Genomic DNA, 56,677 nt, shown 5'->3' with positions numbered 1-56,677 from the left:
ATCGATGTTTTCGCAAATCTCCTACATTGCAAGAATGAGTGCCGGGGTCGAAGCTGCCAATCTCCCCCCTTGCGGGGGAGATGCCCGGCAGGGCAGAGGGGGGTGCTGTCCCGCTATGCGATCGAGTAAGCGGCTGGAGTACCGATGACACTTGAACTGAGTGCGCACGACCGATCCATGCTCGACGGCGAGCAAGGCCCGTCCGCAGCTGCTGCCATGAAAATCCTGGTCGCTTTTTCCAATGCGGTCGGGGCAAGCAGCTTGCTCGACATTGCCGGCGCCCATATCGATGGCTGTCTCTACCACGGCAAGGCCGGTCTCGATTTCGTCGAGCGGCTGGTCGAGGGCGGCGGCCGCGTCCAGGTGCCGACGACATTGAACGTCGGCTCTTTCGATCTCATCCATCCCGGCATGGTGAAGATGCCGGCGGCGGAAGAGGTGCCGGCGCGGCGGCTGATGAAGGCGCATCTGGAACTCGGCTGCCAAGCGACATTCACTTGCGCGCCTTACCAGACGCGGTTCCGGCCAGCCTTCGGGCAGCAGATCGCCTGGGGCGAATCCAACGCCATCGTCTTTGCCAATTCGGTGATCGGCGCACGCACCAATCGCTATGGCGATTTCATCGATTTGTGCTGCGCCATGACCGGACGGGCGCCGGCCTGGGGCCTGCACTTGAACGAGAACCGGCGCGGCCGGATCCTGTTCGAGCTGGCCATTGCTGGCCTGCAGCCGAGCGACAGTCTGTTCGTCGGCATCGGGCTGGTGATCGGGCAAGCGAGTGGCGACCGCATTCCGGTGATTGCCGGCCTGCCGCAACCGCGCGACGAGGACCAGTTGAAGGCGCTGGGCGCGGCGGCGGCAACGACCGGAGCGGTGGCGCTGTTCCATGCGGTCGGCATCACCCCGGAAGCCCGGACTCTGGACGAGGCATTCCACGGTCAGGTGCCGGAGGAGACAATCCGCATCACGCGCGCCGATATCGACCATGCGCTGGCCAGGTTGTCTGGAGTGCCCGACGGCGCGCCGCTGGCGGCAGTATCGCTCGGCACGCCGCATTTTTCGCATGAGGAATGGATGCGCCTGTTGCCGCTGCTGCGCGAGGTCGCCCCGGGCCGGCGCATCCCGATCTATGTCAACACCGGCCGCGCGACGCTGACGCGATTGCAGGAGGAGGGAGCGCTTGATGGCATGGAGGCGTTCGGCCTGATCCCGGTCGCCGATACCTGTACCTATGTCACTGCGATCCTTGAGCGTCTCGACGGCGTGGTGATGACCAATTCCGGCAAATGGGCGCATTACGCACCTGGCAATATCGGCGTGTCAGTCGCTTTCGCCGAGATGAAGGATTGTATCCGTTCTGCGGCGGCCGGCCATGTCGTGCGGAGCGCCTCATGACGATACAACGAACCGGCAGCTTCCAACTGGCCGGCGAGGCTGAGGGCCGAGCGCTGGTGTTCTGGCAACCGCTCAGCTTCTGGGGCGGCATCGATGCCGAAACCGGCGACATAACGGACCATTCGCATCCTGGCCTTGGCCAGAATGTCGCCGGCAAGATCCTGGTCATGCCGAGCGGGCGTGGCTCGTCGTCTTCATCTTCGGTGCTAGCCGAAGCGATCCGCCTGGGAACGGCACCGGCCGGCATTCTCCTGGAACGCCCGGACCCGATCCTGGCGGTCGGCGCGATCGTCGCCGAATTTCTCTATGAGATCCGCATGCCGCTGGTGGTGTGCGACATTGCCGGCATAACCTCAGGCGACAGGATCATCATTGGTATTGGCGAGGACGGTGCTGCGATCGTCAGCGTTCGGCCAACCATCAATCCCGCAGCGCCACATAGCCAGTAGGCGGCGGGCAGCGCCCATCGGCTTTGGCCCGCGCACGTTGGATCGATCCGATCCCGGCCAGCGCTCTATCCGCAAGGATGGTGATGCCCCGATGTCGGCCTGTCTGCGATGGCATGGTCTCGCGGGCCGCCCTGCAGCCTGCGATGAAACCTCATCCGTCCGGATTTCTTCAGATGGGCTCCTGCTTGGACAAACGTGCCGGCTCGGCTCGCAACATTGGCACGATATTCCAAGCCACGCGGTTGACCATGAATGTGCTCTCCAGCCTATAATATACTAAGTTCATAGACTAAGTGCTGACGCTCAAACGCTCGCACGTTGGCCCTGTAAGAACCGGCCGCAAAAATGGGGAGCGCATCGATGCCGAAGACAGAATCCAACCCGATCGACCTTGGCACCAGGGCGGCCGACTTCCTGTTGCCGGATGCGCAAGGCGTGCTGCACAGGCTCGCCGATTTCGATGCCAAGCCGGCCTTGCTCGTGGCCTTCATCTCCAACCGCTGCCCGTTCGTCGTACTGATCCGCGAGCAGTTTGCCGCTTTCGCCAGGGAGTATGCCAGCAAGGGGCTGCAAGTGGTGGCGATCAACGCCAACGACCATGAGGCGCATCCCGAGGAGACGCTTGCCCGCATCGGCGAGGAGGCCGAAAAGTTCGGCTATTCCTTCCCCTATCTCAAGGACGCTTCGCAGCAGACGGCCAAAGCCTATGGCGCGGCCTGCACGCCCGACTTCTTCCTGTTCGATGCCGACCGGCGGCTCGCCTATCATGGCCAATTCGACGATGCGCGGCCCGGCAATGGCAAGCCGGTGACCGGTGCCGATCTGCGCGCGGCGGTCGACACGGTGCTGGAGGGCGGCAGGCCCACTGCCGAACAGGTGCCGTCGATCGGCTGCAACATCAAGTGGAGCGCCGGCAACGAGCCGGTGTGGTTCGCAAACGCCGATCGCGCTGCGTAGCCCTCTCGCGCTGTCGCGAACTCAGTCACCGAGCATCTATGCCCAAGTCGCAAAAATCCGCTTCCGACAGCTTGCACCTCCAAGCCGATGTGCTGGTGCTGGGCGGCGGGCCGTCGGCTGCCTGGGCGGCTGTCGCTGCTGCCGAAAGCGGCGCCAAGGTGGTCCTGGCCGACAAGGGCTATCTCGGCACCAGCGGCGCCACGGCGCCGTCCAACACCGGCACCTGGTGCGTGCCGCCGGGTGACAACAGGCATGCCGTCGTCGAGCGGCGCTGGCAGCGCACCGGCGAACTCGCCGACCCGCGCTGGATGCTGCGCTGCGTCGACACCGCCTACCGCAATCTGCTCAGGCTGTCCGAATGGGGCTATCCGTTTCCGAGCGAGGATGACGGACGCCTCTATATCGCCAATCTGCGCGGCCCGGACTATATGCGCTTCATGCGCCGCCGCGTGCTCCTGGCTGGCGTCACAGTGCTCGACCACCATCCCGCGCTTGAATTGCTGTCGGATGACGACGCCATCGTCGGGGCCGCCGGTGTCGCCAGGCAGGTTGGCCAGGACTGGCGCGTCGACGCCAATGCCGTGGTGCTGGCGACCGGCGGCTGCGCCTTCCGCGAGCGCATTCTGGGCGCGACCGGGCTGACCGGCGACGGCTATCTGATGGCTGCGGAAGCCGGCGCCAGCCTGTCGGGCATGGAGTTCACCGGCAAGTACACGCTGGCACCTTATGGCTCTTCCCTGAACAAGGGGCTGCCGTTCCGCTGGGCGTCGTTCCATCGCGAGGACGGTTCGCCGATCCTCGGGCCGACCGGCGAGCCGTTGCGCAACGGCATCGGCGACCGCGAGGAGGAGGTGGCGCGCGCGCTGATCGACGGCCCTGTCTATGCGCGGCTCGATCAGGCCGAACCGGCGCTGCAAGGCTGGCTGCGCCAGGGCCAGCCGAATTGCTTCGTGCCCTATGACCGCGCCGGCATCGATCCGTTCAGCGAACTGTTCCGCATCACCTTGCGCGCCGAAGGCACGGTGCGCGGCACGGGCGGCATCGATATCGTCTCCGACGACTGCGCCACCGGCGTGCCCGGCCTCTACGTTGCCGGCGATGCCGCCAGCCGAGAGATCATGACCGGGGCTGTTTCGGGCGGCGGCGCCGTCAATTCGTCCTGGGCGCTGGCCAGCGGCTGGTGGGCCGGCAAGGGCGCCTCCACACATGCCAAACGTCGAAACGGTAAGGCGTTTCGCAGTGCTGCGCGGTCGCTCGGCCAGGCTGGGTTGCGCCCGGCGGCAACGCCGCGCGCCGACATATCGGCAGGCGAAATCATCGAGGCGGTGCGTAGCGAAGTCACGCCGCTCGACAAGAATTTCTTCCGCTCTGGCGAGGGCCTGGAGAAAAGCAGCGAGCGGCTGGAGAGCGTCTGGCGCGATGTGCGCGACCATCTGCAGGGCGAGGGGCTCGACCGGGTCCGTACCCGCGAGGCGGCATCGATCGCGGCTGCCGGGCGCTGGTCGGTGGCCGCCGCACTGCACCGCACCGAGAGTCGCGGCATGCATCGCCGTACCGACCTGCCAGGCAAGAGCCCAGCCCTCGCGCACCGGCTGGTCATCACCGGCGTCGATGCGTTCCGTATTGCAGGCGCCTCCGAGCGGCTGGCGGAGCTGGCGTCATGATCGAGATCGTCTCGACCACGCGCTGCGTCGAATGCGACATCTGCGTCAAGGTCTGCCCCGCCAACGTCTTCGACGCGACCGACAACGGCGTGCCGGTGATCGCCCGCCAGGAGGACTGCCAGACCTGCTTCCTCTGCGAGATCTATTGCCCGACCGACGCGCTTTACGTCGCCGAATTCGCCGAAGGACCGACCGGCATCACAGAGGCCGAGGCCGACGCACGCCAGCTGTTCGGCGGCTATGCCCGCGCCCTCGGCTGGAAGCGCGGCAAGGCCGGCGGCTCGGAATTCGACCCGACGCACCGCATCCGCGTGGCGCAGTGACCGATCGGAGACAGACATGGACCGCCCAAACATGGACCGCCCAAACGTGGACCGCCCAAACGTGGACCGCATCGTCGTCAGCGACATCAGCAAGACCTTCCAGCTCAAGCCGGGGCAGTTCGTCACCGTCGACGGCGAGGCGACAGACCGCGTCACCGTGCTCGACGGCGTCGATCTTTCCATCCGCAAGGGCGAGTTCATCACGCTGGTCGGACCCAGCGGCTCGGGCAAGTCCGTGCTGCTCGACATCATCGGGGGGCTGACGCAGGCGACCGGTGGCGACGTCCAGCTCGACGGCCGGCGCATCACTAGGCCCGATCCAAAGACCGGCTATGTCTTCCAGCAATACGCGCTGTTTCCCTGGCGCACGGCGCTGGCCAACATCGAATATGCGCTGGAAGTTCGCGGCGTCGCCAAGGCGGAACGCACCGCTACCGCCCACCATCTGTTGGCGCTGTTCGGCCTTGCCGGCTTCGAAGACCGTTTCCCCAATCAGCTTTCCGGCGGCATGCAGCAGCGCGTGGCGATCGCGCGTGCGCTGGCCAGCAATCCGGAAGTGCTGCTGATGGACGAGCCGTTCGCAGCGCTCGACCAGCAGACACGCGAACTCCTGCAAGGCGAGCTGTTGCGGATCTGGGGCAAGATCAAGACGACGGTGATCTTCGTCACCCACTCGATCGACGAGGCGATCTTCCTCGCCGACCGCGTGGTGGTGATGACGGCGCGGCCGGGCGCGGTGAAAGAGATCATCGACATCGACCTGCCACGGCCGCGCGATGGCGACATCCGCGCCAGCGCCGAATTCAACACCTATCGCGCCCGCGTCTGGGACGTGCTGCGCGACGAGGTCAACAAGGCGCAGAAGGACTGGACCCTGTCGCCAGCCTTCAGTCACTGAGGAGCTGGACCCATGGCTTATCTGACCGAAAAGTTTGGCACTGCTGGAGCCCTTGATCTGTTTGCCGGAGCTGGCGAAACGGTAGCCGCCGCCAGAGTCCCGGCCATCAAGGCCCACAGTGCCAAAACCCGGAGCAAGACAGCGAGCCACGGCACCTTTGTCTACGGCCTGCCGCTACTCGGCCTGTTCTTCCTGCTGTGGGAGATCGCGCCACGGCTTGGCTGGCTGAACCGCATCTTCTTTCCGCCGCTGAGCGAGGTGCTGGTCGCCTGGTGGGACCTGCTCGCCTCGGGCGTGCTGGTCGAGCATATCGGCATCAGCCTGCAGCGCGCGGCCATCGGCTTCGCGCTCGGCGTGGTGGTCGCCATTCCGCTCGGCCTGCTGATGGGGCGCTATTCGCTGTTCGAGAAGGTCAGCGATCTCCTGGTGCAGACGCTGCGCAACACCTCTCAATTCGCGCTGCTGCCGGTGTTCATTCTTTTGCTCGGTATTGGCGAGGAATCGAAGGTGGCGATCACCTTCTACTCCTCGGTCTTTTTTCTTCTCGTCAACACGATCAGCGGCGTGAAGTCGGTCGATCCGCTGCTGATCAAGGCGGCGCGTTCGATGGGCACGTCCGATTTCGATCTGTTCCGAAAGGTCATCCTGCCGGCCAGCATTCCCTCGATCGTCGCCGGCGCGCGGCTGGCGGTGAAATCCTCGTTGTTCGCCGTAATCGGCGCCGAGATGCTGGCGGCCAAATCCGGCCTCGGTTTCCTCATCCAGAACTCGCAGCTGATGATGGAAACGGCCGACATGTACGCAGGCATCCTGACGCTGACCGTCATCGGCCTGGCCGTGAACTACCTGCTCGTCTGGTTTGAGCGTTGGGCGACCGCCTGGAAGAGCCAGTCCGACACTTCGCTCATTTAAGCCCGTCATTCATTCATCCCAATCAGGAAGGATTTTTCCATGTCCAGCATCTCGTTCAATGGATTTCGCAGGCTGCTTCTAAAGGGCGCCATTGCCGTCGTCATCGGCCTTGGCGGCATGCCCGCCTTTGCGCAGGACAAGCCAGATGTCATCCGCATCGGCAGCACGGCGCCCGGACACCTCAAATTCATTCTCGCCCAGCGGGACGGCTGGTGGGAGAAGGAATTCGGCAAGGACGGCATCAAGGTCGAGCTGGTGACCTTCAATGGCGGTTCAGAGGCGACGACGGCGCTGGCCACCGGCGCGATCGAGTTCACCTACACCGGCAACAATCCGGCGCTGCGCGTCGCGGCGTCCGGTGCCGACGTCAAGCTGATCGGCGTGTCGAGCTACGTGAAGGCAGGCGGCTCTTACATCATCGTCAAAGCCGACTCGCCGCTGAAGACGCTGCAGGATCTCAAGGGCAAGAAGGTCGCCTATCTCACCGGCACGGTGCGGCATTCGAATTTCAGCAAGGCGCTGAACAGTGTCGGCCTGAGCACGAATGATGTCGAAGGGTTGAACCTGCCTTTCGAGGCGTCCGGTCCGGCGCTGCTGCGCGGCGACATCGACGCCATCGTCGAGACGGATTCGACGGCGGCCAAGCTGGTCGACACCGGCGAGGCGCGCGTGCTGTTCGACACCGGCACGCATCCGGAATGGAGCGTGCCGAACGTCATCTCGGTCAACGGCGCCTTCGCGGCAAAGTACCCGGATCTGGTCAAGCGGCTGCTCAAGGTCGATATCCAGATTTCGCGCTGGGCCGACGCGCACCCCGACGCGACGATCAAGACCTTTGTCGAGGCGACCAAGTCGTCGGAAAAATCCGTGCGCAAGACCTATGCCGACGGCGTGTTCCACCAGGACCCGAAACTCACCGACGATGCGATCACCGCTTTGCAGGGCGAGGAAAAATTCATGGCGAGCGCCGGGCTGCTGAAGGGCTCGATCGACTACGGCAAATGGGTCGACAAGAGCTTTGTCGATGGTGCGGCCGCGGAAGTCGCTGCCATCCAGTAGACCGGAAAGACCGAGCGGGGCGGGCGCCTTTGGCGCGCCGCGCCGCTCGTTTGGTCCGTCAAATCTCCGGGATGTTCTCCTTGAAGATCACCTGCAGCCTCGGCTGATGCAGCTCGTAGGGCAGCCCCCTGACAGCATGGGTCAGGGTGTTGAGCGCTTCGCGGGCCTCGACCCGCGGATTCTGGTCGATGACCGCGTCGAGCGTGCCATCGAGCAGAAGGTCCTTGGTGCCGTCCGTCACCTCATGGCCGAGGAAGACCATGGACCGGGCGCGGCCGCGCTCCTTGAGCGCGCGCGCGATGCCGGTGTTGCCGGCGCCGACATTGTAGATCGCGGCAAGGTCGGGATGCCGCTCCAGCAGGGCAGATGCCTCCGAATAGGCCTTTTCGCGGTCGTCGAGCATTTCGCGCATTTCGACGATCTGCAAATTGGGTGATGCCTCCGTCAGGATATGGCGGAACCCCATCTCGCGTTCCTCATGGCCGCGATAGGACAGCGAGCCGGCGAACAGCGCCACCTTGCCCGGCCGTCCCGGTCCCATGAAGCGGCTGAGCAGATAGCCGGCGAGCCGCCCGGCAGCGCGGTTGTCGATGCCGATATAAGCGACCCTGGGCACATGCAGGATGTCGGAGGCGATGGTCACCACCTTGATGTCGTTGGCCGAAAGCGAGCGGATCGCCTCGCGCACCGTCGGGTGGTCAAGCGCAATGACGCCAACGCCTTGCGTCTGTCCGCGTAAGTCCTGCAGCAGGCGGGCGAGGCCGTCCGGGTTGAACCCTTCGATGGTGGCGATGTGCACATCGAGGTCGGGCCGTAACTGCGCCTGCGCCTCGATCTGGCGGTGCAGCATCTTGATGAAGGAATTGGTGCCGGCGGGCAGCGCGAAATCGAGCCGGATGACATCGCCTTGCGAGTGCCGCGGCGGCGCCCCGTTCGGGCTTTCGGCGATATAGCCGAGGCGCTGCGCCATCTCGAGCACGATTTCTCGCGTGCGCGCCCGCACGCCGGGGCGGTTGTTGAGCACTCGGTCGACCGTGGCGGCCGAGACACCGGCTTCCCGGGCTATGTCAGTCAGGGTGGACCGCACCGTCGTTCATCTCCTGCATGCGTCAGGTCGGCTGGCGACGGCTTTCGCGCCGTCCGCGATTCTGATGGGAAATGATGTATCCGCCCTTGGCCGATGCGCAAGCCGCCGCGCTAAATCAACTCGTCCCGCAAGGCTGCGCAGAGCCGGGAGCAGGTGTTTACCCTCAAATCGAGGCATCAGAAGAGACCTATAGATCCCGGTTTTGCGCATTTCCCAACCTTATTTGCGATGTTGTGATGTGTTTTGATTACTTATGATGTTGACAGGCTTCCCATGCTGCCGTCAATATCCCTCACAGGGTCGTGGAGGAAACGTGGCCCTAAGGGAGGAGTTTCAATGTCCAATTTGATCCGCATCTCGCGGCGTCGCTTGCTGGCGTCCGGAGGAAAGGCGGCCGTGATCGTGGCCGCCACCGGCATTGCGCCGCAATTCATTCGTCCCGGCCGGGCCTATGCGGCCGACGCGCTGGCGCCGGGCATGATCGGCGGCCCGACGGGCTTCGATGGTGCCGAGCGCTATCAGTATGGCGCCGAAACGCCGGAAGGCCGCGCGATCGAGGCGGCCAAGGCGCTAAAGGGGGCCGGCAAGGCGCCGGCCAAGATTGTGCTCGGCCTGTCCGACGGGTCGATCGGCCAGCTCACGCAGCCATTCCCGGCCGGCGCGCCGTCGATCAAGGATCTGTGGGAAAAGGAGACCGGCATTCCGATCGAAATCGTCGGTCTGCCGAACGGCCAGGAATTCACCAAGACGATGCAGGACATCTCCACCAAGGGTGCGGCCTACGACATCTATTCGACTGAATGGAACCGCCTCGGCGACCTCGCCGAAACCGGCGGCATCGCCAAGCTCGACGACTTCGTCGCGCAGTACAAGCCCGAGTGGGACGATCCCACGAACGGTTATGTCAACGGCGCCAATGGCGTGTCGCTGCTCAACAAATACCGCGGCTCGAACTATGGCGTGTCGCTGGACGGCGACTTCCAGACCTGGGTTTACCGCGCCGACCTGTTCGGCGACCAAGCCGAGAAGAAGGCGTTCAAGGACAAATACGGCTACGATCTGGCCCCGCCGAAAACCTGGAAGCAGCATGGCGATATCGCCGCCTTCTTCCAGCGCCCGGACAAGGGCCTGTTCGGATCTACCGATCTGCGCAACCAGGGCTGGGGCTACACCAACTGGTATCAGCGCTATGTCTCGATGGCCTCGCCCAACCAGTTCCTGTTTGGCGACGACGGCCAGCCGATGATCAATTCGGAACAAGGCATTGCGGCGACCAACGAATATGTCGCTTCGCTCGCGCATCATTCGCCGGATGCGATCTCCTGGGGTTGGCCCGAGCAATACGGCAACTTCGCCAAGGGCGGCGCGGCAATGACCTGCGCCTTCTCCAACCTGCCGAAATTCCTCGACAATGCCGGCAACAAGGATTCGGCTGTCACCGGCAAGATCGGCTCGATGCTGCCGCCCGGGCGCGAGATAGACGGCAAGCTGATCAGCCGCTCCGTGCTCTGGTTCTCGCTTACCGGCATGGTCTCGGCGCAGTCGAAAAACCAGGAGGCCGCCTACCTCCTGCTGCAATGGCTGGGTTCCGCCCGCATCTACGCGTGGATGAGCGCCAACCCCGGTGGTTACCTAGACCCGTTCCGGCTGTCGGATTTCTCCGATCCGCTGGTGCGCCAGACCTATCATGCCTACCACATGGACGTGGTGCGCGAGACGGTGGCCCGCACCGTACCGACCATCAACTATCCCGGCGCGACAGCCTTCCACAATGCGCTCGACGAGAACCTGATGGCGGCGCTGACCAAGGCCAAGACATCGGAGCAGGCGATGGCCGACACCGAGGCCGAGTGGAAGAAGATCGCCCGGCGCACCGGCGAGGACAAACTGCTCGAAGCCATCAAGACCAACAAGGAGGCCTGGCCGACTGTTCTCGATCCAATCGCCTGATCCGTCTCCCTGGATCACACCGAAGGAGGGGAGGAGCTTGCTTCTCCCCTCCGCCCACAACGCCACCAGCAAAGCCGCCAGATGAAGCGTTCCATTCCCTTCGAGATGTTCCGCTACGCCGCGATCTTCGCGGCCATGGCGGTGACGCTGGTGCCAATCCTGTGGATGGTATCGATGGCGTTCAAGCCGATCGCGGAATGGTCGGCGACCGGCGCCGACCTGACATGGTGGCCGAAGAACCCGACGCTCAGCAATTTCCGTTTCGTCTTCGGCGAGTCGACCAACAATCTGATCGTCGCGCTCGACCACACGGCGCTGAAGCCGATCCTCTCATCGCTGCTGTCGGCGGTTTTCGGCACGGTGATCGCCATGTCGGCGGGCACTGCCGCGGCTTACGGACTGTCGCGTTTCGGCTCGGGCCAGAACCTGCCGCTGGCATTGATCCAGCTGCGCCTGTTTCCGCCGATGGCGGTCATGATCCCGGTGATGATCATGTGGGCCTTCCTCAACTTCACCGACAGCTGGTGGGGGTTGGCGCTGATCTACGGAATCGTCACCTTGCCCTTCGCCTTCTGGCTGATGAAGACTTTCTTCGACGACATGCCGCGCGAGATCGAGGAGGCGGCCCTTGTCGAAGGCTGTTCGCGGCTGCGCGTCTTCACCCGCATCACGCTGCCGATGATGCGCGCGCCGCTGGCCAGTGCTGCGCTCTTCGTCTTCATCCTCAACTGGTCGGACTATCTGATCGCGCTGCTTCTGACGACGCGCGAATGGGTGACGATCCCGGTCTACATGGCTTCGTTGTCGTCCTCGATGACCGGGCAGCTCTATGGCGCCAAGGCAGCGCTCGGCCTGATCGCTGCCGTGCCGCCGGTCATCATGGGCATCGCCATCCAGCGCCATCTGGTGCGTGGGCTGACTTTCGGGGCGCTCAAGCAATGAGCGCGGTGACTGCCATGATTTTGAAGGACGAAATGAAGATCGTCGGAGCAAGGCCGGTTTCGCACGACGAGGGCGCAAGGCTGGGTTTCCGCCTGACGCTGCCGGCGCAGATCCTGGTGCTGTTCATCTCGGCCTTCCCGCTGTTGATGCAGCTCTATATCAGCATCACCGACTGGTCGCCGTTGTCGGGGCTTGGATGGTGGAACGCCTGGTCGCTGTGGAACAGCTTTGCCAACTACACCGACCTTGCCGCCGATGCGCGCTTCTGGAGTGCGCTGAGGCGCACGGCCATCGTCATGATCGTCTGCGTGCCGACGGAGTTCCTGCTCGGGCTGGCGCTGGCAACGCTGTTTGCCGACGATTTCCCGGGCAAGCGCATCTTCTACTCGGTCCTGCTGATGCCAATGATGGTGGTGCCGGCGGTGGCCGGCTACATGTTCTTCATGCTGTTCCAGTCGGGCGGCCCGGTGAACGACATATTGTCGGCGCTCACCGGTTCTCCCGTCACCATCGCCTGGCTGTCGGATCCGACCTTGGCGCTGATTGCCGTTATGGTCGCCGACATCTGGCAGTGGACGCCGCTGATGTTCCTCATCCTGCTCGCCGGCCTGGTCGGCGTGCCGGAGGACCAGATCAAGGCGGCGACGCTGCTCGGCGCCAATCCTTGGCAGCGTTTCGTCACCATCGTGCTGCCGAAGATGAAGACGATCATCATCATCGCGCTGGCGATCAGGGTGATCGAGAACTTCAAGATCTTCGACACGCTCTACATCATGACTGGCGGTGGCCCCGGCGTCGCCACCGAGACCATCTCCGTCTACATTTACAAGCTCACCACCCAGGACCTGATCTGGGGCTATGTGGCGGCGATAGCACTCGCCATATTGATCGTGCTCTCGATCGTCGCGGTGTTCGCCATGAATCGCATGGTGCGGGCACGCGAGGTGCCGGCATGAGCGCCATTCACCTGCAAAACCTGGTCAAGAAATTCGGCGACTTTACCGCGCTGAAGACGATGGACCTGGCAATATCAGACGGCGAGTTCATGGCGCTGCTCGGGCCGTCGGGCTGCGGCAAGTCGACGACGATGAACATGATCGCCGGCATGGAGGAACCGACCGGCGGCAAGATCCTGTTCGGCGAGCGCGACATGGCCGGCGTGCCGATGGGGCGGCGCGGCGTCGGCTTCGTGTTCCAGAATTACGCCATCTTCACCCATATGACGGTGCGCCAGAACCTCGCCTACGGGCCGAAGATGGACGGCACAGCGAAAGCCGAGATCGACCGCCGTGTTGGTGCGATCGCCGAGATGCTGCAGCTGACGCCGCTGCTCGACCGAAAGGCCGACCGGCTGTCGGTCAACATCTTGCAGCGTGTGGCGATCGGCCGCTCGGCGATCATGGAGCCGGCGATCTTCCTGCTCGACGAGCCGCTGTCCAATGTCGACGCCGCTTTCCGGGCTGTCATGCGCACCGAACTGAAGCAGCTGCAGCGTCAGTTCCGCCAGACCATGGTCTATGTCACCCACGACCAGCTCGAGGCAATGACCATGGCCGACCGCATCGCGGTCATGGATCATGGCGTGCTGCAGCAGATCGGCACGCCGCTCGAGGTCTACAACGATCCGGCCAATATCTTCGTCGCCCGCTTCATCGGCGCGCCGGGCATGAACCTGCTCAAGGGAAGACCGGCGGAGAGCGACCGCGGGCTGGTCGTCGATCTCGGACCGTTGGGCATCACCCCGCCGCTGCCGAGCGATCTCGCGGCGTCTATGCGCGGCGCGCGCGGCGAGGTGCTTTACGGATTCCGGCCGGAACAGGCGACGCTGGTGGAGAATGGTCAGGGTCTCGCCATGCAGGTCACCTTCGTCGAACGGATCGGTGCGCGCACCATCGTTCACCTCGGGCAGAGCGAGGCTGCCGTAAAAACGGTGTTCGACAATGATGTCGGCCTGGCGATCGGCGACACCGCCATCGTCGCACCCACCGTGTCGTCGGTGCGCGTCTTCGACGCCGCTAGCGGCCTTGCGATCAAGGCAGGTTGAGATGGCCGATATCGTCTTTCGCAATGTGACCAAGCGCTACGGCAATACGCTCGCTGTCGACGACGCCTCGTTCACGGTCAACGACAATGAGTTCTTCTGCTTCTTCGGTCCACCGCTGTCGGGCAAGTCGACGATCCTGCGCCTGGTGCTCGGGCTTGAGACGCCTGATGCCGGCGAAATCCTGATCGGCGGCAGACCGGTCAACACGGTGTCGCCGGCCGAGCGAAACGTGGCGATGGTGTTCCAGAACCTGGCGCTGTTCCCGCATATGAGCGCGCTCGACAATGTCCGCTTCCCCCTGGTCGAGCGCCGTGTCGCCGAGGTCGACATCAAAAGGCGGGTCGCGGACGTGGCGGCGAAGCTGCATATCGGCCATATCCTGCACAAGCCGCCGGGACAGCTTTCGGGCGGCGAACGGCAACGCGTGGCGATCGCGCGTGCCCTGGTGCGCGATCCCAACGCCTATCTGATGGACGATCCGATCTCGGCGCTCGACGCCAGGCTGCGCGAAGAGACGCGCGTCGAGTTGAAGCGCATCCAGCGCGAGCTCGGCAAGACGCTAATCTATGTCACGCACGACCAGGAAGAGGCGATGTCGGTCGCCGACCGCATCGCCATCCTTGAGGACGGCAGGATCAGGCAGATCGGTGCTCCGGCCGAGATCTATGACCGCCCGGCCAGCACCTATGTGGCGCGGCTGCTCGGCTCGCCGATGATGAACATCCTTCGATCGGAGCGCGGCGAGAGCGGTGTCGAGGCGGCTGAAGGCACGATCCGCATTGCCGACAAGGCGGCTCCCACTGATGCCGTCGAGATCGGGCTGAGGCCGGAAGACATCAAGGTCAGACCGTGGCCCATCGAGGGAAAAGAGGACGGGGGCTCGGGCCGTCCGGCGCGGGTGTTCGAGGTCGAGCCGCTTGGCGGCTACACCGTGGTGACGCTCGCTGCCGGGCAGGCGCGGCTGAAGGCATTGCTGCGCGGCCAGCCCGACATCCGGCCTGACGCGATGGTGGCGATATCCTGCGAGCCGGCCCGCGTGCATTATTTCGGACAGAGCGGGGGAGCGCTGGCACGATGACGGCGGCCGCAAGAAACGAGCTTCGGGAGGATCAGATGGCACACAAGGGCTTCGAGCCGGACGCGAAGGTCCGCACCAAGGAATATCGGATCGGCTGCGTCGGCGCCGGCATGATCATGGCCGAGTGCCATCTCGCTGCCTACAAGGAAGCTGGTTTCCCGGTGGTGGCGATCGCCTCGCGCACCCGAGCCAGTGCCGAGAAGGTGGCGACGCGCTGGGGCATCGGGACGGTGCACGATACGCCGGAGCAGCTGATCGACGATACGAATGTCGAGATCATCGACCTTGCCTTTCCGCCCGACCAGCAGCCGGCGCTGATCCGGCACGCGCTGAAGCAGAAGCACATCAAGGCGATCCTGGCGCAGAAGCCATTGGCGTTGTCGGTCGAGGAAGCGGTCAAGCTGCGCGACGAGGCGGCCAAGGCCGGCAAGATCCTCTCGGTCAACCAGAACATGCGCTACGACCAGTCGATGCGCGTCTTGAAGCAGATCATCGACAGCGGTGCGCTGGGCGACATCGTCTTCGCGCAGATCGACATGCACGCCATTCCGCACTGGCAGAGTTTCCTGGAGCATTACGACCGGCTGACGCTCGCCAATATGAGCGTGCACCATCTCGATGTGCTGCGCTTCCTGTTCGGCGACCCGGACGAAATCACCACGCTGACGCGCAAGGATCCGCGCACGAAATTCGACCATTCCGACGGCATCACCGTGTCGACGCTGCGCTTTCCTTCCGGCGTTCTCGCCGTGTCGCTGGAGGATGTCTGGTCCGGTCCGCGCCAGGATGGCTACAAGGACGACCAGCATATCAACTGGCGTGTCGACGGCACCAAGGGCGTCGCCAAGGGCACCATCGGCTGGCCGACGGGAGCGGCCTCGACGCTGACCTACGCCTCAACCGAAACCACCGGCGGCGAATGGATCAGCCCGAGCTGGGACACGATGTGGTTCCCGCATGCCTTTATCGGCGTGATGGAACAGCTCCAGCACGCGGTGAAGACCGGCACGCCGCCAGCGCTGTCGGTCGCCGACAACGTCAAGACCATGGCGCTGGTCGAGGCGGGTTACCGCTCGATCGACGAGGGCCGCACCGTCAAGCTTTCCGAGATCGCTACCTGATCACCGCAACTGAAATGCCAGACAACTGAATCGCTTACAGGGAGGAATTCACACCATGATGCAGGCAGGTATTTTCACGGGCTATTTCCCGTACGGTCTCGAAGAGACGGCGAAGAAGATCCGCGGGCTCGGTTTCAACACGGTGCAGCTCGACCTTCATTTCAAGGATGTCGACCTGTCAGCCGGGCAGATCACCAGGGACAAGGCCAAGACGGTGCGCGACGTCTTCCGCGACCACAATCTGCCGGTCTGCTGCGTGTCGGGCTACACCAACATCATCCATCCCGACAAGGCCGAGCGCGACAGGCGCGTCGGCTACCTCAAGGAGATCATCCGCAACGCCCGCCATTTCGGCAGCCCCTACGTAATCTCGGAAACCGGCACCTACAACACCGAATCCGACTGGGTGCATCACCCCAAGAACAAGACCGAGGAAGGGTTCGAGGAATGCCGCAAGGTGGTCGCTGATCTTGCCCAGACAGCCTATGATCACGGCGCGGTCTTCCTGCTCGAAACCTATGTCAACAACGTCGTCGGCTCGGTCGAGGAGACGGTGAAGATGTTCGCGCAGGTCGATCATCCCGGCCTCGGCCTCCTGATGGATCCGACCAATTATTTCGAGACGCACAACATCGACAGGATGGACCAGATCCTGAACCAGGTGTTCGACACGCTGACCGACAAGATCAGGATAGCCCACGCCAAGGACGTCAAGCGTTCGGGCGGCGACAAGTCCGAGAAGCACGCCGATATCGGCGACGAGAACGCGCTGGAGAGCCACACGTTCCGTGGCGTCGGTGAGATCGAGCTGCCGGCACCCGGCCTCGGCTCGCTGAACTACGACCTCTATCTCCAGCGGCTGGCGCAAAAGCATCCGAACATCCCGGTCATCATCGAGCATCTCTCGGAAGACGACGTGCCGCGCGCCAAGAAATTCCTCGACGGCAAGTTCCGCGCCAACGGTCTGTGAGAGCTGGTTAGCGCAGCCGATTGAGGGGACGACAGTGCAGTGAATGAAGCGGCCGTCACATGGTAGAACTTTACGGCAAGACGCTTTCGCGCCGGCAGGTCTCGGAACGCTCGGGCATGCTTTCGCAATTCGCCGGCGTGCGGCTGATGACGCTTGGCGACGGGGTGGAACGCGGCATCCGCATGCTGGAGTTCCGCACCGGCTCGGGCCTGCGCTTCACCGCGCTGGTCGACCGGGCGCTCGATATCGCCGACTGCGATTTCAGGGGACAGGCGATCGGCTGGCATTCGCCGAGCGGCTTTCGTCATCCCGGCCTGCACGACTATGAAGGGGAAGGGGGGCTCGCCTGGGCGCGCTCTTTTTCCGGGCTGCTCGTCACCTGCGGCCTCGATCACATATTGGGCCGGGAGGAAGTGCCGGTCGATAGCTACAATTATCCGGGCAGGAAGACCGTGGTGCATTCGCTGCACGGCCGCGTCGGCACCATTCCGGCGCGGCTGACCGGTTATGGCGAGGCCTGGGACGGCGACCGCTGCGTGCTGTGGGCCGAAGGCATCGTCCAGCAATCGGCGGTGTTCGGCGAGGACCTGCATTTGTTGCGGCGCATCGAGGCCGATGTCGGCGGCAACGAGATCCGGCTGTCGGACCGCGTCGTCAATCACGGCTTCAACCGTACGCCGCACATGTATTTCTACCATGTCAATGTCAGCCACCCCTTGCTCGATGAGGGCGCGCGCTATCTGGCGCCGATCCGCGACGTCGTCTGGGCCGGCCATGATGGCGAGCGCTACGAGGCGCAGAAGGTCGGCTACCGCACCGTGCCGGCGCCGCGACTGGGTTTCAGCGAACAGGTCTGGCAGCACGACATGGCGGCGGACGGCAATGGCGAGGTGCCAGTGGCTGTTGTCAACGACCGCCTCGGACTTGGCTTCGAGGTCGTGACCCGCAAGGAGCAGCTGCCTTGCGCCTATCAATGGCAGAATTTCCAGGCCGGGCAATATGCGCTGGGCATCGAACCCTCGACGCATCATGTGCTCGGCAATCTCGCGGCGCGCGAGCGTGGCGAGATGATCTGGCTGGAGCATGGCGAAGGCCGCTCTTATGATGCGGTATTCCGGGTGATCGACGGCGCCGGCGCGATCGCTGCTGCCGAACGGAGGATCGTCTCGATCGCCAGGCAACCGCAACAGGATTATCCTGCGCCGTCGGGCAACTTTCCGAGACTGGCGGGCAGGGCATGATGCGAAACGAATGCTCCGGCTGGCGGGCCGGAAATCGGAGGTCGATGTGATGGGACAAAAGCGCGACTACAGCCTGGTCGGCGAAAGCACACGCATCGCGATCGAGACCGGATTGGCCTCCGCCGAGTGGTACCACACCGACGTTCCTCGCAAGGCGATGAAGGAGCTGATGCAGCGCTCGGACGGACCGGCGATCCGCGACACGATCATCTGGATATCAGCCCTACTGGGCTCCGCCGCCGGTATCATCTGGTTCTGGGGCACGTGGTGGGTGGTGCCGTTCCTGCTCGTCTACGGCGTGCTCTACGGCTCCTCCAGCGACTCGCGTTGGCACGAGTGCGGCCACGGTACCGCCTTCCGCACCCGCTGGATGAGCGATGTCGTCTACCAGATCGCCAGTTTCATGCTGATGCGCAATCCGGTGACCTGGCGCTGGAGCCATGCCCGCCACCACACCGACACGATCATCGTCGGCCGCGATGCCGAGATCGCGGTGATGCGTCCACCGGACCTCTTGCGCGCCGCGCTTGCCTTCACCGGCATTCTCGATTTCCGCTATTCGCTGCCCACACTGGTGCGCAATGCGTTCGGCAGCATCTCGCCCGACGAGAGGAGTTTTATCCCCGAGATGGAGCTGCGCAAGGTCGTCACCGCCGCGCGCTGGCATATCGCCATCTATGTCGCGGCGATCGCGCTGGCGCTCTATTTGTGGTCGTTCCTGCCGCTGGTGCTGATCGGCCTGCCGCGCCTCTACGGCAGCTGGCACATGGTGCTGACGGGCCTGCTGCAGCATATCGGCCTGGCCGACAATGTCACCGACCACCGGCTGAATACGCGCACCGTCTACATGAACCCGATCAGCCGCTTCATCTACTGGAACATGAATTACCATGTCGAACATCACATGTTCCCGATGGTGCCCTATCATGCGCTGCCGAAGCTGCACGAAATGATCAAACATGACCTGCCGGAGCCCAATCCATCGATCTGGCATGCCTATCGCGAGGTCTGGCCGGTGCTGATCAAGCAGCTCCAGTACGAGGACTACTTCCTCAAGCGCGAATTGCCGCCGACGGCGCGGCCGTACCGCGAGGAATTCCACGCGCTGACCGTTCCGGCGGCGGCGGAATAGAGTTGCAGGAGACAGAGATGGCCGACTGGGTTGAAGCGTGCGCCGTCGATGATGTCGAGGAAGAGGACGTCATCCGCTTCGACCACGGCGGACGCACTTTCGCCATCTATCGCAGCCCGGATGACGAGTACTTCGCCACCGACGGCTATTGCACGCATGAGAAGGCACATTTGGCCGACGGGCTGGTGATGGACGACATCATCGAATGCCCCAAGCACAATGGCCGCTTCAACTACAAGACAGGTGTCGCCAAAGGCGCGCCGGTGTGCGTCAATCTCAAGACCTATCCAGTGCGCATCGAAGCTGGCAAGGTTATGATCGAGATCGGCTGACCTGCCGCACCATGTAACAGAGGGGACCCCTTTCGATGAGCCGAAAAAGACCGACCGTCGCCGACCTGCGCGCCATGAAGGGCAAGCGCCAGCTGACCATGCTACGCGTGCTGACGATGGACGAGGCCGAGGCCGCCGAGCGGGCAGGGGTCGACATCGTCTCGGTACCGCCCGAACTGGTGCTCAACCCGCAATACCGCGATGCGGCGCCCAGCCTGTTCACAATGCCCGGCGAGAATTTCTACGAGATCGGCACGGCGGACGATTTCGTGCGCTGGGCCTTTCGGCTCTACAAGGCCAGCGCCGACGCGGTCTATTGCAGCGCCGGTTACGCCACGATCAAGCGGATGGCGGACGATGCCATTCCGGTGATCGGCCATGTCGGCCTCATTCCTTCCCGCGCGACCTGGACCGGCGGCTTCAAGGCGGTCGGCAAGACCGCCGACACCGCCATCCAGATATTCGAAGCGGTAAAGCAGCTGGAGGCCGCCGGCGCCATCGGCGCCGAGATCGAGGTCGTGCCTGTCGAGGTGGCCAAGGCGATCTCGGAACGAACATCGTTGATCATGCTGTCGATGGGGGCGGGCACCGGCTGCGATGCGCAATATCTGTTCGCCGACGATATTCTCGGACAGAACCGTGGCCACATGCCGCGTCACTCCAAGGTCTATCGCAATTTCGCCGCCGAATATGACCGCTTGCAGGCCGAGCGCATCGCCGCGTTCTCGGAATATGTCGCCGACGTCAACAGCCTGGCCTATCCCGAAGACAGGCATGTCGTGCACATGGACCCGGCCGAGCTACGCCTGTTCCTGGACAAGGTCGGTCGGAGCTAAGTCCGTCTGCCAACTTCCGCTGGCGAGCGCCGCGTAGAGCATCTCGGCGTCGCTGCCGAGCATTGGCTCGAGATGGACACGCGGCTCGATCACCGTCTGGCCTCGCCTTGCGCGGCGCGACACGAAAGTTTGTTGCGCTATGCCTGGACGCGGCAAAACAAATGCTGTTCAAACCGCTCCCGTCATGACTGCCATTCCCGAGACCGAGACCTTACCCGAAACGGCCACCAATGCGCGGCGCGTGGCGCTGATCGTCGCCATCGCCTTCTTCATGCAATTGCTGGATTCGACCATCATCTCGACCTCGCTGCCGCAGATGGGCGCGTCGTTCGGCGTGCCGGCGGTGGCGATGAGCATCGGCATCACCGCCTATATGCTGACCATGGCGGTGTTCGTGCCGCTGTCGGGCTGGCTCGCCGACCGGTTCGGCGCCCGCAACATTTTCCTGCTGGCGATCGTCCTCTTCACACTGGCTTCGCTCGCCTGCGGCTTCTCGCAGAACCTGACTCAGTTCGTCGCCGCGCGTGTCGTGCAAGGGCTGGGCAGCGCGCTGATGACGCCGGTCGGTCGTATTCTCGTCTTGCGCAATGCATCGAAGTCCGAGCTGCTCAACGCCACCGCGCTGATCACCTGGCCTGCGCTGTTTGCGCCCGTTGTCGGACCGGTGCTCGGCGGCTTCATCACCACCTATCTGTCCTGGCACTGGAATTTCTTCATCAACATCCCGCTCGGCGTGGTCGGGCTGGCACTGGTCGCCCGCTTCATTCCGGGCGACCGCGAAGCAGACCCCAAACCGCTGGATTGGCCGGGCTTCGCGCTGACATCGGCCGGGCTCGCTTTGCTGCTCTACGGCCTCGAGCGCATCGCGCATCCGGAGGATGGCGTCCTGCCGACGATGCTCTTGATCGTAGCCGGCATCGTCATCGGCTGGCTGGCGGTGCGGCATCTCAGGCGCGCGCCGCATCCGCTGCTCGATCTCTCGTCATTCAAGGTGCTGACCTTCGCCATCTCGACGCTGGCCGCCGGCACCATCTTCCGGGTGGCGATCAACGCCACGCCATTCCTGTTGCCGCTGCTGTTCCAGGTCGGCTTTGGCCTCAGCCCGGTCGACGCCGGCTTGATGATCCTGGCCTATTTCCTCGGCAATCTCGGCATGAAGACGGTGACGACGCCGACGCTGCGCCGCTTCGGCTTTCGTTCGGTGCTCGTCGTCAACGGTCTGATCGCCTCGGCGGCGATCATAGCCTGCGCGGCGATCTCGCCGCAGACGCCGCAGGCGCTGGTCATCGTGTTGATGCTGATCGCCGGCCTGTCGCGCTCGATGCAGTTCACCGCACTCAACACGCTGGCCTTCGCCGATATCGATGCGGCGCAGCGTAGCTCGGCGGCGACACTGTCCTCGATGCTGCAGCAGGTGGCGATGCTGTTCGGCGTCGCGGTGGCGGCGGCGGTCCTCAATTTGTCGCAGATCGCCAGGGACAGGCCGGCGCTCGACCTCGTTGATTTTCGAATCGCCTTCCTGGTGATCGGCGCCATTGGGCTGGTGGCGGCGTTGCGTTTTCTCGCTCTGCCGGCGGGTGCGGGCGCCGAGGTCTCCGGCCATACGCCGGGAAATTGAAATCGAATTTTTCCACCTCATGCGGAGATAAATTCCGCCTTGCGCTTTCGTCTTGAAGTGGTTCTTTCACCGGTGGCCGTGATGGCGGAACCGATTGCCAAAAATGCAGGGTTTTCCATGGATTGCGCCAGCTTCGGCAATCGATGCGTCCACTCGGTGAATATCGCTGCCAGCCCAGGTTCTGAACGCGGATTCATTTGACGAACCGGCGCCGGGCCGATTAGCTTTCTTCCCAGGGATGGCAGCACTGCCATCGGGGCAAACGCAGACATGAACACGATCGGCTGGCCGAATTTCAGGAGCCTTAATCAGGAAGGCATTGTCTTTGCAATCGCGGTGGTGCTGTTCGTTGCCGCTGCCATCGGCCTGCCGGGCTTCATCGATCCCAACAACCTCGTCGCCATCATCCGCTCCGTGTCGGTGCTTGGCATATTGGCGCTTGGCATGGCTGTCGTCATCATCGGCCGCGGCATCGACCTCTCCGCCGTGGCGATCATGGCGATGTCGGTCGCCTGGTATCTGCAACTGCTGAATTCGGGCACGCCGGACGGGCTGGCCTTCGCCTATGTCCTGGCCGGTGTGCTGGCCATCGGCCTGCTCAACGGTTTTCTCGTTGCCTATGCCGATGTACCGGCGATCTTCGTGACGCTGGCGACCGGCTCTTTCGTCTTCGGCTATGTGCGCTCGCAACTGATCACGCAGGACGCCGTGCCGGTGCCGCAGGGCCACTGGGTCGAACTGCTCGGCGGCCTGCGCTTTCTCGATATTCCGATCGAGGTGTTCATCTTCGTCGGCCTCGCGTTCCTGTTCTTCCTGTTCCTGCGCTACACCAAATGGGGCCGTTACATCTATTTCGCCGGCGACAATCCGGTGGCGGCCCGCAACATCGGCATTCCGGTGCGGCCGATGCTGATGCTGCGCTATGTGCTTTCCGCCTTCGTGGCCCTGATCGCCGGCCTGCTGACGGCGGCCAGCCTGCACTCGATCAACACCCGCATCGTCAATTCGACGCTGCTCTACGACATCGTGCTGGTGGCGGTGATCGGCGGCATTGGCCTGTCCGGCGGGCGGGGCGGGGTGCGCAACGTGCTGGTCGGTGCGGCGCTGATCGGCATCCTGCTCAACGCCATGACCATCATCGACATTCCGCTGCTCTACCAGAACCTGATCAAGGCGGCGATCCTGCTCTGCGCGATCATCGTCGACGGCATCATCAATCCACGTGACGAGCAGACCGCACAGCAAGGCGACATTTAGGGATACCCGGTCCGGTCCATCCCGACTGGCCGGCAATGAAAACCGAAACGAGAGGATCTGACATGAAATTCATCAGGACATTGATGGCCGCCGCCACGGCACTCGCCGTCACCGCCTTCGTGGCGCCAACCTTCGCCGCCGACGATCCCGGCCCAGCGGCTTACGCGCAGGCGCTCAAGGGCAAGCGTGTCATGCTGGTGCCGCTGGCGATGGGCTTCGACCTGGCGCAGGGCTGGGCGCATTATCTGAAGACCGAAGTCGAGGCCTGGGGCGGCGTGTTCGAGACGCGCGATCCAAACTGGGTGGTCGATGCCGGCGCACAGGCGATCACCGACGCCATCTCGTCGGACACCAGGCCGGACGTGCTGATCATCCATGCACCGGACCTCAACTCCTATTCCAAGCTGATGAAGAAGGCGCAGGCCGCCGGCACCTACGTGATCCTGGTCGACAATCCCGCCAACTTTCCGGCCGACGCCTTCGTCGGCATCGATTGGGATCGGCTTGGCCAGCTCGAGGCCGAAGCGGCGATCAAGGGCTGCGGCGAGAATTCGTCGAAGAAGATCGGCCTCGTGCAGGGCGACCAGGCGAACTCATCCAGCCTTTACCAGTATGCCGGCATCATGAAGGTGCTGGACAAGCATCCCGACTTCAAGGTGGTGGCCAAGCCCGATTCCAACTGGGACGCAACGACCTCGCGCAACGTGACGACGACGATGCTGCAGCAGAACCCGGACATCTGCTCGATCATCGACTTCTGGGATGGTGACGCCACCGGCGCGTCCGCTGCGATCCGCGACGCCAAGCTCGACGGCAAGGTGTTCCTGGTCACCACCGGCGGCGGTGAGAAGGCGGCCGATTGCGACAAGCTGCAGGACGACACCTATGGCGCCGTGGTGATGACCGAACTTGCCCGTCAGTCGGGCGACATGAACGCCATCATCAAGTTCCTGCTGCAGAGCGGCCAGCCGGCCGGCACCTCGCACACCTACATCTACACGCTGGAAAAGGCGACCACCAAGGCCGACCTCAAGCCCGACAGCTGCTGGGACCTGAAGGCGCTGCAGGCGCAAGCGGCGGCGAAATAAGGCGATACTCTCCAACACCGATCAACGAGGTGGCCGGATTGCCCGGCCACCTCCTTCTCTTGCTGCAGTGACCTTATGTCCTTTCGCGAACGCCTCCAGTCCTGGCGCTACAATCTCGTGCCCGACCATGTCGTCGGCGAGATCCTGACCAAACGCTGGACCGACAACGCCATTCCGTTCCTGGCGCTGGTGGCGACGCTGGCAACCTTCGGCTCGATCATTCCCGGCTTCTTCAAGCTGACGGCGCTGCAGGAATCGACCCGCCAACTCGGCGAGTTCTCGATGGTGGTGACCGGCATGACGGTGGTGATGCTGGGCGGCGGCATCGACCTGTCGGTCGGCTCGATCTTCGCGCTGTCCTGCTTCTCAGCCGTCTATGTCTTCTTCATCCTCGAACAGTCGATCTGGCTGGCGCTGGCCGCGTCGGTCGCCACCGGACTCGTCTTCGGCGCCATCAACGGCTATCTCGTCGGGTACCTCAGGCTGCGCGCCTTTCTCACCACGCTGGTCACCTTCATCTTCGGCCGGGCGCTGTTCGACATCCTGGTCACCACCTATGCCGCCGATGTGCAGCTCTCGACCGCCACTTCGGATGTGCTCGACTTCATCGGCGACAGTACCTTCTGGGGCCTCTCCGTCTCGGTCTGGCTGGCGATCATCCTGGCGATCGTCACCCATATCGCGCTGACGCGCTCGCGGCCTGGCTGGCACGTGCTGGCTGTCGGCGGCTCCAGGCGCTCGGCGCACAATGCCGGCATTCGCGTGCGCCGCACGGTGTTCATGACCTATGTCTTCTCCGGCTTCTGTGCCTCCATCGGCGGCTTCCTCATCGCTTGCCGCTTAAGCGGGGCGGGGCCGGGCACCGGCCTCAACCTTGAGATCATGGCGCTGACGGCGGCGGTGGTCGGCGGCGTCAGCCTTGGCGGCGGGCGCGGCTCGGTGATCAAGGGGCTGATGGGCGCGATCATCGTCTTGACCATGACCAACGGACTGATCCGCCTGGGCTATGGCACCGGCACCAACCAGATGGTGCTGGGCATCATGCTGGCGGTGGCGGTGACCATCGACATCCGCTGGCTGAAGAACCGCCACAAGGTGCTGAACGAAGTCTATGTCGCGCCGGTCTATCTCAAGATGGGCGAAACACAGTCGGCCGCGCCCGGCTCCGGCACGTCATACGAACTCGACAACCGGCTATCAGCCGCCGACCATATCGGGCTTGGCGAGCTGGAAGGGCCGGAAGACGTCATCCTCGACCGCGACGACAACCTCTATTGCGGTACGCGCCACGGCGAAATCGTCCGCTTCTTCGCGCCGGACTATGTCAAATCGGAAGTATTCGCTCACATTGGCGGATTCCCGCTCGGCCTCGCTTTCGACAAATCGGGCAATCTGATCAGCTGCGTCGGCGCCATGGGGCTCTATTCGGTCTCGCCCGATCGGGAGGTCAAACGCCTGTCAGCCGAGACGTCGCGCTCCTGGACTTCGATCGTCGACGATGCGCGGTTGCGCGATCCCAACGACTGCGACATCGCGCCGGACGGGCGGATCTATTTCACCGATTCGACCAAGCGCTACGATGCCCATGATTGGGCGCTGGACTCGATCGAGAACCGCGCCACCGGGCGTCTGCTGGTCTACGACCCGAAGGACGGATCGACCGGGACGCTGCTCGACGGCTACCGCTACACCAATGGTGTGTGCATGGCGCATGATGGCAAGTCGCTGTTCTTCGCCGAAAGCTGGGCCTGCCGGGTGCATCGCTACTGGCTGGAAGGGCCGAGGGCCGGCACAGCCGAATGCGTCATCCGCGACATGCCGGGTTATCCCGACAACATCAACCGCGCCTCCGACGGCAATTACTGGATGGCGTGGCTCGGCATGCGCACACCGAGCTTCGACCTGTCGCTGCGCCACCCCGATATGCGCAAGCGCATGACGCGCCGCTTGCCGCAGGATGAGTGGCTGTTCCCCAACATCAACACCGGCGGCGTGGTGAAATTCAATGAGAAGGGCGGCATCGTCGAGGCGATGGGCGACCTCTCAGGCGGCGCGCACCCGATGGTCACCTCGATGCGCGAGCACAAGGGATATCTGTTCGTCGGCGGCATCCTCAACAACCGCGTCGGCCGCTACAAGATCGCTGGCGCCGACCCGAACTGGACCAGCCCCGCTTCTTATTGGGGGGCAAGGCCATGATCCTTGATCCGGTGCTCGACCTGTTTCGCGGCAAGGCGGTGACCATTCCGCCGCTTGACGGTGCTTTTCGGCCCAATACGCGGCTGGACGATGCGCTGGCTTTTGCCGAACTGACGGAGCCGGACAATCTGCTGGTTTCTGGTGAGAGGCTGCTGGCCTCCAGCGGCAACGCTGTCTATTCGCTTGCTGCCCGAACCGAGCCCAAGGTGATCGAAACCTTCCCGTCTGCCGTCACGGCGCTGGCGCTCTCGCCATCCGGCGAACTGACCCTGGGGCTGGAAAGTGGCAAGCTGCTGATATCAGGCAAGGAGGTTCCGCTGCCGGCTGATCTCAGCTGCATCACCGCACTTGCCTATGCGGATGACGGCACGCTGTGGCTGGCCAATGGCTCGGCCGAGCATGCGCCCTCGCAATGGGCCGCCGACCTGATGAGGAAGGGCGCGTCCGGTTCGCTTTGGAAGCGGGATGCAGCAGGTGGCGGCTTCCGCAAAGTGGCCGGCGACATCGCCTTCCCCTATGGGCTCTATCCCGTCGGCAGGGATGTTCTGGTCAGTGAAAGCTGGCGCCATCAGCTTGTCCGCTTCGAGGGCGCGACGGGCAATCGTTCGACGGTGTTGACTCATCTGCCAGGCTATCCCTCCCGGCTGTCGCCATCCGCCGATGGCGGCGCCTGGCTGGCTCTGTTTGCGCCGCGCAACCGGTTGATCGAATTCGTGTTGCAGGAAACGCACTACCGGCAGGACATGCTCGACCAGGTGCCGCCGGCCTACTGGATCGCGCCGGCGCTGGCCTCCAGCCGCAGCTTCCTTGAACCTCTGCAATGCGGCGGCATCCGCACCATGGGCATCCACAAGCCGTGGTCGCCGAGCCGTTCCTACGGGCTGGTGGTCAGGCTCGACCAGCAGATGCAACCGCAATTCAGCCTGCACAGCCGCGCCAACGGCACGCGCCATGGCATCTGCAGCCTGGCGGAGAAGGACGGCAGCCTGTTCATCGCCTCCAGGGGCGGTGACTGTGTACTGGCGGTCGACCTCGCGTCGGGAGGCTTCTGATGGAACCGATCGTTCGGCTGGAGAACGTCACCAAGACCTATCGCGGTGTGCCGGCGGTGAAGAATGTCAGCTTCGAACTGCGCAAGGGCGAGATCCACGCGCTGCTCGGCGAGAACGGCGCGGGGAAATCGACGCTGACCAAGATCATCGCCGGCGTCGTTGACGCCACGTCCGGCAAGATGTTCCACAAGGGCCAGGAGATCGCCTACGCTTCGCCGCATGCGGCGCTTGAAGCCGGCATCGCCATGGTGTTCCAGGAAACCAGCCTGGTGCCGTCGATGACGGTGGCGCAGAACCTTTATCTCGGCACCGAAAAGTTCCTCAACCGGCTGCGCGGCACCTACATCTCCGCGCAGCAGTTCCTGCAATCGCTGAATTTTCCAGTCGACCCCAACGCCATGGTGGCGACGCTGGGTGCGGCCAAGCGGCAGATGGTCGAGATAGCACGGGCGGTGCACCACAATGCCGAGATCATCATCTTCGACGAGCCGACGGCGACGCTGACGCCGGAAGAGAAGCGACACTTCTTCGCGCTGATCCGCAGGCTGAAAGCGAGCGGCGTGTCGATCGTTTTCATCAGCCACGCTCTGGAAGAGGCGCTGCTGATTGCCGACCGCATCACCATCCTGCGCGATGGCGAACTGGTGATCACCGACGACACATCGGCCTTCGACCGCGACAGGATCGTCGCCGCCATGGTCGGGCGCACGCTGTCGGGGCAGATCTACCGCCAGCGCGACGAGTCCAAGCTGCGCAAGGCTGGCAAGAAGGTGCTGTCGGTGCAGGACATCTCGATGAGCAATGTCGTGCGCAACACGTCCTTCTCGATCTTCGAAGGCCAGATCACCGGCGTGTTCGGGCTGATCGGCTCCGGCCGCACCGAGACCTTCAAGATCGTCTCCGGCATCTACAAGCGCGATTTCCTGCGCGGCGGCGCCATCGAGCTGGACGACAGGCCCGTGCGCTATCTCGTGCCCAGCGAAGCGGTGGCCGAAGGCATCGTCTACGTCACCGAAGATCGCAAGAGCGAAGGCATCTTCGAGACGATGGACATTGCCGAGAACCTGTTCGGCGGGCTTTTGGCGGCAGGCCGCGAAAAGGCCTGGGTAATCAACGCGCAGGAGATGCGCGCGCTGTCGGCCGAATGGACGAGGACGCTGAATATCAAGGCGATCAACGACAATGCGCGTGTGGTCGAGCTTTCCGGCGGCAACCAGCAGAAGGTGGTGATCGGCAAGGGGCTGGTGCAGCAGCCGCGCATCGTCATCTTCGACGAGCCGACACGCGGCGTCGATGTCGGCGCAATCGCCGAGATCCACCAGATCATCAACCGGCTGGCCGACGAGGGCCTCGCCGTCGTCGTCATCTCGTCCTATCTGCCGGAGATCATGAACCTGTCCGACCGGATTCTTGTCTGCCGCCAGGGCCGCATCGTCGAGGAGTTTTCGCCGGCGGAGGCCACCGAGGAGAAGATCATGTACGCGGCGGTGCATTAGATTCAGGTGAGGCCGGCCTGCAAACGGTGGCTTCCTGCGCTTCCGGTGCTCACGTACGAAAAGTACGCTCCGCTCCGGTTCTCGGAACCCGCCGTTTTCGACTCGGCCTGACCTGAATCTCTACGCCGCCGCCGGAGAAGTGAATCAGGCGAATGGATTGGCTGCGGTTGCTCAAGGCCTGATTCAACTCACGACGATCAAAATGAAGGGAAAAATGCCATGGCCACCACAAGACTTCTCAGCGATGCCGAGGTGGAGAAAGTCCCGGCGGTGAAGGCCGTGTTCGACGATATCCGCGCGACGCGCAAATCCGATTTCGTCAACAATTTCTGGCGTGGGCTGGCCAACGATCCGCCGGCGTTGAAGCGGATCTGGGAACAGCTGAAGGTGGTGATGGTCGCCGACAGCGCCATCGATCCGCTGACCAAGGAAATGATCTACATCGCGGTGTCGACCGCCAATGGCTGCTCCTACTGCGTCCACTCGCACACGGCGGCAGCGCGGGCCAAGGGCATGACCGATGCGCAGCATGGCGAACTGGTGTCGATCATCGGGCTCGCAGGCCAGACCAACCATCTGGTGATCGCGATGCAGATCCCGGTCGATGCGCAATTCGAGGTGAGGTGAAGGGTGCCTATATCGGCCGGTAAACCTTCTCCGCCGTGTTCCAGAAAATATCCGCCTCCGCCGCCGCGCCATGATTGGCGATCGCATTGCGGTGCGCCTTGATCAGTTCGGCGTGGCTGGTCCATAGCTTCTCGATCGGGAAGTTCGAGCCGAACATCAGATGGTCAGCGCCCAGGATCTCGATCGCGTGGTCGACGATGTAGGCGATCAGCGCCGGGTCGTTGCGGTGGACGAAGGTGCCGAGGCCGGAGAGCTTGGCGTAGAGATTGGGTGCGGCCGACAGCGTGCGCAGGCCGGTCTTCCAGGCTTCGATGGCTTCCGGCTCCATGCCGGTTAGCATGCCGGCATGGGTGAGGATGAAATTCGTTTCGGGGTTTTCGCCGACCAGCGTCAGGCCGTCCTTCATCTGAGCAGGGAAGAGCTGAAGGTCGAAGGACAAGCCATAATCCTTCAGCCGCGCTACATTCGCCCGCACCTTGCGGTCGATGACCTGGTCCGCCGAAGCCGCAAAACGGAAGGCCGGCGTCTCGTGCCAGTGTAGTTGCATGCGCACGCCGCGCAGCAGCGGATATTTTTTCAAGCGATCGATCTGGGGCCTGATGTCGTCGGCGGTCATGTCGGCGTAGCCGACGATGGCATGCGGCCAGTCGGTCTCGTCAGCGGTCTTCTGCAGGAAGGCGACTTCATTCTCGAAATCCTTCCTGGCCCAGTTGGTCTGGACATAGACCGCCTTTTCGACGCCGGACCCCTTCTGATCGGCCAGAAACTCCTCGATCGGATAGTCGCGGCGGATTGGCTCGTAGGGGCCGAAGATGCGCGGCAGCATCGGTCCGACCAGCCAGGGCTGGTCCTTTTGGCGCCAGATGTGAAAATGTGCGTCGATTACCTTCTGCATCACGAAACCCTCTTCCAGATTGTCGTCGCCGCCGGGGCAGGGCGGGCGAGCGACAGGATGAAATCGGTTAGACCCTTGAGCGACGAGCCGTCGACGAGATCGTCGATCACCGGCAGGATGGCGCGAAGTGCCGCCGTTGCCGGCCTGAAGCGCGGGTCGCCGGCCAAAGGCGTTGCCAGCGACAGCCGGAACGCGCGGGCGCTCAGCCGGCGCATCGCCATTTCCAGCTCGCCATGGTCGCCGCGTTCCAGCGCGTCGGACAGGATGACGACCGCGGCACCGCGCGCGAAAGCGGAAAAGCGCGGCACTGAGAGGAAGGCGAGCAGTGTCGGTCCCATGCGGGTGCCGCCGTCCCAGTCGTCAACCTGGGCGGCCGCGCGGGCCAATGCCTGGTCGCGGTCGCGGATACGCAGTGCTGAGGTGATACGGGTCAGCCGCGTGCCGAAGGTGAAGATTTCGGCGCGATCGGCGCCTTGCACCGCGACATGCGCCAGTTTGAGATAATCCGCTGTATGCAGCTTCATCGAGCCGGACACGTCGATCAGCAGCAGCAGCTTTCGGGGGACGGTCTGGCGGCGGCGCAGCAGCGGTGAGGGCACGTCGCCATCGGCACTGACGATTTCCCTGAGCGATCTGCGCAGATCGAGCTTGCCGCGCGAGTGCGTGCGCATGGTGCGGAACGAGCGGCGGGCGGGCAGGGCGGACGCCAGCTTGCGGCGGAACGCGGCAAGGCCGTCATCGTCGCGCTGGAAGTCGCGGCGGCTCAGTTGCTCCAGGGCCGAGGACAGCTCGCCGCCTTCTTGCTGCCGGTCGGCTTCGATCTGTTGTTCGTCGGCGCCGCCATCATCCTTGATGCAGGTTTCCTCGTCGGCGTCGCCTTCGACCATCGCCGATGTATTGCCGTAGAAATGGCTCTGGAAATGCGCCTCGAATTCGTCGCGGCGGTCGGGCGGCGGCGCTAGCGTCGCGAGCGCCGCCTCGCGGATATCGGCCATCGAGCGCGGCCCGAGCAATGTCACCGCTTGCATGAAGCTGGAGACCTGATCCGGCGCTATGGCAAAGCCGTAGCGGCGCAGAAGGCGGGCAAAGCCGAGCAAGTGCGCGGCGGCGCGGGGCAAGCTTTTCCCCCGCATCATTGCGTGGCGCCCCCCTCTGGCCTGCCGGCCATCTCCCCCTCAAGGGGGGAGATTGGCAGCTTTGACGCGTCGCCTGGTACTGCGACGTGGGGGATTGGCGAAAGCCGAGATGACAGCTGATCTCCCCCCTTGAGGGGGAGATGGCCGGCAGGACAGAGGGGGGCGCTGTCCCGCCAGCGTTCCGGAAGGAACGGGGCGAAGGGGTCGTTGACGTCGCGCATCACGCCAGCGCCTCCTCGACAATGCGGCCAAGCTCGGGCGCGATGTAGGAGAGATCCTCCTCGTCCTTGATCAGCACGCCGATGGCGCGGCGGAAGGCTTCCGGCCATGGGCTGCCGCCTTTTTCCAGGATGGTGGCGGCGTTGGCCCATTCGACCGCTTCGGCGATGCCTGGCGGCTTGGCGAGCGGGCGGGCGCGGATGGTCTGCACGGCTGCGGCCACCGCGCGCGCCGTTGCCTCGGCCACATCGCCGGCGCGCAGCATGATGATGGCGGCCTCGCGCTCGGCATTGGGATAGCCGATCCAGTGATAGACGCAGCGCCGGCGCAGCGCCTCGGCGAGTTCACGGGTGCGGTTCGAGGTCAGGATGACGATCGGCTGCGCGGTGGCGCGGATGGTGCCGCGCTCGGGAATGCTGATTTGGAAATCGGAGAGGAATTCCAAAAGCAGTGCTTCAAATTCGTGGTCGGAACGGTCGATCTCATCGACCAGCAGTATGCGCTGCTCCGGCGCCTTCAGCACCTGCAGCAGCGGCCGCGCGATCAGGAAACGGTCGTCATAGATATCGATCTCATGCTCGCCGGCATGGCGGATGGCGAGCAGCTGGCGTTGATAATTCCATTCATAGAGCGCATGCGCGGCGTCGATGCCTTCATAGCATTGCAGCCGCACCAGATCGCGGCCGAGCAGCGCGGCGATCGCCTTGGCCGCTTCCGTTTTGCCGACGCCGGGCGCGCCTTCGAGCAGCAGCGGCTTGCCCAGCCGGATCGCCAGGAAGATGGCTGTGGAAAGGCTCTCATCCGCCAGATAGCGTGAGGCGGCCAGATGCTGTGCCACCGCCTCCGGCGAGGTCGCGACAGTCTCGGCGCTTGTCCCGTTCATTGCGGCCCTCAGTTCGCCGCTTGCGCCTTCAGCGCGCGCAGAATGCGCTCCGGCGTGATCGGCAGCGTGTCGATGCGCACGCCGACGGCGTCGAAGACGGCATTGGCAACCGCCGGGATCTGCGGGTTGGCGCACATTTCGCCCGGCCCCTTGGCACCGTATGGCCCGTCTGCCGAGGGTCGCTCCAGCACGATGATCTCGGTCTCGGCAAGGTCGCCGGGGCCGGGCATCAGATACTGGTTGAAGTCGGTGCCGCCATGGTCGCGGTTGGGATAGTAGGGTTCGGTGGTTTCGTAGAGCGCGTGACTGATGCCCATCCACGAGCCGCCGACCAATTGCTGCTCGACCATTTTCGGGTTTAGCGCGCGGCCGATCTCGAAGACGTTCTTGACCGTCAGCACGGTCACCTCGCCGGTCTCGTCATCGACCTCGACCTCGGCCACGGTGCAGGCATGCGCGTAGCAGGTCGACGGCTTCATCGCGCCGGTCTCTTTCTCCGGATAGGAGCGCGGGATGAGGAACATGCCGCGGCCGGAGATCGAGCGGCCGCGCTTGAAATGCGCCGACAGCGCGACGTCGAAGATCGAGATCGATTTCTGCGGAGCGCCCTTGACCAGGATGTTGCCCTGGCCGTCGGTCTCGAGGTCGGAGGCATTCACCTCCAGCTCCTCGGCCGCCACCTCCAGCATCACCTGGCGCGCCTCCCTAGCCGCCTGGATGACGGCATTGCCGGCGCGATGCGTGCCGCGCGAGGCGAAGGTGCCCATGCAGTGCGGGCCGGTGTCGGTGTCGGCGGTGTCGACGACGACGCGGTCGGTCGGCACGCCGATCGTTTCGGCGCAGATCTGCGCCATGATCTGCTTCATGCCCTGGCCGAGATCGACCGAGGACAGGGTCACCATGAAATTGCCGGTCGGCGTCGAATGCACCAGCGCCTGCGTCGGGTCGCCGCCGAGGTTCATGCCGGTCGGATAATTGATCGCGGCGACGCCGCGTCCGCGCCTGATCGCCATCTCAAGCTCCCTTCACATAGGAGGACATGGCCATGAATTTCTCCGCCACCGGCCAGTTGGCGGCGCGCGAGGCTTCCTGCATGCACTCGATCAGCGCCGCGCCCTCGGTCGGCTGGCGGTGCGCCTTCATGTCGCCGTCGCGATAGGCGTTGATGAAGCGGAATTCGAGCGGGTCCATGCCGATCAGCCGCGCCAGCTTGTCCATCTGCACCTCTAGCGCGAAGTCGCCAATGGTGACGCCGAAGCCGCGCATGGCGGAGGAGGGCGTGCGGTTGGTGTAGACGCAGTAGGTGTCGATCCAGACATTGGGGATGGTGTAGGGACCGGGATAGTGCCCCGCACCCTTCTGCGCGCCATAGGGCGAGTGGCGCGAATATGCGCCGGCGTCAGTGTAGCCGGTGACCTTGCGGGCAACGATACGGCCGTCCTTCATGACGCCGTCCTTGATGACGATTTTTTCGGCGGCGCGAGGTGACGATATCTGCATCTCCTCTTCGCGGCTGTAGATAAAACAGACTGGTCGTCCTGTTAGCTTGGCGCCGAGGATGGCGATCGGCTCGACGATGACGTCGACTTTGCCGCCAAAGCCGCCGCCGACGGTGCCGCCGACGAAATGCAATTTGCTGCCCGGCATCTGCAGGATGATCGATGTGTTGTCGAGGGTGAAGAACATCGCCTGCGTGTTGGTGTAGCAGGTGAAGCGGTCATTGCCCTCGGGTACCACAAGGCAGCCCGTCGTTTCGGTGGGCGCGTGCTCGATCGGCGAGGACTGGTAGCTCTGCTCCAGCACGTGGTCGGCGCCGGCGAAGCCCGCCTCGACGTCGCCGAAGCGGACCTTGCGACACTCGCCGCTGTCATAGAGGTAGTAATTCTGGCCGTGGTACTCATTGACCAGCGGGGCGCCGGGCTTCAGCGCTTCCTCCATGTCGAAGACAGCCGGCAACACCTCATAGTCGACCTTGACCTTGGCAGCGGCCTCTTGTGCGGCGCGCTCGGTCTCTGCCAGCACGGCGACCACGGCCTCGCCCTTCCAGCGCACCTTGCCGTCGGCCAGAACGGTTTCATCCTCCGGCCCGATCTGGATCAGGATGAGAATGGTGTAGACATTGTGCGGCACATCCTTGGCGGTCAGCACTTTGACGACGCCCGGATGCTTCTCGGCTTCCGACGTGTCGATCGAGCGGATGCGGGCATGGTGGTGGGGGCTGCGCACCATCTTCAGGTGCAGCATGCCGGGGAAATTGCGGTCGGCGAAAAAGGCGGTCTTGCCGGTGACATGGCCCGGCGAATCCGAACGCGGCCTCGGCTGTCCGATCTCGTGCAGATCGTCCTTGCGGACATCGGCGAAGTAGTTCTTGCGTAGTTCCATTCTTTTGTTCCCTCAGAGCATGATGCCGAAAAGTGTGAAGCGGTTTTCGGACGACATCATGCTCTATCTCTTTGATTTAGAGGCGGATTCAGATTTCAGGCCGAATCGACCTGAAATCATCCGGCTCTAGGCCGTGTTCTGAGAGTTGGACCGCGCGGCGGTCAGCACCGCCTGGATGATCGGCTCGTAGCCGGTGCAGCGGCAGATGTTGCCCGACAGCGCCTCGACCACCTCGTCGCGGCTGGGGTTCGGGGTGTGGTCGAGCAGCACCTTGGCGGCCATGATCATGCCCGGCGTGCAGAAGCCGCATTGCGTGGCGAAGGCGTCGAGAAAGGCGCGCTGCAGCGGGTGCAGCACGCCAGCTTCCGAAAGCCCCGCCGTCGTGGTGATGGCAACGCCATTGCAGGTCTCGGCCAGCGTCAGGCAGGAGAGCCTGAGTTCGCCGTCGATGATGACCGAGCAGGCGCCGCAGGTGCCTTGATGGCAACCGCCTTTCGGCGAGGTGTCGCCGATCTTGTCGCGCAAGGCGTGCAGCAGCGTCGTGCCGCTGTCGATGAATTCGGCCGTTTCCGCGCCGTTGAGCGTGAACTGAACCGGGACCTTCGCCATGTTTTTCCTCCCAGCGCGCCTGCCCCGCAGGGCAAGCGCGCGCCCCCGACAGGTTATTAGCTGAGCAGCAGCCGGCCGAGATGGACCGGCAGCACTTCGTTGCGATACCAGGTGCTGGCAATCGGATCGGTTGCCGGCGAGGTGCCGTCGTTGACTGCTGCCAAAGTCGGCGCGATGCCGTCCTTGGTCAGGCTTCGGCCGATCAGAGCGTTTTCGGCTGCTTTGGCACGCATTGGCCGGTCGGCCATGCAGCCCAGCGCAATCCTCGCCGAAGACACGGTGCCGTCCGGCGCCTGTTCCAGAACGCTGGCGATGCTGAGCACCGAGACGCCCTTGGGCTTGACCCGCGACACTTTCAGGAAGCGGAAACTGTTGGCTTTCGGCAACGTGAAGCTCACGGAAGTGACGATGGCGCTGCCGCCTTCCCGATTGGCCAGGAAGGTCTCGATCGACGCTTCGCCGTCATCGGTGCCGACAATGGCGTCGAGCGCCAAAAGGGCAACGGCGAAATCGCCATAGGGAGCCGGCGCGAACAGATTGCCGCCGACGGTCGCCATGTTGCGGACCGCCGGGCCACCAACGGCGCGGGCGGCCTTGGCGAGGGCGCCGAGGTCCGGATGGCGGGCGATCGCCGCCATGGTCACCGAAGCGCCGATGCGGACCTTGCCGCCGGCAACCGCGATGGTGGACAGAGACGACTCGGTCGACCTGACAAAGCCGGAGACCGAAACATCGCCCTCGTTAGCCGCGCGGATCACAAGTGTGCCGCCACCGAGATAGCGCGTGCCAGCGGCTTTCAGCGCCGCGTTGGCGTCCTTGACTGTTGCAAAGGTCTGCAGTGCTAGCGCCATGGTTTGGCTCCTGTCAGCTCTGGCCGGCGAAATGGCTCTTCAAGGCATTGAAGCCGCCCTGGAAGACATTCGCCCCCATGCCCTCGGCCAGCTTGTCGGCTTCCTCGGGTGCTGCGTCGAAGCTGGCGGTCCATTCGGCATAGGTGCGGTCGCCATCGGTAACGCGCCGCAATTGCAGCGTCGCCCTGTGGTTGGTCAGAGGCTGCGGCGTCTCGAGGATCGAATAGCTGACGAGGAAATCCTGGTCGGAGAAGTCGAGCAGCTTTTCGCGCAGGCGCGCGCCACTGATGAGGTGAAGATTGCGCACGCAGCCTATCGTCGAAGCGTCCTTGCCGTCCTCGATATGGCTTTCGACCATGCGCGGATGCCAGCTTGGCAATCCGTTGAAATCGCGTATGCGAGCCCAGACTTTTTCGACCGGCGCGTCGATGACGCTGGAGATGGTGACTTTCGCCATATCTAATGTTCCCTTGCAAATGCGATCCGGTGCAAGGGTAGGGCGGCAGGTCTAGCGACGCTTATCAATGCGTCTTGAGTGCGTATCAAGGAGTCTGAAAAAGGGGTGTCGGGGCCGCTGGTTCAGGCGATGGCTCGCGCGGCCTCACGATAGACCGTCGGTGGCACGCCGACATGGTCGCGGAAGAAGCGCGAGAAATTGCCCTGCGTGGTGAAGCCGAGGTTGCACGCGACCGAGATCAGCGGCTCCTGCGACCATTGCAGCTGCCGCACCGCTTCCTCCATGCGCAGAGTGTTCCAGTAGACGTTGGGCGTCAGGTTGGTCTGTTCCTTGAACAAGGCGAAGAAATGCGGCCGCGACAGTCCGACGCTGCGCGCCACTTCATCGAAGCAGATGCGCTCGCAGACATTGGCCTTCATCAACTGGATCGCCTTGCGGACCCGGAAGTCCTGCATGGTGTTGATGCGGACACGCACCTCCTGCGGCGCCGAGGCGTCGGCGGCATCGAGCACTGAGTCGATGAAACGCTCGATCTCGTAATTGGCGATATCGTCGATGCTCTCATTGTCGCTGAGATGGTCGAGCAGATTGGCGGCGGCCTGATGCAGCCAGGGCTCCAGCGTGATCGCGGCTTGCGCAAACAGCGGCGCGGACGCAGGCAGGTCGCGGCGGCGCCGCGCCCAGTCCGGATCGATGTAGAAGGCGAGAAACAGACCGGGCGTCCCGTTTTGCGATAGAACATGGCTGTGCGGCTGGAAGGAGTTGATGCCGGCGGCTGTGTCGGGTCCGAGCCGCACGGTCTCTCGGCCGATGGTCATCTCCCCGGCCGTGCCTTCCAGCCAGATGATCAGATGCGCCTCGACATGGGCATGGGTGACAAAGTCGCTTGCGACATTGAGGACAGAAACATGTCCGAACCGGCCCCAGTAGAGCCTGATCGCTTCCGTCATGGGTATATCCTCCCGCAGACGACTGGCCTCCCTTCGCCTGCATCGGGATAGTGCGGCTGAGTTCGGGGCCGCGTCAAGACGCGGGGCTGCGACGAAGGTGAATGACGGTCGATGCCGGCGGATTTTCAGACTGAGCGATAGGTTTCCCCTTCTCCCACAAGGGAAGAAGGGAAGAACGCCCTCTCAAACCGAAGCCGTCAGCGCAAGCCGCCCACGAGGCTGAACAGGGCGTTTGTCACAGACTGTTTTGTCGTATGACGATGATCTCTGGGCAACCGGTTCCGTTTGTCCGAGAAAACCGGTTTCCACTCTTGGGGATCATGGTCTTAATCGCTGCGGCGGAAATTGCGGATGCGGTCGAACAGCACCGCCAGCAGGATGGCGCCGCCGATGAACACGCCTTGCCAGAAGGCATTGATGCCGAGAAGGCCAAGGCTGTTGCGGATCACTTCGATCAGGGCCGCGCCGACGATGGCGCCGAAGGCGGTGCCGACGCCACCAGCCAGATTGGCGCCGCCGATGACAGTGGCGGCGATCACCTGCAACTCCATGCCGGTGCCGAGATTGGTGGTGACGGCGCCCAGCCAGCCGGTCTGGATGATGCCGGCAATGCCTGCCGACAGCGCCGAGATCATGTAGACGGCAACCTTGATCTTGCGCACCGGCACGCCGGTCAGTGTCGCCGCATGCTCATTGCCGCCAATGGCGAAGATGTGGCGGCCGAACTTGGTCCAGCGCAGGATGAAGCCGGTGATCAGCGCCAGAAGGATCATGTAGAGAACCGGATTGGCGATGCCGAACACCCAGGCGCCGCCGCCCAATGCCAGCAGTTTGGCGTGGTCTGGCCCGAACTGGAAGACGACGGTGTTGTTGGAGGCGACCATCGCCAGGCTGCGGGCGATCGACAGCACACCGAGCGTTACCACGAATGGTGGAAAGCCAAGATAGGCGATCAGGATGCCGTTGAAGGCGCCGATGGCGAGCGCGGTTGCGATAGAGGCCAGAATGCCGACCTCGATCGAGTAGCCGGCATGCATAGTGACGGCCAAAATCATCGACGACAGGCAAAGCACCGAGCCGACCGACAGGTCGATGCCGCCGGTGATGATGACGAAGGTCATGCCGAGCGCGATGATGGCGACGAAGGTGATGTTGCGGGTGATGTTGTAGAGGTTTTTCGACGTGGCGAAGGCGTCGGTGGCAAACGACAGGAACACGCACGCAAGGATGACGGAGATCACCACCCAGAAAGTCTGGCTGGCAAACAACCTTGCCGGCAAGGATTGCTGCTTGTGCTCGATCGGCTGGTCAATTGTCAGTGCCATCATCGACCTTCATTTGCTGTCATAGTGAAAAGCTTGAAATCAAACCTGTTCGATGGCGCCGGTGATCAGCCCGGTGACTTCCTCGGGCGAACTCGACGCAATCGTCTTGTCGGCGACCTTGCGGCCGCGCCGCATGACGATAACGCGGTCGGCGACTGTGAAGACATCGGGCATGCGGTGACTGATCAGCACCACGGCGATGCCCTGGTCGCGCAAATGGCGGATCAGGTTCAGCACCTCGGCGACCTGGCGCACCGAAATTGCGGCCGTCGGTTCGTCCATCAGCACGATCTTGGCCTGCGACAGCATGGTGCGGGCAATCGCCACCGCCTGGCGCTGGCCACCCGACATCTGCTTGACGAGGTCGCGCGGACGGGTCTCGGACTTCAATTCGGCGAAGAGCTGGCCTGCGCGCTTGTACATGGTCGCATAATCGAGGATGCGGAGCGGTCCTAGGCCGCGGCGCAATTCGCGGCCGAGATAGACATTCGCCGCCGCGGTCAGATTGTTGCAGAGTGCCAGATCCTGGTGGACGATCTCGATGCCGTGCTGGCGGGCTTCCGCCGGCTTGTGCAGGATCAACTCCTTGCCGTCCATTCGCATGGTGCCATGGCTCGGGCGGAAATTGCCGGCGATCATCTTGACCAGCGTCGACTTGCCGGCGCCGTTGTCGCCCATCAAGCCGACCACCTGTCCGGGCTCGATCGACAACGAAACGTCGTTGACTGCCTGGATGGCGCCGAAATGCCTTGAGATGTTGGTGAGTTCGAGAACCGCCACCAGCCTTAACCTCCCCGTGCCTTGCCTGCTTTTCCGGTGGACCGGGCGCAGCTTTCGCCACGCTTTTCCAGCTCCTCCCGGAAACAGCGCTGACCTGCATCTACGCGAATGCCTGCGCAGGCGTCAATTGTCAGACGAATAAGAATTGGCGATAGTCATGGAAATGCGGCCGGAGGCTCTTGCGGGACGGGGTTGAATCTTTCGAAAAATCAGTTTTGTAGGACAAATGGCATTGACGTTGGCCGCGAGCCGAGATTAGCTGAGCATCGGAGGACTAAATTTAATATACCGGTCCCATGCCGGCCTGCCGCGCGGGATCATCGGAGGGTTGTCGGTCGTTGCCAGTCAGTTTTCGATCTGGCCGACCGAAATGAAAATACTTATCGGCCTGGCGTATGACATGAGCGCTCGCACAACGACCCTCTGTCATCACGCATCCGGTCGATCTGTGTGGCGGGCACGCCGTGTCCGTCTGTTTCCAAGGGAGGACTGACATGAGGAAAACACTTTTGCTCGCCGCCGTCGCCGCCATGGCGCTTGGCGCCGGGCCGGCTTTGGCCAAGAAACAGCTCGTCATTGTCGTGAAAGGTCTCGACAATCCGTTCTTCGAAGCCATTCACCAGGGCTGCGAGAAATGGAACAAGGAAAACGCCAGCTCGGAATATGAGTGCTTCTACACTGGTCCGGCGTCGACTTCCGATGAAGCCGGCGAAGCGCAGATCGTCCAGGACATGCTGAGCAAGGCCGACACGGTGGCGATGGCAATTTCGCCGTCCAACGCGCCACTGATCGCGCAGACGATCAAGACCGCCAATCCGACGATCCCGATCATGACCGTCGATGCGGATCTCAGCAAGGAAGATGCAGCACTTCGCAAGACCTATCTCGGCACCGACAACTATCTGATGGGCAAGAAGATCGGCGAGTACATCAAGAAGGGCAAGCCGAATGGCGGCACGATCTGCACCATTGAAGGCAACCCGGCTGCCGACAACATCCTGCGTCGTGCCCAGGGCATGCGTGATGCGCTTTCGGGCAAGGACGGCCTCGCCGCACTTGCCGGTGAAGGTGGCTGGACCGAAGTTGCAGGCTGCCCGGTGTTCACCAATGACGACGGCGCCAAGGGCGTACAGGCGATGACCGACATCCTCGCCGCCAACCCCAAGCTCGACGCCTTCGGCATCATGGGCGGCTGGCCGCTGTTCGGCGCGCCGCAGCCCTATCGCGATCTGTTCGGACCGCTCAAGGACCGGATAGCCAGCAACGACTTCGTCATCGGTGCCGCCGACACGATCGGCGACGAGGTGGCGATCGCCCGTGACGGCCTCGTGACCGCGCTGGTCGGTCAGCGGCCGTTCGAAATGGGCTACAAGGCGCCGTCGGTGATGATCGACCTCATCGAAGGCAAGGCCGTCGCCGATCCGGTGTTCACCGGCCTCGACGAATGCACCAAGGATACTGTCGACACCTGCATCCAGAAGTAGGTTTTCGATTTCGGGGCGCTCGGCAACGGGCGCCCCGTCACTTCCTGAATTGGACGCAATGGTTGGGGCGACAGGCGCCGGCTTTGGCGCGTCCATGGTTTGGATTTTTCGGCAAGATCGGCGCACCGTGCAGGTTCGGGCCAGTCCGGACGTCAGACAGCCGACGCATTGGAACGTGGATGCCGGACGAAAAGTCAAAAGAGCGAGCCGATCGGACCAAGGCACAAGCCAGCCGCCGTACGGCCGTCATGCGAACGGGTGGTGCGGCGCACTTCGCAGGGGCGAGCGTGCATGTCTCGCTGGCCGGCGAGATTGGCTTGCGGATCGTGCGCGGCGACTATCCGCCCGGCACTATCCTGCCCAATGAGGCCAAATGGGCCGAGATATTCAATGTCAGCCGTTCGGCGGTGCGCGAAGCCATCAAGATGCTGATGGCGAAAAGCCTGTTGGCATCGCGCCCCAAGATCGGCAGCTGGGTCGAGCCAAAGGAGCGCTGGAACCTGCTCGACCGTGACGTGCTTGCCTGGTACGCGACCGCTCCTGACCGCGAGGCTTTTCTGCGCACCGTACAGGAGTTCCGCCACATCATCGAGCCCGAGGCGTCGGCCTTTGCCGCCGTGCGGCGCAGCGACCAGCAGATGGAGGAGATCAGCCAGGCCTGCCGCGACATGAACGAGGCCCTGAGCCTGCAGGACCGCATCCGCGCCGACACGCGCTTTCATCTCGCTATCCTGCGCGCCTCCGGCAACGACCTTTTGGTGCCGCTCGGCGTTCTGATCGAGTCAGCGCTCGACCATCTCTTCGCGTTCACAACGCAGCAGGTCGGTGATCAGCGGCAGGCACAGAAACTGCATGAGGCGATCGAGAAGAACATCCGCCTGCGGCGTCCGGTAGCCGCGCGCAGTGCCGTGCACAAGCTGCTTGAAAACACCGACGACGGGATCGGGCGATCAAGGCGGTGACTGGCGCCTTTGGACGGCTCAGATCGTCTGCTTCTTGCCGTCCTTGGTCGGCATCAGGTCGACGCCGTTGATCTTGCCGATATGCGTCGCCAGCATCGGCACGAATTGCTCGGCCGGGCCGGTGGCATGGGCGCCGGCGAAGGAGTTCTTGGTGGCGTTGCCGAGCGGATTGGCGATGCCGGCCGCCCCCGCCATCGATTCCAGATAGGTCAGGTCCTTGAAGGCGTTGGCGATCGAGAATTTGTGGGCGTCGCGGTCGCCCTCCAGCGTCCAGCGCATGAAGGTCTGGTAGAAGCCGCAATCCATACGGCCATTGCGAATGACGCTGTCGAAGCGCGGCGGCGAGATGCCGACCTTTTCAGCCAGCGCCAATGCCTCGGAATAGATCGCGGCGTAGCCGAGCGAGATGAAATTATTGAGCAGTTTCATGCGGTGGCCGTCGCCGGTGTCGCCGATATGGACGATGCGGCCGGCCCAGGTTTCGATCACCGGTTTCACCCTGGCAAAGAGGGCGTCCGGCGCGCCGACCATGGCGTCGAGCGTGCCTTCCCATGCTTCCTTCGGCGTGCGGCTCAGCGGCGCGTCGACAAAATCGATGCCGAGCGCCTTCAGTTCCGCTGCCAGTGCCACCGTCGAGACAGGATCTGAGGTCGAGCAATCGATCACGACCGAGCCTTTCTTCAAACCCTCCTTGAGGCCGCCGGGGCCGCGAATGATGGCTTCGACCTCGCGTGAGCCGGTGACGCAGATGAAGACGATTGTCGATGCCGCCGCCACATCGCGCGGGGTCGATGCTTCCTTCGCACCTCGACCGATCAGGTCTTCCGCCGGCTTGCGGTTCTTGCGGCCGAGAAAGGTCAGGGCGTAGCCCTTGTCGACGATGTTCTTGGCGATCCCGTGTCCCATCAGGCCAAGGCCGATGAAGCCGATCTTTTCGCTCGCGGCGGTCGTATTCATGTCTTCAAGTCCTGTTGCAATGATTGATGATCGGCGCTGCCGTTTTGCAGGCGAGGGCGGTTGCGGATCGCGGTATTGTCTGACAATACACATAAATTCCAGAGGATGTGGAGAGCAAAATGGCGAAGCGGATCATGTTCACCGGCGGCAGCGGCAAGGCTGGACGCCATGTCGTGCAGTATCTGGTGGAGCAGGGCTGTCAGGTGCTCAACATCGACACCAAGCCGCTCGGCAACCCCAAGGTGCGCACGCTGATCACCGACATCACCGACAGCGGGCAGGTGTTCAACGCGCTGTCAAGCTACATGGGCCTGCATGAATTCGACCCATCGCTGCGCCCCCAGCCGGTCGATGCCGTGGTCCATTTCGCCGCCATTCCGCGCATCATGATTACCACCGACAATGAGGTGTTCCGTATCAATGCGCTCGGCACCTACAATGTCATCGAGGCGGCTGTGAAGCTCGGCATCCCCAAGGTGGTGATCGCCTCCAGCGAAACGACCTATGGCCTGGTTTTCGCCAACGAGCCGCGCGATCCCAAATATTTCCCGCTCGACGAGGAGTACGACGTCGATCCGATGGACAGCTATGCGCTGTCCAAGGTCGTCAACGAGAAGACGGCACGCGCGTTCGCACAGCGCAACGGCACCGATATCTACGCCTTGCGCATTGGCAACGTCATCGAACCGCATGAATATTCGCTGTTTCCGAAATGGTTCGCCGATCCCGGTTTCCGCAAACGCATCGCCTGGAGCTATGTCGATGCGCGCGACCTCGGCCAGATAACGTTGCGCGCCATCGAAAAGGATGGCCTCGGCTACCAGGTGTTCAACGCCGCCAACGATGACACCTCGTCCGATCTGCCGACGGCCGAACTGTTGAAGCGTTTCTACCCCGGCGTGCCGGTCAAAACCGAACTCGGCGAATACGAAACGCTGCTGTCCAACCGCAAGGCGCGCGAGGTGCTGGGTTTCCGCCCGGAGCATAGCTGGCGCAAATACGTCACGACGGCCTGAACCACGAGAGCAGCTGGGCTGATCTGTGCACAGCGCCCGGCTTTGCGGCCCAAGCCGCTTGCCGCGCTTGACAGCACCCCTCAATCCGGACTTTCTGGAACCCATGCGGGACGCGAAGCCGAACAAGGAAAAATCGCCAGCGAAAGCGGCTTCCACCGAGCGTTCCGCCGGCGTTCGCCGACCCGACGCGGCGCGCATTCCAGGCTCGAGCGTTCATGCCTCGCTGGCCAGCGAGATCGGCCTCAGGATCGTGCGTGGCGACTATCCGCCCGGCACGATCCTGCCGAATGAAGCGAAATGGTCGGAGACCTTCAGCGTCAGCCGCTCGGCGGTGCGCGAAGCGATCAAGATGCTGATGGCCAAGGGCCTGCTGGCCTCACGCCCCAAGATCGGCAGCTGGGTCGAGCCGAAGGAGCGCTGGAACCTGCTCGACCGCGATGTGCTGGCCTGGTACGCGACGTCGCCGGATCGCGAGGTGTTCCTGAAGACCGTGCAGGAGTTCCGCCATATCATCGAGCCGGAAGCGACCGCCTTTGCCGCGATGCGGCGGACCGACGAACAGATGGCCGAGATCAGCCAGGCATGCCGGGAGATGGGCGAGGCGGCCAGCCTGCAGGATCGCACCCGCGCCGACACCCGCTTTCACCTCGCCATCCTGCGTGCCTCGGGCAACGACCTTCTGGTGCCGCTCGGCGTGCTGATCGAATCCGCCTTCGATCATCTCTTTGCCTATACGACGCGGGAGATCGACGATCTCAATCATGCGCAGAAGCTGCATGAGGCAATCGAGAAGAACATCCGGCTGCAACGCCCGGATGCGGCGCGCAACGCGGTGCGCAAGTTGTTGGCAAACACCGACGGCGTCATCCGCGCCCGATAGGGCCTATTGGGCGCTGCTAATCGTCTTTCTCACGCCCGAAGGCGGCGCGCAGTTCGTCCTTGGCGTCCTCAAGTACTTGTCTGCGCTCGGCGGGCAGGTTCTTGCCGGCGCGGTTGATGTAGAAGTTCAGCATCGACATGGCTGACTGGAACGGTCCGGCCTTGCGCCGGTGGCTGTGTTCGGCGGATCGCTTGAGCGAGGCGGCGATCTTCTTGGCGTCGTCGGATTCGAAGACGTGGTCCTCGAGATCCAACGCATCGCTGTGCTCGGTCACGTCGGCCGACCATTTTTTCTTCGCGCTCACGGCAGGACTCCTTATGCAGGGGGCTGGCCGGGAAACTCCGCACTTTGGCATCGGTTCCCACGTCCCTGGCTCTGGAGCCACGGATTTGCCCGCTGTGGCGCTGCTGCGGCTTGAGGATGGGCCGATACTGGGCGCGAGACGGCAGCCGAACTGAGAGCGCCGACAGGAAACGCATTGGCCCGAACCGACAGCATTCAGCCGAGCACCGGCATCGACAGCTCCTATGCCTGGATGCGGCTCGCCATCTCGATGCTGCTGGCGACGATCGGTGCCGTCGGCATGTGGGCGGTTGTCGTGGTGCTGCCCGCCGTGCAGGCCGAGTTCGGCGTCGACCGCGCCGCGGCGTCCATGCCCTACACCGCGACCATGGTCGGCTTTGCCGCCGGCAACGCGCTGATCGGCCGCGCCATCGACCGTATGGGCTACTGGGTCCCGGCGCTGCTCTCTTCGATTGCGCTCTCCGCCGGCCTCCTGCTCGCGGCGCTGTCGACCTCGATCCTGCAGTTCACCCTTGCCCAAGGGCTGCTGATCGGCGTCGGTACATCGGTGATCTTCGGGCCGCTGATCGCCGATATCTCGCACTGGTTCAACCGCCGGCGCGGTGTCGCGGTGACCGCGGCGGCCGCCGGCAACTACCTTGCCGGGGCGTTCTGGCCGACGATCATGCCGACACTCATGAAGGCGGAGGGCTGGCGTTTCACCTATGCGGCCATCGGCATCTTCTGCCTGGTGACCATGGTGCCGCTGGTGCTGATGCTGCGGCGCGGTGCCCCGACGGCGGCAGCCGCAGGTTCGCCCGGGAGCCGGCCGGTGCAGCCGATCTCGCTGTCGCCGGCGGCGTTGCAGGTGCTGCTGGTTGTCGCCGGCCTCGGCTGCTGCGTGGCGATGTCGATGCCGCAGGTGCATATCGTCGCCTATTGCATGGATCTCGGCTACGGCGTGGCACACGGCGCCGACATGCTGTCGATCATGATGGCGGGCGGCGTCGTCAGCCGGTTGGCATCGGGCTTTATTGCCGATCGCATCGGCGGCATGAAAACGCTCATGATAGGTTCGGTGCTGCAGTGTCTGTCGCTGCTGTTCTACATCCCGTTCGACGGGCTTGCCTCGCTCTATTTGGTGTCGCTGGTATTCGGCCTGTCGCAGGGCGGCATCGTGCCTTGCTACGCCATCATCGTGCGCGACTACATGCCCGCCAAAGAGGCCGGGCAGCGCATAGGCATCGTCATGATGGCGACGATCTTCGGCATGGCGATCGGTGGCTGGATGTCGGGCTGGATCTACGACCTCACCGGTTCCTATGCCGCGGCGTTCCTCAACGGCATCGCCTGGAATTTGCTGAACATATTGGCGATCGGCCTGTTGTTCTGGAAAGCACGGCGCAGCGCCGCCGTGACGGCTTGAAGGCTGGCAGGATTGTTGCCGTTGCTTGACAAGGACAACACGCTGCGCGACGCCAGAAGGCGAGTGGGTGCGGCAAAGCGGGCCGGCGGGATGGTGACAGCAAAAACGATCGTATCGCGACCGCGCCCTGCCGGGTGCATTCCCGAGCGAGCGCGTCCGTGATCAAGCCGCGCTCTCGCCGTGGCAGAGGCCGCCCGACAATATCGGATGTCGCGCGCAAGGCCGGAGTCGGCGCCATCACCGTGTCGCGCGCCTTGCGCGAGCCGGAGCGCGTCTCCGAAGAACTGCGCCGCCAGATCCAGGCCGCCGTCGACGAACTCGGCTATGTGCCGGACCCGAATGCGCGGGCGCTGGCTTCTGCGCGCGCCGAGGTATTCGGCGTCCTGGTACCGTCGCTCACCAACAACGTCTTTGCCGAGGTGGTGCGCGGCATCTATGACAGCCTGTCGGACAGCCCATTCCGCATCCAACTCGGCAACACCCATTATTCCGGCCTCGAGGAAGAACGGCTGCTGCAGGTGTTCGGCTCGCAGCGGCCGGCAGCGCTGATCGTCGCCGGCATCGACCAGACACCGGCCTCGCGAAAGCTGCTGGAGAGCGCCGGCTGCCCGGTGGTGCAGGTCATGGAAACCGGGCCAGATCCAGTCGACATGATGGTCGGCTTCTCGCATCTGGACGGCGGCAGGACGGCCACCGAACATCTGATCGAGGCTGGCTATCGCCGCATCGGCTTCATCGGCGCGCGCATGGATCCTCGCTCGCAGCGGCGCCTTGCCGGGTACCGCGCTGCGATGGAGGCGGCCGGCCTGTTTGACCCGCGCCTCGTCACCACCACGCCGGTTCCGTCCAGCGTGTCGCTCGGCCGCGAGATGTTCCGCGACGCGCTGGCCAAGGTGCCGACACTCGACGCTGTCTTCTGCAACAATGACGACATCGCGCTCGGCGTGTTGTTCGAGTGTCATCGCGCCTCGATCTTGGTGCCGAAGACGATCGGTATCGTCGGTTTCAACGACCTCGACATGATGCAGGTGGCGTTCCCGTCGATCACCAGCATCCGCACCCATCGCTACGAGATCGGCAGGCGTGCGGTCGCCATGGCGCTGGCTGCGATCGCCGGCGACAGGCCGGAGCAACGGATCGTCGATCTCGGTTTCGAGCTCAAGCGCCGCGAGAGCACCGCCCGTTGAATACACAGAAACGACTGTGCGAATGCCGGTTTACAGGACAATTTGGTAGCGCTACCATTTTCCGCTGAGCAGATGGGCGCGCAGCGGGGTGCGGCTGTTTATTATACATAAGCGACAACTAATTCTTGTTTATTATGGATAATATGATAGTTTTCGCCCGGCTGGCGGTGACAAGGGGAGGAACTGGGTCGGCCGTCACAGGCGACTAAAACGCGTATGCCAAGGCAAGGAGGTGCCGGCCCGATCGCGTCAATAATTTCGCATAGCGAAAACCACAATCAGAACTGCAACTGGGAGGAATATCGATGATCAAGTCACTTGTTGGTGGCATCGTTGCCGCCACTGCATTCGTCATGCTGAGCTCGTCGGCGATTGCCGCGGGCCCTGAAATCGTCAAGGGCCCGGCAGCGGAGCCGGATTGCTTCGCACCCTGGGCTGCGGATACGCAGTTCTTCAAGTTTCCCAAAAAGGACGGCCCATACCGGATCGCGCTCGCCAATGGCTACATCGCCAACACCTGGCGCATCCAGATGATCCAGACCGCCAAGGCTTACGCAGCGCAAAAGGACGTCGCCGCCAAGTTGAAGGAATTCAAGGTGGTGTCGACCGGCGAGGATGTGCCGGCGCAGATTTCGGCGATCAACAACTTCATCGATTCCGGCTATGACGCCATTGTCGTCAACGCGCAGAACCCGACCGCTTTCGCGCCGGTCATCAAGCGCGCCAAGGAGGCCGGTGTCGTGCTGGTTGCTTTCGACAACATTCTCGACACCAAGGACGCCATCAACGTCAATGTCGATCAGAAGGGCCTCGGCGAACTTTGGGGCAAATGGCTGGTCGACCATATACCCGATGGCGGCAAGATACTTGAGGTGCGCGGTGTTGCTGGCACGTCGGTCGATACCGACCGCCACAATGGCATCCATGAGGTCTTCGATGCTTCGGGCAAGAAATGGGACGTCACCGAAGTCGCCGGCAAGTGGGATGATCCGACAGCGCAGAAGGTCACGGCTGACGCGATCGCCACCAATGGTCCGTTCGTCGGCATTACCGGCCAGGGGGGTGACACCGGCATCGTACAGGCGATGATCGACGCCAAGCATCCGTTTGTACCGTTCGGTGGCGAAACCGAAAACGGCTTCCGCAAATTCTGCGCGGCTCATGCCGCCGACGGACTGAAATGCTCGTCGGCCGGCACTGGCCCGGCGCAGGTGGCGGTCGCCATCAAGACGGCGATTGCCGCGCTTGAAGGCAATGTCGTACCGCAATCGGTCAAACTGCCGTTGGCGATCGTTGAGGATCCAAACTTCAAGGCCGGGCAGGATTTCTTCCCCGACCAGTCCGACAATTTCTTCGTCGGCAACTCCTTCCCGACCTGCGGCATCAATTTCACGGCGCAGGAAATCATGGGTCAGACCAAGGCCGACCAATAGGCTGAACAACCGGCGCCGTGGGACCCACGGCGCCGACCACTCGATAGTCTGGTCGTCAAAATGCCTGGGGAGGGCTGATGGACGGTGCGGTTCCGCTCTTCCGGATGGAAGGTATATCCAAGCGCTATGGTGGTGTGCGGGCGCTGGAAAAGGCCGAACTTTCGGTCACGTCCGGCAGCATCCACGCCATCCTTGGCGAAAACGGCGCCGGCAAATCGACGCTGATCAAGGTCATGGCGGGCGTCGTCGCGGCCGATGAAGGCCGAATGACGCTGGATGGCCGCGAGGTGACGTTCGCGTCGCCGGCTGCTGCCAACCAGGCCGGCATCGTCTGTATCTTCCAGGAGCTGTCGCTGGTTCCAGAACTCAGCGTCGCCGACAACATCGTCATCTCCGATCCGCCCAAACGCTTCGGCATGATCGACCGCAAGGCGCAGCGCCGCATTGCGGAAGAGGCGCTGGCGCGCGCGGGTGCGGCCGACATTCATCCGTCGGCACTGGTCAAGGACCTGCCCTTGTCGCGGCGGCAGATGGTCGAAATCGCCAAGGCACTCGCCAGAAAGCCGCGCATCCTGATCCTCGACGAAGCGACGTCGGCGCTGACGGCGGCGGACGTCTCGAACATCTTCGCGGTGTTGAAGCGGCTGCGCTCGGAAGGGCTGGCCCTGCTCTACATCTCGCATCGCATGAACGAGATCGCCGAGTTGGCCGACCAGTGCACGGTGTTCCGCAATGGTCGTAACGTCGCAAGCTATCCGGCAGGTTCGAAAAGCGACAATGAAGTGGTCGAACTGATGATCGGCCGCGAATACAGCCACATCTTTCCGCCGAAACCCGCGGCCGTGCCTGCGACCGCCGCCCCCAGGTTAGAGGCCCGCAAGCTCTCGTGGACCGACCGACTCGACAATATTTCATTGACTGTCAGGGCCGGCGAGGTGGTTGGCCTCGGCGGCCTTGACGGCCAGGGCCAGCGCGAATTGCTGCTCGCCTTCTTCGGTGTGCTGCGCGGCCTCAGCGGTCAAATCCTGATCGACGGCAAGCCTGTATCGATCACCAGCCCCGCGGCTGCGCGCGAGGACGGCATCGGCATGGCGCTCATTCCCGAGGACCGCAAGACCGAAGGCCTGATGCTGCCGATGACCGTGCGCGAGAACCTGTCCTTCGCGGCCCTCGACCGGCTCTCGAAAGCCGGCATCATCGACCGCGCCGCCGAGCAGCGGCTGATCGACGACATGGTCGGCCTTTTGGCGATCAAGACGGCGGGCCTCGACATTCCGGTCGCGGCACTTTCGGGCGGCAACCAACAGAAGGTTGTCATCGCCAAATGGCTGATGCGCCAGCCGCGCATCATCCTACTCAACGATCCGACACGCGGCATCGACGTCGGCACCAAGCAGGAGCTCTACCAACTGATGCGCAAGCTTGCCGATGCGGGTGCGGCGATCCTGTTCTATTCGACCGACTATGACGAGTTGATCGGCTGCTGCGACCGTGTGCTGGTGCTCTATGATGGAGCGGTCAAGCGCGAGCTGGTCGGCGCCGAGATCAGCGAGCGGGCGCTGATATCGAGTGCGCTCAACATCCATGGCGAGGACAGCCCCGTGAGCCTGGGAGCGGACGCATGAAGGATTGGCGCTACTGGCTTGCCGAGCAACGCGGAACGCTGCTGGCATTTGGCATCTTCATCGTCATGTTCGTCATCTACACCTCGAACCATCCGGCCGGTTTCACCGCCAATGTCGTGCAGACGGCGGCGAACAAGGGCGTGCTGCTCGCCTTCGTCGCCATGGCGCAGACGCTGGTGGTGATCACCGCCGGCATCGATCTGTCCATCGGCATGATCTTCCTGCTCACCAATTGCCTCGCCTCGTGGCTGGTGGTGGGCACGCCGATGCAGACGACGCTCGGCGTCATCGCCGTGCTGGCGGTGGGCCTGCTGTGCGGGGCGATCAATGGCGCCATCGTCATCTACGGACGGCTGCAGCCGATCGTCGCCACCATTGCCACAGGAGCCATCTATTACGGCATCGGCCTTCTGCTGCGGCCGTTTCCGGGCGGTTCGGTCAATGAGGATCTGGCCGATGCGCTGACCGGTCGTGTGTTCGGCGAGGTGCCGGCGAGCCTCGTGGTGCTGCTTGCCATCGTGCTGGTGATCTGGGTGCCGTTCAGCCGTTCGGTGCTCGGCCGCGCCGCTTACGCGGCCGGGTCGTCGGAGACGGCGGCGTACATGTCAGGCGTGCCCATTAGGCGCGGCAAGTTCGCCGCCTACACGCTGGCCGGGCTGCTGGCGGCGATCGGCGGGCTGTTCCTGACGTTCTTCACCTATACGGGCGAGGCGGCCTACGCCAGCGGCAACGCCTACACGCTGTTTTCGATCGCCGCCGTTGTGCTCGGTGGCGTCTCGCTGTTCGGCGGCAAGGGCAGCGCCATCGGCGCGATCTTCGGCGCGCTGGCCTTCCGCACCATTGGCGACCTTTTGTTCGTCTTCGATTTCGATCCGCTCTGGCAGCCGCTATTCCAGGGCGTTATCCTGCTGGTCGCCGTCAGCCTCGGCGCCTTCGCACTGTTTCGGGTGCGCAACCGGCTGGAGTGGTTCCTGTGAGCGAAACGACGCTTGGCGGCATTGCCAGCCGCATGCCCAGGTTCATCCGCCGCGCCGATCCAGCGGTGCTGACCGCCTTTGCCTGCATTGTGCTGTTGCTGCTTCTTGGCAGCCTTTATTCGCGCAGCTTCCTGTCGCCGGAGTACCTGCTGCAGCAACTCAAGGTCGCCTCGTTCCTCGGCGTAATCGCCACCGGCATGATGCTGGTCGTCCTGCTCGGCCAGATCGACCTGTCGGTGCCCTGGTGCGTGGCGGCGGGCGCGATGATGGCCTGCGCGGCGGCCGCCTATGGCCCGGCCGGGGTGGTGCTGGCGATCCCGTTCGGCATTCTCTGCGGTGTGCTGATCGGTATCGTCAACGGCATCGGCGTCGCCTACCTGCGCATCCCCTCGATGATCATCACGCTGGCCACCAACGCCGTCGCGCAGGGGCTGATGGTCGTCTATACCGGCGGCTTCTCGCCGCAGGATTCGGCGACGGGCGCAATGCGCTACCTGGCGACCGGCTTCGCCATTCCGGGCGTCCCCAACGCCGTCATCATCTGGGCGCTGATCGGCGCTGCAATGGTGTTCGTGCTGACCCGCACCAGCTTCGGCCGCACCGTGTACGGCATCGGCAACCGCGAGCGCGCCGCCTATCTCTCCGGCATCGACACACGGCGCGTGGTGATGATCGCTTTCGCGGTATCGGGCGGGCTCTCCGCTTTCGGCGGCGTGCTGCTCGCCGGCTATGCCTCCAAGGCGGCGCAGTCGATGGGCGATGCCTATCTGCTGCCATCGATCGCAGCTGTCGTGCTTGGCGGCACCTCGATCCTGGGCGGGCGGGGCTCGTATCTGGGCACCGTCGCCGGTGTCATCCTGATCACCCTGCTGCAATCCATCCTGTCGGTCATGCAGATGCCGGAGGCGGGGCGGCAGATCATCTACGGCGTCGTCATCGTCGCCATGCTGCTGCTCTACGGCCGCGCGCCGGCAAGCCGCTGACAGTGGGCGAAAGGCCAGCACAGGCGCCAATTGGCGCTCCCGGCTCATTGCCCCAAGCCATCGTGGTGATGGGCGTCGCCGGCTGCGGCAAGTCGGCCGTCGGTATTGCACTGGCGGCCGCGCTGGGCGTTACCTTTATCGAGGGTGACAGGCTGCACCCGCCGGAAAACGTCGCACGCATGGCCAGCGGCAAGCCACTCACCGATCAACTTCGTGAAGGCTGGCTTGACGCGATCGGCGAGCGCATCGCTGCGTCGATGGGGCAGGGCGAAGGCGTGGTTGCCGCCTGCTCGGCGTTGAAGCGCAGCTATCGCGCGCGCTTGAGCGGCTTCTGCCCGGCGATCGTCTTCCTCTATCTGCAGATCGACGCTGCTACGGCCAGGTGGCGTGTCGGCAGCCGCAAGGGCCATTTCATGCCGGCAAGCCGCGTCGACAGCCAGTTCGCTATCCTAGAGCCGCCGACGGCGGATGAGAGGGCCTTGACGCTCGATGCGACCCGCCCGGTCAGCGAACTCGTCAGTGCGACCGTCCACCAGCTAACGCTGGTCGATAGGAATTTTTTCTTGATTCCCTGCCCTCAGCTATGGTACATGTTTGTCCATGGTGCTGATTTGCGCCAGTGACCCGCCGTGCAGGCGGGTTTTTCGTTTGATGCTCCGTCAGCCTGCGCGCCGGCAAAGGCTCCGAAGGAACCCGTCAACCCCAGTTCGTTGCCCTGAACCGGATCGTAGGCGACCAGCGGCCTGCCACCGGATGCGCGGCGAACTGCAGGCGGCGGCGATGGCGAAGCCGCCAGCAAACCCTCGAACAGTTTGCGCGCATCGGTGTCTTCACCAAACACAGCGCGGGTGGCGGCGGCGTAAGCAGGGAATTCCTTGCCCATATGGCGCTACAAGCGAAACCTCGATACGCGGCGGCAGATTGGCAGTCGGTGGTCTAGATCTGTGACGTCAGTTCGACGGGGAAATCATCATTGTCGGCATCGCGCATGGCGGCGAGGCTGCGATTGTCCAGCACTTCGGCGATCGCCTGCCGCACCTCCAGCATCATCTGCCGGACCTGGCAGGTGGCCTCGTCGCAGTCGTCGCAGCGCTGATACTGCGTGCGGCTAGCGCAGGGGATCGGCGCCAGCGGCCCGTCAAGCACCCGCACGACATGGCCGATCTTGATTTCAGAGGCCGGCCTGGCGAGGCGATAGCCGCCTTCCTTGCCCTTGCGGCTCTGGACGAAACCGGCATTGCGCAACTCGCCCAGGATAGCATCGAGGAATTTCTTCGGAATATTGTTGGCGACCGCGATGTCGTTGACGAAGGCCAATTGGCCCAGTGGCAGGCCAGACAGATGCACGAGGGCCTTGAGGCCGTATTTGCCTTTTTTTGTCAGCATGCCCAGATCACCCCATTGAAGCCCCAACCACTCGCATCTGGCGACTGTTTGTGTGCAAATAATGACGTTTTTGCCGTGCGGCGATATTTCGCGAAAACAAGGCGCCGAATGGCATGTTAGGCGCAAACACGTTGATTCTTTGTAACGTTCTGCACGGATGACGCCGATATTTCGCTGAAAACCGGGTTTCCGGAGCACAAAACGAAGAATGCCGGCAAGGTGCCGGCTTTCTTCATTTGCTCCGGATGTTTGTGCCGTCAGCGGCTGCCATAGGTCTGGTCGAGCAGGCCGCCTGCGGCGAAATGCTCCTTCTGCACCCTGTCCCAGCCGCCAAAAACGCCTTCGACGGTCAGCAGGCGGACGTCGGGAAACTGGGCTTTGTATTTGGCCTCCACTGCCGCGTCGCGGACCCGGTTGCCGTTCTGGGCGAGAATGTCCTGGCCCTCCGGCGTGTACAGGAAGTCGAGATAAGTCTTTGCCAGATCGCGCGTGCCATGCTCGTCGGCGACCTTGTCGACGATGGCGACCGGGAATTCGGCCAGCAGACTGACCGAGGGCGTGACCTGCTCGAATTTGTCGTCGCCATACTCCCTGCGGATGCCGCGCGTCTCGGACTCAAAGGTGATCAGCACGTCACCGATCTCGCGCTGCACGAAGGTTGTGGTCGCGGCGCGGCCGCCATTGTCGAAGATCGGCACGTTGTTGAACAACTTGGTAATGAACTCCTTCACCTTGGCGTCGTCGCCCTTGAAGGCTTCCTTGGCATAGGCGGTGGCCGCCAGATAGGTGTAGCGCGCATTGCCGGAGGTTTTCGGGTTGGGGAAGATCACCTGCACGTCGTCGCGCACGAGATCGTTCCAGTCCTTGATATGTTTGGGGTTGCCGGCGCGCACCAGGAAGGACGGCAGCGAATAGAAGGGCGAGGCGTTGTCGGGGAAATCCTTCTGCCAGTCGGCCGAGACGAGGCCCTTCTTGACGAGGAAGTCGATGTCGGTGACCTGGTTGAAGGTGACGACATCGGCAGCGAGGCCTTCGGCGATGGCACGCGCTTGCGCAGAGGTGCCGGCATGCGACTGGTCGACGGTGACGCCCGGATGGCGCGCGATGAAGGCCTTGTTGATTTGGACGAACAGTTCGCGGCCGACATCATAGGATGCGTTGAGCAATTTATCGGCCGACCAGGCTTGGGAGGATGCCAGGAGCAGGCCGGCGACGGTGGCGACGCCGAGGAAAAATCGCTTCATGAAAACAAGCTCCGGGTGCAATGGGTTTATGGTCGAACCATAGCTGTGGCGCGCGGTGCGCGACGAGGCACGCGAGACGGCTCTGTGGTTGTGCTGCGAGAAAAGTTATCGGCCGAAACAACCGGATGCCAGGATTTTCTTCCAAAGAGAGACACCCTTCAGATCTGATCGTGGGCAAGAAGATCGCATCGCGATGCTGGGTCGAGAACTGGCTGGAATAGCGCTCGACCGAGTATCAGGCAGGCGGAAACAGCTTCCAGCGGCCGGGACGGAACGCCACCCGGCTTTTCTGCGCCGCGGGATGATCGACAGGCAGTTCGATTTCGACCCGCTGGCGCTCGCCGCCGATCTCGAGTTCGACGCGCCGCGTGCCGGCGACGCGGCGGCTGGCGGCAACCGTGCCGGCGATGCAGCCGCTGCAGCCGTCAAGCAATTCGACATGGTGCGGGCGGAAGTAAAGCGTCGCTTCGCCCGAGGGCTCGTTGGGCGCGGCAAGTCCGATCGGACGGTCGGCGAGCCAGATCTCGCCATTTTCGACCTTGACCGGAAGCGAGCTCGATTCACCGATGAAGCCGTAGACGAAGGGCGAGTTGGGCGCGTCGTAGATGTCGTCGGCAGTGC

General features: G+C 63.5%; 55 protein-coding genes. 37 read left to right on the top strand and 18 right to left on the bottom strand.

Features of this window, described 5'->3' with window-relative positions; genetic code table 11:
• The first annotated feature begins 144 nt into the window (after positions 1-144).
• The 8 genes from NKJ89_RS09790 (at position 145) to NKJ89_RS09755 (ending at position 7,657) form a co-directional block, all read left to right on the top strand.
• Entirely contained in the window at positions 145-1,395 is a 1,251-nt protein-coding gene (locus tag NKJ89_RS09790; protein WP_352601949.1) for an aconitase X, read from the top strand.
• The gene (locus tag NKJ89_RS09785; protein WP_352601947.1) at positions 1,392-1,844 is read left to right on the top strand and encodes an aconitase X swivel domain-containing protein; all 453 of its coding nucleotides are present in this window, start codon (positions 1,392-1,394) and stop codon (positions 1,842-1,844) included. Before NKJ89_RS09790 ends, NKJ89_RS09785 begins: the two co-directional genes overlap by 4 nt.
• A gap of 360 nt (positions 1,845-2,204) precedes the next feature.
• Entirely contained in the window at positions 2,205-2,801 is a 597-nt protein-coding gene (locus tag NKJ89_RS09780) for a thioredoxin family protein (RefSeq protein ID WP_352601945.1), read from the top strand.
• Between the two features lie 38 nt (positions 2,802-2,839).
• Entirely contained in the window at positions 2,840-4,465 is a 1,626-nt protein-coding gene (locus NKJ89_RS09775) for an FAD-binding protein (RefSeq protein ID WP_352601943.1), read from the top strand.
• Entirely contained in the window at positions 4,462-4,788 is a 327-nt protein-coding gene (locus NKJ89_RS09770; RefSeq protein WP_352601941.1) for a 4Fe-4S binding protein, read from the top strand. Before NKJ89_RS09775 ends, NKJ89_RS09770 begins: the two co-directional genes overlap by 4 nt.
• Positions 4,789-4,849: 61 nt before the next feature.
• Complete coding sequence (locus tag NKJ89_RS09765) at positions 4,850-5,686, top strand: ABC transporter ATP-binding protein (protein WP_352602200.1); 837 nt, start codon at positions 4,850-4,852, stop codon at positions 5,684-5,686.
• Between the two features lie 12 nt (positions 5,687-5,698).
• Positions 5,699-6,598 carry an ABC transporter permease gene (locus tag NKJ89_RS09760; RefSeq protein WP_156938594.1) on the top strand — a complete coding sequence of 300 codons (900 nt, stop codon included), beginning with the start codon at positions 5,699-5,701 and terminating at the stop codon, positions 6,596-6,598.
• A gap of 39 nt (positions 6,599-6,637) precedes the next feature.
• Positions 6,638-7,657, top strand: coding sequence for an aliphatic sulfonate ABC transporter substrate-binding protein (locus NKJ89_RS09755; RefSeq protein ID WP_352601939.1), 1,020 nt, complete (start codon positions 6,638-6,640; stop codon positions 7,655-7,657).
• Between the two features lie 58 nt (positions 7,658-7,715).
• Here NKJ89_RS09755 and NKJ89_RS09750 read toward each other — a convergent pair whose 3' ends face one another.
• Positions 7,716-8,744: a LacI family DNA-binding transcriptional regulator gene (locus NKJ89_RS09750; RefSeq protein WP_352601937.1), complete on the bottom strand. Its 1,029-nt coding sequence runs from the start codon at positions 8,742-8,744 to the stop codon at positions 7,716-7,718.
• 336 nt (positions 8,745-9,080) lie between these two features.
• Between NKJ89_RS09750 and NKJ89_RS09745 the strand changes: the two genes are divergently transcribed.
• The 12 genes from NKJ89_RS09745 (at position 9,081) to NKJ89_RS09690 (ending at position 22,008) form a co-directional block, all read left to right on the top strand.
• Complete coding sequence (locus NKJ89_RS09745) at positions 9,081-10,694, top strand: extracellular solute-binding protein (RefSeq protein WP_352601935.1); 1,614 nt, start codon at positions 9,081-9,083, stop codon at positions 10,692-10,694.
• An 81-nt stretch (positions 10,695-10,775) separates the two neighbouring features.
• Positions 10,776-11,636, top strand: coding sequence for a carbohydrate ABC transporter permease (locus NKJ89_RS09740; RefSeq protein WP_352601933.1), 861 nt, complete (start codon positions 10,776-10,778; stop codon positions 11,634-11,636).
• Positions 11,633-12,592 carry a carbohydrate ABC transporter permease gene (locus tag NKJ89_RS09735; protein WP_352601931.1) on the top strand — a complete coding sequence of 320 codons (960 nt, stop codon included), beginning with the start codon at positions 11,633-11,635 and terminating at the stop codon, positions 12,590-12,592. Before NKJ89_RS09740 ends, NKJ89_RS09735 begins: the two co-directional genes overlap by 4 nt.
• Positions 12,589-13,680, top strand: coding sequence for an ABC transporter ATP-binding protein (locus tag NKJ89_RS09730; protein ID WP_352601929.1), 1,092 nt, complete (start codon positions 12,589-12,591; stop codon positions 13,678-13,680). The genes NKJ89_RS09735 and NKJ89_RS09730 overlap by 4 nt, the downstream gene beginning before the upstream one ends.
• A gap of 1 nt (position 13,681) precedes the next feature.
• Positions 13,682-14,758, top strand: a complete 1,077-nt coding sequence (locus NKJ89_RS09725; protein ID WP_352601927.1) for an ABC transporter ATP-binding protein — start codon at positions 13,682-13,684, stop codon at positions 14,756-14,758.
• A gap of 35 nt (positions 14,759-14,793) precedes the next feature.
• Positions 14,794-15,879 carry a Gfo/Idh/MocA family protein gene (locus NKJ89_RS09720; protein WP_352601925.1) on the top strand — a complete coding sequence of 362 codons (1,086 nt, stop codon included), beginning with the start codon at positions 14,794-14,796 and terminating at the stop codon, positions 15,877-15,879.
• Between the two features lie 55 nt (positions 15,880-15,934).
• Positions 15,935-16,849, top strand: coding sequence for a sugar phosphate isomerase/epimerase family protein (locus NKJ89_RS09715; RefSeq protein WP_352601923.1), 915 nt, complete (start codon positions 15,935-15,937; stop codon positions 16,847-16,849).
• 59 nt (positions 16,850-16,908) lie between these two features.
• The gene (locus NKJ89_RS09710) at positions 16,909-18,090 is read left to right on the top strand and encodes an aldose 1-epimerase family protein (RefSeq protein ID WP_352601922.1); all 1,182 of its coding nucleotides are present in this window, start codon (positions 16,909-16,911) and stop codon (positions 18,088-18,090) included.
• Between the two features lie 49 nt (positions 18,091-18,139).
• Complete coding sequence (locus NKJ89_RS09705) at positions 18,140-19,222, top strand: fatty acid desaturase family protein (RefSeq protein ID WP_352601920.1); 1,083 nt, start codon at positions 18,140-18,142, stop codon at positions 19,220-19,222.
• A gap of 17 nt (positions 19,223-19,239) precedes the next feature.
• Positions 19,240-19,554, top strand: coding sequence for a MocE family 2Fe-2S type ferredoxin (locus NKJ89_RS09700; protein ID WP_352601918.1), 315 nt, complete (start codon positions 19,240-19,242; stop codon positions 19,552-19,554).
• A 35-nt stretch (positions 19,555-19,589) separates the two neighbouring features.
• A complete protein-coding gene (locus NKJ89_RS09695; protein ID WP_023760982.1) occupies positions 19,590-20,390 on the top strand; it encodes a 3-methyl-2-oxobutanoate hydroxymethyltransferase in 801 nt (266 codons plus the stop codon).
• Between the two features lie 184 nt (positions 20,391-20,574).
• Entirely contained in the window at positions 20,575-22,008 is a 1,434-nt protein-coding gene (locus tag NKJ89_RS09690; RefSeq protein ID WP_352601916.1) for a DHA2 family efflux MFS transporter permease subunit, read from the top strand.
• 17 nt (positions 22,009-22,025) lie between these two features.
• Here the strand turns inward: NKJ89_RS09690 and NKJ89_RS09685 are convergent, their stop codons facing one another.
• Positions 22,026-22,280 (bottom strand): hypothetical protein, encoded by a 255-nt coding sequence (locus NKJ89_RS09685; protein ID WP_352601914.1) that lies wholly within the window; start codon positions 22,278-22,280, stop codon positions 22,026-22,028.
• On the opposite strand from NKJ89_RS09685, the gene NKJ89_RS09680 reads away from it, so the two are divergent.
• From NKJ89_RS09680 to NKJ89_RS09655, 6 genes are all read left to right on the top strand, one after another.
• Entirely contained in the window at positions 22,279-23,265 is a 987-nt protein-coding gene (locus tag NKJ89_RS09680) for an ABC transporter permease (RefSeq protein WP_352601912.1), read from the top strand. The two genes, NKJ89_RS09685 and NKJ89_RS09680, sit on opposite strands and share 2 nt — an antisense overlap.
• A 62-nt stretch (positions 23,266-23,327) precedes the next feature.
• The gene (locus tag NKJ89_RS09675; protein WP_352601910.1) at positions 23,328-24,353 is read left to right on the top strand and encodes a sugar ABC transporter substrate-binding protein; all 1,026 of its coding nucleotides are present in this window, start codon (positions 23,328-23,330) and stop codon (positions 24,351-24,353) included.
• A gap of 75 nt (positions 24,354-24,428) precedes the next feature.
• A complete protein-coding gene (locus NKJ89_RS09670) occupies positions 24,429-26,552 on the top strand; it encodes an ABC transporter permease (RefSeq protein ID WP_352601908.1) in 2,124 nt (707 codons plus the stop codon).
• Positions 26,549-27,604: a hypothetical protein gene (locus NKJ89_RS09665; protein WP_352601906.1), complete on the top strand. Its 1,056-nt coding sequence runs from the start codon at positions 26,549-26,551 to the stop codon at positions 27,602-27,604. Before NKJ89_RS09670 ends, NKJ89_RS09665 begins: the two co-directional genes overlap by 4 nt.
• Positions 27,604-29,100, top strand: a complete 1,497-nt coding sequence (locus tag NKJ89_RS09660) for a sugar ABC transporter ATP-binding protein (RefSeq protein ID WP_352601904.1) — start codon at positions 27,604-27,606, stop codon at positions 29,098-29,100. Before NKJ89_RS09665 ends, NKJ89_RS09660 begins: the two co-directional genes overlap by 1 nt.
• Before the next feature lie 219 nt (positions 29,101-29,319).
• On the top strand, positions 29,320-29,727 hold the full coding sequence (locus tag NKJ89_RS09655) for a carboxymuconolactone decarboxylase family protein (RefSeq protein WP_352601902.1): 408 nt from the start codon (positions 29,320-29,322) through the stop codon (positions 29,725-29,727).
• A 7-nt stretch (positions 29,728-29,734) separates the two neighbouring features.
• Here NKJ89_RS09655 and NKJ89_RS09650 read toward each other — a convergent pair whose 3' ends face one another.
• From NKJ89_RS09650 to NKJ89_RS09600, 11 genes are all read right to left on the bottom strand, one after another.
• Positions 29,735-30,622: an amidohydrolase family protein gene (locus NKJ89_RS09650; protein WP_352601901.1), complete on the bottom strand. Its 888-nt coding sequence runs from the start codon at positions 30,620-30,622 to the stop codon at positions 29,735-29,737.
• Complete coding sequence (locus tag NKJ89_RS09645) at positions 30,622-31,758, bottom strand: vWA domain-containing protein (RefSeq protein WP_352601899.1); 1,137 nt, start codon at positions 31,756-31,758, stop codon at positions 30,622-30,624. The genes NKJ89_RS09650 and NKJ89_RS09645 overlap by 1 nt, the downstream gene beginning before the upstream one ends.
• Positions 31,759-31,978: 220 nt before the next feature.
• On the bottom strand, positions 31,979-32,860 hold the full coding sequence (locus NKJ89_RS09640) for an AAA family ATPase (RefSeq protein ID WP_023756898.1): 882 nt from the start codon (positions 32,858-32,860) through the stop codon (positions 31,979-31,981).
• An 8-nt stretch (positions 32,861-32,868) separates the two neighbouring features.
• Positions 32,869-33,873 (bottom strand): xanthine dehydrogenase family protein molybdopterin-binding subunit, encoded by a 1,005-nt coding sequence (locus tag NKJ89_RS09635; protein ID WP_023756899.1) that lies wholly within the window; start codon positions 33,871-33,873, stop codon positions 32,869-32,871.
• A 1-nt stretch (position 33,874) separates the two neighbouring features.
• Entirely contained in the window at positions 33,875-35,242 is a 1,368-nt protein-coding gene (locus NKJ89_RS09630) for a xanthine dehydrogenase family protein molybdopterin-binding subunit (protein ID WP_352601897.1), read from the bottom strand.
• Positions 35,243-35,368: 126 nt separating this feature from the next.
• Complete coding sequence (locus NKJ89_RS09625) at positions 35,369-35,851, bottom strand: (2Fe-2S)-binding protein (RefSeq protein WP_352601895.1); 483 nt, start codon at positions 35,849-35,851, stop codon at positions 35,369-35,371.
• A 56-nt stretch (positions 35,852-35,907) separates the two neighbouring features.
• Positions 35,908-36,702 (bottom strand): FAD binding domain-containing protein, encoded by a 795-nt coding sequence (locus tag NKJ89_RS09620; protein WP_352601893.1) that lies wholly within the window; start codon positions 36,700-36,702, stop codon positions 35,908-35,910.
• Positions 36,703-36,715: 13 nt separating this feature from the next.
• Complete coding sequence (locus NKJ89_RS09615; protein WP_352601891.1) at positions 36,716-37,159, bottom strand: SRPBCC family protein; 444 nt, start codon at positions 37,157-37,159, stop codon at positions 36,716-36,718.
• A gap of 122 nt (positions 37,160-37,281) precedes the next feature.
• Positions 37,282-38,109, bottom strand: a complete 828-nt coding sequence (locus NKJ89_RS09610) for an AraC family transcriptional regulator (protein WP_352601889.1) — start codon at positions 38,107-38,109, stop codon at positions 37,282-37,284.
• A 326-nt stretch (positions 38,110-38,435) separates the two neighbouring features.
• The gene (locus NKJ89_RS09605) at positions 38,436-39,434 is read right to left on the bottom strand and encodes an ABC transporter permease (RefSeq protein WP_023756906.1); all 999 of its coding nucleotides are present in this window, start codon (positions 39,432-39,434) and stop codon (positions 38,436-38,438) included.
• Positions 39,435-39,473: 39 nt separating this feature from the next.
• Positions 39,474-40,214 (bottom strand): ATP-binding cassette domain-containing protein, encoded by a 741-nt coding sequence (locus NKJ89_RS09600; RefSeq protein WP_352486338.1) that lies wholly within the window; start codon positions 40,212-40,214, stop codon positions 39,474-39,476.
• Positions 40,215-40,708: 494 nt separating this feature from the next.
• Between NKJ89_RS09600 and NKJ89_RS09595 the strand changes: the two genes are divergently transcribed.
• Positions 40,709-41,698: a sugar-binding protein gene (locus tag NKJ89_RS09595; RefSeq protein WP_023756907.1), complete on the top strand. Its 990-nt coding sequence runs from the start codon at positions 40,709-40,711 to the stop codon at positions 41,696-41,698.
• Between the two features lie 179 nt (positions 41,699-41,877).
• A complete protein-coding gene (locus NKJ89_RS09590) occupies positions 41,878-42,660 on the top strand; it encodes a FadR/GntR family transcriptional regulator (RefSeq protein ID WP_023756908.1) in 783 nt (260 codons plus the stop codon).
• A gap of 18 nt (positions 42,661-42,678) precedes the next feature.
• Here NKJ89_RS09590 and NKJ89_RS09585 read toward each other — a convergent pair whose 3' ends face one another.
• Positions 42,679-43,617 (bottom strand): NAD(P)-dependent oxidoreductase, encoded by a 939-nt coding sequence (locus tag NKJ89_RS09585; protein ID WP_352601887.1) that lies wholly within the window; start codon positions 43,615-43,617, stop codon positions 42,679-42,681.
• A gap of 119 nt (positions 43,618-43,736) precedes the next feature.
• Here NKJ89_RS09585 and NKJ89_RS09580 point away from each other — a divergent pair, with 119 nt between their 5' ends.
• Both NKJ89_RS09580 and NKJ89_RS09575 read left to right on the top strand, forming a co-directional pair.
• Positions 43,737-44,633: an NAD-dependent epimerase/dehydratase family protein gene (locus tag NKJ89_RS09580; protein ID WP_352601885.1), complete on the top strand. Its 897-nt coding sequence runs from the start codon at positions 43,737-43,739 to the stop codon at positions 44,631-44,633.
• Between the two features lie 103 nt (positions 44,634-44,736).
• Positions 44,737-45,513, top strand: a complete 777-nt coding sequence (locus tag NKJ89_RS09575; protein WP_023756911.1) for a FadR/GntR family transcriptional regulator — start codon at positions 44,737-44,739, stop codon at positions 45,511-45,513.
• A 16-nt stretch (positions 45,514-45,529) separates the two neighbouring features.
• On the opposite strand, the gene NKJ89_RS09570 is transcribed toward NKJ89_RS09575, so the two are convergent.
• Positions 45,530-45,817: a DUF3175 domain-containing protein gene (locus tag NKJ89_RS09570; protein WP_023756912.1), complete on the bottom strand. Its 288-nt coding sequence runs from the start codon at positions 45,815-45,817 to the stop codon at positions 45,530-45,532.
• Between the two features lie 174 nt (positions 45,818-45,991).
• Between NKJ89_RS09570 and NKJ89_RS09565 the strand changes: the two genes are divergently transcribed.
• From NKJ89_RS09565 to NKJ89_RS09535, 7 genes are all read left to right on the top strand, one after another.
• The gene (locus NKJ89_RS09565) at positions 45,992-47,221 is read left to right on the top strand and encodes an MFS transporter (RefSeq protein WP_352601883.1); all 1,230 of its coding nucleotides are present in this window, start codon (positions 45,992-45,994) and stop codon (positions 47,219-47,221) included.
• Positions 47,222-47,379: 158 nt separating this feature from the next.
• Entirely contained in the window at positions 47,380-48,408 is a 1,029-nt protein-coding gene (gene gntR, locus NKJ89_RS09560; protein WP_352601881.1) for an HTH-type transcriptional regulator GntR, read from the top strand.
• 305 nt (positions 48,409-48,713) lie between these two features.
• Positions 48,714-49,841, top strand: coding sequence for a sugar ABC transporter substrate-binding protein (locus NKJ89_RS09555; RefSeq protein ID WP_352601879.1), 1,128 nt, complete (start codon positions 48,714-48,716; stop codon positions 49,839-49,841).
• Between the two features lie 77 nt (positions 49,842-49,918).
• Positions 49,919-51,466, top strand: a complete 1,548-nt coding sequence (locus tag NKJ89_RS09550; RefSeq protein WP_352601877.1) for a sugar ABC transporter ATP-binding protein — start codon at positions 49,919-49,921, stop codon at positions 51,464-51,466.
• The gene (locus NKJ89_RS09545) at positions 51,463-52,443 is read left to right on the top strand and encodes an ABC transporter permease (RefSeq protein WP_352601876.1); all 981 of its coding nucleotides are present in this window, start codon (positions 51,463-51,465) and stop codon (positions 52,441-52,443) included. The genes NKJ89_RS09550 and NKJ89_RS09545 overlap by 4 nt, the downstream gene beginning before the upstream one ends.
• Positions 52,440-53,426, top strand: coding sequence for an ABC transporter permease (locus tag NKJ89_RS09540; protein ID WP_352601874.1), 987 nt, complete (start codon positions 52,440-52,442; stop codon positions 53,424-53,426). Before NKJ89_RS09545 ends, NKJ89_RS09540 begins: the two co-directional genes overlap by 4 nt.
• Positions 53,427-53,428: 2 nt before the next feature.
• On the top strand, positions 53,429-54,049 hold the full coding sequence (locus NKJ89_RS09535; RefSeq protein ID WP_352601872.1) for a gluconokinase: 621 nt from the start codon (positions 53,429-53,431) through the stop codon (positions 54,047-54,049).
• Positions 54,050-54,362: 313 nt separating this feature from the next.
• Here the strand turns inward: NKJ89_RS09535 and NKJ89_RS09530 are convergent, their stop codons facing one another.
• From NKJ89_RS09530 to NKJ89_RS09520, 3 genes are all read right to left on the bottom strand, one after another.
• Positions 54,363-54,812, bottom strand: a complete 450-nt coding sequence (locus NKJ89_RS09530; RefSeq protein WP_023756920.1) for an RrF2 family transcriptional regulator — start codon at positions 54,810-54,812, stop codon at positions 54,363-54,365.
• A gap of 257 nt (positions 54,813-55,069) precedes the next feature.
• Positions 55,070-56,056, bottom strand: coding sequence for a sulfate ABC transporter substrate-binding protein (locus NKJ89_RS09525; RefSeq protein ID WP_352601870.1), 987 nt, complete (start codon positions 56,054-56,056; stop codon positions 55,070-55,072).
• A 235-nt stretch (positions 56,057-56,291) separates the two neighbouring features.
• Positions 56,292-56,677 (bottom strand): TOBE-like domain-containing protein (locus NKJ89_RS09520; protein WP_352601867.1); only part of this gene is annotated, 386 nt, incomplete at its 5' end.

Origin of the sequence: Mesorhizobium sp. M0047 (assembly GCF_040323315.1) — a bacterium.
Lineage (GTDB): Bacteria > Pseudomonadota > Alphaproteobacteria > Rhizobiales > Rhizobiaceae > Mesorhizobium.
Note: the sequence above shows the minus strand (reverse complement) of the source record. Positions and strands in the feature narration are given on the sequence as shown.

Excerpts from the sequence above, each read along its gene's own strand:
- NKJ89_RS09790 (WP_352601949.1), top strand. The coding sequence starts at position 145 with ATGACACTTGAACTGAGTGCGCACGACCGATCCATGCTCGACGGCGAG.
- NKJ89_RS09785 (WP_352601947.1), top strand. The coding sequence starts at position 1,392 with ATGACGATACAACGAACCGGCAGCTTCCAACTGGCCGGCGAGGCTGAG.
- NKJ89_RS09780 (WP_352601945.1), top strand. The coding sequence starts at position 2,205 with ATGCCGAAGACAGAATCCAACCCGATCGACCTTGGCACCAGGGCGGCC.
- NKJ89_RS09775 (WP_352601943.1), top strand. The coding sequence starts at position 2,840 with ATGCCCAAGTCGCAAAAATCCGCTTCCGACAGCTTGCACCTCCAAGCC.
- NKJ89_RS09770 (WP_352601941.1), top strand. The coding sequence starts at position 4,462 with ATGATCGAGATCGTCTCGACCACGCGCTGCGTCGAATGCGACATCTGC.
- NKJ89_RS09760 (WP_156938594.1), top strand. The coding sequence starts at position 5,699 with ATGGCTTATCTGACCGAAAAGTTTGGCACTGCTGGAGCCCTTGATCTG.
- NKJ89_RS09755 (WP_352601939.1), top strand. The coding sequence starts at position 6,638 with ATGTCCAGCATCTCGTTCAATGGATTTCGCAGGCTGCTTCTAAAGGGC.
- NKJ89_RS09745 (WP_352601935.1), top strand. The coding sequence starts at position 9,081 with ATGTCCAATTTGATCCGCATCTCGCGGCGTCGCTTGCTGGCGTCCGGA.
- NKJ89_RS09740 (WP_352601933.1), top strand. The coding sequence starts at position 10,776 with ATGAAGCGTTCCATTCCCTTCGAGATGTTCCGCTACGCCGCGATCTTC.
- NKJ89_RS09735 (WP_352601931.1), top strand. The coding sequence starts at position 11,633 with ATGAGCGCGGTGACTGCCATGATTTTGAAGGACGAAATGAAGATCGTC.
- NKJ89_RS09730 (WP_352601929.1), top strand. The coding sequence starts at position 12,589 with ATGAGCGCCATTCACCTGCAAAACCTGGTCAAGAAATTCGGCGACTTT.
- NKJ89_RS09725 (WP_352601927.1), top strand. The coding sequence starts at position 13,682 with ATGGCCGATATCGTCTTTCGCAATGTGACCAAGCGCTACGGCAATACG.
- NKJ89_RS09720 (WP_352601925.1), top strand. The coding sequence starts at position 14,794 with ATGGCACACAAGGGCTTCGAGCCGGACGCGAAGGTCCGCACCAAGGAA.
- NKJ89_RS09715 (WP_352601923.1), top strand. The coding sequence starts at position 15,935 with ATGATGCAGGCAGGTATTTTCACGGGCTATTTCCCGTACGGTCTCGAA.
- NKJ89_RS09710 (WP_352601922.1), top strand. The coding sequence starts at position 16,909 with ATGGTAGAACTTTACGGCAAGACGCTTTCGCGCCGGCAGGTCTCGGAA.
- NKJ89_RS09705 (WP_352601920.1), top strand. The coding sequence starts at position 18,140 with ATGGGACAAAAGCGCGACTACAGCCTGGTCGGCGAAAGCACACGCATC.
- NKJ89_RS09700 (WP_352601918.1), top strand. The coding sequence starts at position 19,240 with ATGGCCGACTGGGTTGAAGCGTGCGCCGTCGATGATGTCGAGGAAGAG.
- NKJ89_RS09695 (WP_023760982.1), top strand. The coding sequence starts at position 19,590 with ATGAGCCGAAAAAGACCGACCGTCGCCGACCTGCGCGCCATGAAGGGC.
- NKJ89_RS09690 (WP_352601916.1), top strand. The coding sequence starts at position 20,575 with ATGACTGCCATTCCCGAGACCGAGACCTTACCCGAAACGGCCACCAAT.
- NKJ89_RS09680 (WP_352601912.1), top strand. The coding sequence starts at position 22,279 with ATGAACACGATCGGCTGGCCGAATTTCAGGAGCCTTAATCAGGAAGGC.
- NKJ89_RS09685 (WP_352601914.1), bottom strand. The coding sequence starts at position 22,280 with ATGTCTGCGTTTGCCCCGATGGCAGTGCTGCCATCCCTGGGAAGAAAG.
- NKJ89_RS09675 (WP_352601910.1), top strand. The coding sequence starts at position 23,328 with ATGAAATTCATCAGGACATTGATGGCCGCCGCCACGGCACTCGCCGTC.
- NKJ89_RS09670 (WP_352601908.1), top strand. The coding sequence starts at position 24,429 with ATGTCCTTTCGCGAACGCCTCCAGTCCTGGCGCTACAATCTCGTGCCC.
- NKJ89_RS09665 (WP_352601906.1), top strand. The coding sequence starts at position 26,549 with ATGATCCTTGATCCGGTGCTCGACCTGTTTCGCGGCAAGGCGGTGACC.
- NKJ89_RS09660 (WP_352601904.1), top strand. The coding sequence starts at position 27,604 with ATGGAACCGATCGTTCGGCTGGAGAACGTCACCAAGACCTATCGCGGT.
- NKJ89_RS09655 (WP_352601902.1), top strand. The coding sequence starts at position 29,320 with ATGGCCACCACAAGACTTCTCAGCGATGCCGAGGTGGAGAAAGTCCCG.
- NKJ89_RS09650 (WP_352601901.1), bottom strand. The coding sequence starts at position 30,622 with ATGCAGAAGGTAATCGACGCACATTTTCACATCTGGCGCCAAAAGGAC.
- NKJ89_RS09645 (WP_352601899.1), bottom strand. The coding sequence starts at position 31,758 with ATGATGCGGGGGAAAAGCTTGCCCCGCGCCGCCGCGCACTTGCTCGGC.
- NKJ89_RS09640 (WP_023756898.1), bottom strand. The coding sequence starts at position 32,860 with ATGAACGGGACAAGCGCCGAGACTGTCGCGACCTCGCCGGAGGCGGTG.
- NKJ89_RS09635 (WP_023756899.1), bottom strand. The coding sequence starts at position 33,873 with ATGGCGATCAGGCGCGGACGCGGCGTCGCCGCGATCAATTATCCGACC.
- NKJ89_RS09630 (WP_352601897.1), bottom strand. The coding sequence starts at position 35,242 with ATGGAACTACGCAAGAACTACTTCGCCGATGTCCGCAAGGACGATCTG.
- NKJ89_RS09625 (WP_352601895.1), bottom strand. The coding sequence starts at position 35,851 with ATGGCGAAGGTCCCGGTTCAGTTCACGCTCAACGGCGCGGAAACGGCC.
- NKJ89_RS09620 (WP_352601893.1), bottom strand. The coding sequence starts at position 36,702 with ATGGCGCTAGCACTGCAGACCTTTGCAACAGTCAAGGACGCCAACGCG.
- NKJ89_RS09615 (WP_352601891.1), bottom strand. The coding sequence starts at position 37,159 with ATGGCGAAAGTCACCATCTCCAGCGTCATCGACGCGCCGGTCGAAAAA.
- NKJ89_RS09610 (WP_352601889.1), bottom strand. The coding sequence starts at position 38,109 with ATGACGGAAGCGATCAGGCTCTACTGGGGCCGGTTCGGACATGTTTCT.
- NKJ89_RS09605 (WP_023756906.1), bottom strand. The coding sequence starts at position 39,434 with ATGGCACTGACAATTGACCAGCCGATCGAGCACAAGCAGCAATCCTTG.
- NKJ89_RS09595 (WP_023756907.1), top strand. The coding sequence starts at position 40,709 with ATGAGGAAAACACTTTTGCTCGCCGCCGTCGCCGCCATGGCGCTTGGC.
- NKJ89_RS09590 (WP_023756908.1), top strand. The coding sequence starts at position 41,878 with ATGCCGGACGAAAAGTCAAAAGAGCGAGCCGATCGGACCAAGGCACAA.
- NKJ89_RS09585 (WP_352601887.1), bottom strand. The coding sequence starts at position 43,617 with ATGAATACGACCGCCGCGAGCGAAAAGATCGGCTTCATCGGCCTTGGC.
- NKJ89_RS09580 (WP_352601885.1), top strand. The coding sequence starts at position 43,737 with ATGGCGAAGCGGATCATGTTCACCGGCGGCAGCGGCAAGGCTGGACGC.
- NKJ89_RS09575 (WP_023756911.1), top strand. The coding sequence starts at position 44,737 with ATGCGGGACGCGAAGCCGAACAAGGAAAAATCGCCAGCGAAAGCGGCT.
- NKJ89_RS09555 (WP_352601879.1), top strand. The coding sequence starts at position 48,714 with ATGATCAAGTCACTTGTTGGTGGCATCGTTGCCGCCACTGCATTCGTC.
- NKJ89_RS09550 (WP_352601877.1), top strand. The coding sequence starts at position 49,919 with ATGGACGGTGCGGTTCCGCTCTTCCGGATGGAAGGTATATCCAAGCGC.
- NKJ89_RS09545 (WP_352601876.1), top strand. The coding sequence starts at position 51,463 with ATGAAGGATTGGCGCTACTGGCTTGCCGAGCAACGCGGAACGCTGCTG.
- NKJ89_RS09530 (WP_023756920.1), bottom strand. The coding sequence starts at position 54,812 with ATGCTGACAAAAAAAGGCAAATACGGCCTCAAGGCCCTCGTGCATCTG.
- NKJ89_RS09525 (WP_352601870.1), bottom strand. The coding sequence starts at position 56,056 with ATGAAGCGATTTTTCCTCGGCGTCGCCACCGTCGCCGGCCTGCTCCTG.